This is a genomic window from Phyllobacterium sp. 22229 (genome assembly GCF_052056495.1).
Taxonomy (GTDB): Bacteria; Pseudomonadota; Alphaproteobacteria; order Rhizobiales; family Rhizobiaceae; genus Phyllobacterium; species Phyllobacterium myrsinacearum.
In genome coordinates this window covers 1-56,213 of record NZ_JBQEPA010000011.1, presented here as the reverse complement: position 1 = coordinate 56,213, position 56,213 = coordinate 1, and the positions used below count along the sequence as shown (strand labels likewise).

General features: G+C 60.2%; 53 protein-coding genes (1 of these 53 running past the window's edge). 35 read left to right on the top strand and 18 right to left on the bottom strand.

The features are described 5' to 3' along the window. From ACTJJ7_RS14690 to ACTJJ7_RS14680, 3 genes are all read left to right on the top strand, one after another. Window positions 1–129: the 3' portion of a helix-turn-helix domain-containing protein gene (locus tag ACTJJ7_RS14690; protein WP_440967716.1), read on the top strand. It extends 117 nt beyond the left edge of the window; the window shows 129 of its 246 coding nt (coding positions 118–246); its start codon lies beyond the left edge, outside the window; it ends in the stop codon at window positions 127–129. A gap of 109 nt (window positions 130–238) precedes the next feature. Further along, window positions 239–931, top strand: a complete 693-nt coding sequence (locus tag ACTJJ7_RS14685) for a hypothetical protein (RefSeq protein WP_440967714.1) — start codon at window positions 239–241, stop codon at window positions 929–931. Further along, entirely contained in the window at window positions 928–1,323 is a 396-nt protein-coding gene (locus tag ACTJJ7_RS14680; protein WP_440967712.1) for a hypothetical protein, read from the top strand. The genes ACTJJ7_RS14685 and ACTJJ7_RS14680 overlap by 4 nt, the downstream gene beginning before the upstream one ends. A gap of 9 nt (window positions 1,324–1,332) precedes the next feature. Here ACTJJ7_RS14680 and ACTJJ7_RS14675 read toward each other — a convergent pair whose 3' ends face one another. Continuing rightward, a complete protein-coding gene (locus ACTJJ7_RS14675; RefSeq protein WP_440967710.1) occupies window positions 1,333–2,019 on the bottom strand; it encodes a CerR family C-terminal domain-containing protein in 687 nt (228 codons plus the stop codon). A 90-nt stretch (window positions 2,020–2,109) separates the two neighbouring features. Here ACTJJ7_RS14675 and ACTJJ7_RS14670 point away from each other — a divergent pair, with 90 nt between their 5' ends. From ACTJJ7_RS14670 to ACTJJ7_RS14655, 4 genes are read left to right on the top strand one after another with little or no spacing between them, the layout of a single operon-like run. Then, window positions 2,110–3,138, top strand: coding sequence for an HlyD family efflux transporter periplasmic adaptor subunit (locus ACTJJ7_RS14670; protein WP_440967708.1), 1,029 nt, complete (start codon window positions 2,110–2,112; stop codon window positions 3,136–3,138). Then, window positions 3,135–4,907, top strand: a complete 1,773-nt coding sequence (locus ACTJJ7_RS14665) for an ATP-binding cassette domain-containing protein (protein ID WP_440967706.1) — start codon at window positions 3,135–3,137, stop codon at window positions 4,905–4,907. The genes ACTJJ7_RS14670 and ACTJJ7_RS14665 overlap by 4 nt, the downstream gene beginning before the upstream one ends. After that, window positions 4,904–6,049, top strand: a complete 1,146-nt coding sequence (locus ACTJJ7_RS14660; protein WP_440967704.1) for an ABC transporter permease — start codon at window positions 4,904–4,906, stop codon at window positions 6,047–6,049. Before ACTJJ7_RS14665 ends, ACTJJ7_RS14660 begins: the two co-directional genes overlap by 4 nt. A gap of 7 nt (window positions 6,050–6,056) precedes the next feature. Then, complete coding sequence (locus tag ACTJJ7_RS14655) at window positions 6,057–7,178, top strand: ABC transporter permease (RefSeq protein ID WP_440967702.1); 1,122 nt, start codon at window positions 6,057–6,059, stop codon at window positions 7,176–7,178. A 5-nt stretch (window positions 7,179–7,183) separates the two neighbouring features. Here the strand turns inward: ACTJJ7_RS14655 and ACTJJ7_RS14650 are convergent, their stop codons facing one another. Next, window positions 7,184–7,765, bottom strand: a complete 582-nt coding sequence (locus ACTJJ7_RS14650; protein ID WP_105735974.1) for a TetR/AcrR family transcriptional regulator — start codon at window positions 7,763–7,765, stop codon at window positions 7,184–7,186. Window positions 7,766–7,933: 168 nt separating this feature from the next. Here ACTJJ7_RS14650 and ACTJJ7_RS14645 point away from each other — a divergent pair, with 168 nt between their 5' ends. Next, window positions 7,934–9,154: an efflux RND transporter periplasmic adaptor subunit gene (locus ACTJJ7_RS14645; protein ID WP_130269006.1), complete on the top strand. Its 1,221-nt coding sequence runs from the start codon at window positions 7,934–7,936 to the stop codon at window positions 9,152–9,154. 38 nt (window positions 9,155–9,192) lie between these two features. Continuing rightward, entirely contained in the window at window positions 9,193–12,414 is a 3,222-nt protein-coding gene (locus ACTJJ7_RS14640; RefSeq protein ID WP_105735977.1) for an efflux RND transporter permease subunit, read from the top strand. Between the two features lie 249 nt (window positions 12,415–12,663). Here the strand turns inward: ACTJJ7_RS14640 and ACTJJ7_RS14635 are convergent, their stop codons facing one another. Next, window positions 12,664–12,942 carry a hypothetical protein gene (locus tag ACTJJ7_RS14635; protein ID WP_130502121.1) on the bottom strand — a complete coding sequence of 93 codons (279 nt, stop codon included), beginning with the start codon at window positions 12,940–12,942 and terminating at the stop codon, window positions 12,664–12,666. 108 nt (window positions 12,943–13,050) lie between these two features. On the opposite strand from ACTJJ7_RS14635, the gene ACTJJ7_RS14630 reads away from it, so the two are divergent. The 6 genes from ACTJJ7_RS14630 (at window position 13,051) to ACTJJ7_RS14605 (ending at window position 17,150) form a co-directional block, all read left to right on the top strand. Continuing rightward, entirely contained in the window at window positions 13,051–13,308 is a 258-nt protein-coding gene (locus ACTJJ7_RS14630; RefSeq protein ID WP_105735979.1) for a hypothetical protein, read from the top strand. Between the two features lie 111 nt (window positions 13,309–13,419). Next, a complete protein-coding gene (locus ACTJJ7_RS14625) occupies window positions 13,420–13,734 on the top strand; it encodes a hypothetical protein (RefSeq protein WP_440967699.1) in 315 nt (104 codons plus the stop codon). Between the two features lie 173 nt (window positions 13,735–13,907). Beyond that, on the top strand, window positions 13,908–14,555 hold the full coding sequence (locus tag ACTJJ7_RS14620) for a VOC family protein (protein WP_440967697.1): 648 nt from the start codon (window positions 13,908–13,910) through the stop codon (window positions 14,553–14,555). A 110-nt stretch (window positions 14,556–14,665) separates the two neighbouring features. Beyond that, window positions 14,666–15,523, top strand: coding sequence for a sulfite oxidase heme-binding subunit YedZ (locus ACTJJ7_RS14615; protein WP_440967695.1), 858 nt, complete (start codon window positions 14,666–14,668; stop codon window positions 15,521–15,523). Window positions 15,524–15,572: 49 nt separating this feature from the next. Beyond that, window positions 15,573–16,673, top strand: coding sequence for a pyridoxal phosphate-dependent aminotransferase (locus ACTJJ7_RS14610; RefSeq protein ID WP_440967693.1), 1,101 nt, complete (start codon window positions 15,573–15,575; stop codon window positions 16,671–16,673). A gap of 60 nt (window positions 16,674–16,733) precedes the next feature. After that, window positions 16,734–17,150, top strand: a complete 417-nt coding sequence (locus tag ACTJJ7_RS14605; protein ID WP_440967691.1) for a DUF423 domain-containing protein — start codon at window positions 16,734–16,736, stop codon at window positions 17,148–17,150. A 44-nt stretch (window positions 17,151–17,194) separates the two neighbouring features. On the opposite strand, the gene ACTJJ7_RS14600 is transcribed toward ACTJJ7_RS14605, so the two are convergent. Further along, window positions 17,195–17,650 carry a hypothetical protein gene (locus ACTJJ7_RS14600; protein WP_440967870.1) on the bottom strand — a complete coding sequence of 152 codons (456 nt, stop codon included), beginning with the start codon at window positions 17,648–17,650 and terminating at the stop codon, window positions 17,195–17,197. Window positions 17,651–17,884: 234 nt separating this feature from the next. Here ACTJJ7_RS14600 and ACTJJ7_RS14595 point away from each other — a divergent pair, with 234 nt between their 5' ends. The 7 genes from ACTJJ7_RS14595 to ACTJJ7_RS14565 all read left to right on the top strand — a co-directional run bounded on the left by ACTJJ7_RS14595 (window position 17,885) and on the right by ACTJJ7_RS14565 (window position 24,834). Then, the gene (locus ACTJJ7_RS14595; RefSeq protein ID WP_105735993.1) at window positions 17,885–18,505 is read left to right on the top strand and encodes a TetR/AcrR family transcriptional regulator; all 621 of its coding nucleotides are present in this window, start codon (window positions 17,885–17,887) and stop codon (window positions 18,503–18,505) included. Between the two features lies 1 nt (window position 18,506). Further along, complete coding sequence (locus ACTJJ7_RS14590) at window positions 18,507–19,670, top strand: isovaleryl-CoA dehydrogenase (RefSeq protein WP_105735995.1); 1,164 nt, start codon at window positions 18,507–18,509, stop codon at window positions 19,668–19,670. Window positions 19,671–19,765: 95 nt separating this feature from the next. Next, the gene (locus tag ACTJJ7_RS14585) at window positions 19,766–20,176 is read left to right on the top strand and encodes an AbrB/MazE/SpoVT family DNA-binding domain-containing protein (RefSeq protein ID WP_440967688.1); all 411 of its coding nucleotides are present in this window, start codon (window positions 19,766–19,768) and stop codon (window positions 20,174–20,176) included. Between the two features lie 13 nt (window positions 20,177–20,189). Then, window positions 20,190–20,558 (top strand): type II toxin-antitoxin system VapC family toxin, encoded by a 369-nt coding sequence (locus tag ACTJJ7_RS14580; RefSeq protein ID WP_440967687.1) that lies wholly within the window; start codon window positions 20,190–20,192, stop codon window positions 20,556–20,558. A gap of 8 nt (window positions 20,559–20,566) precedes the next feature. Continuing rightward, window positions 20,567–22,174, top strand: a complete 1,608-nt coding sequence (locus ACTJJ7_RS14575) for a carboxyl transferase domain-containing protein (protein WP_440967685.1) — start codon at window positions 20,567–20,569, stop codon at window positions 22,172–22,174. Between the two features lie 20 nt (window positions 22,175–22,194). Further along, window positions 22,195–24,204 carry an ATP-binding protein gene (locus ACTJJ7_RS14570; protein ID WP_440967868.1) on the top strand — a complete coding sequence of 670 codons (2,010 nt, stop codon included), beginning with the start codon at window positions 22,195–22,197 and terminating at the stop codon, window positions 24,202–24,204. 102 nt (window positions 24,205–24,306) lie between these two features. Then, window positions 24,307–24,834 carry a Dps family protein gene (locus ACTJJ7_RS14565; protein WP_440967683.1) on the top strand — a complete coding sequence of 176 codons (528 nt, stop codon included), beginning with the start codon at window positions 24,307–24,309 and terminating at the stop codon, window positions 24,832–24,834. A 125-nt stretch (window positions 24,835–24,959) separates the two neighbouring features. Here ACTJJ7_RS14565 and ACTJJ7_RS14560 read toward each other — a convergent pair whose 3' ends face one another. Continuing rightward, window positions 24,960–25,169, bottom strand: coding sequence for a hypothetical protein (locus ACTJJ7_RS14560; RefSeq protein WP_105736005.1), 210 nt, complete (start codon window positions 25,167–25,169; stop codon window positions 24,960–24,962). Window positions 25,170–25,694: 525 nt separating this feature from the next. Continuing rightward, complete coding sequence (locus ACTJJ7_RS14555; RefSeq protein ID WP_440967680.1) at window positions 25,695–25,907, bottom strand: hypothetical protein; 213 nt, start codon at window positions 25,905–25,907, stop codon at window positions 25,695–25,697. Window positions 25,908–26,016: 109 nt separating this feature from the next. On the opposite strand from ACTJJ7_RS14555, the gene ACTJJ7_RS14550 reads away from it, so the two are divergent. Next, complete coding sequence (locus ACTJJ7_RS14550) at window positions 26,017–26,877, top strand: LysR family transcriptional regulator (protein WP_105736009.1); 861 nt, start codon at window positions 26,017–26,019, stop codon at window positions 26,875–26,877. Window positions 26,878–26,940: 63 nt separating this feature from the next. Here the strand turns inward: ACTJJ7_RS14550 and ACTJJ7_RS14545 are convergent, their stop codons facing one another. After that, window positions 26,941–27,207 carry a sel1 repeat family protein gene (locus ACTJJ7_RS14545; protein ID WP_105736011.1) on the bottom strand — a complete coding sequence of 89 codons (267 nt, stop codon included), beginning with the start codon at window positions 27,205–27,207 and terminating at the stop codon, window positions 26,941–26,943. 471 nt (window positions 27,208–27,678) lie between these two features. Between ACTJJ7_RS14545 and ACTJJ7_RS14540 the strand changes: the two genes are divergently transcribed. Then, window positions 27,679–28,026, top strand: coding sequence for a DUF2147 domain-containing protein (locus ACTJJ7_RS14540; RefSeq protein ID WP_440967678.1), 348 nt, complete (start codon window positions 27,679–27,681; stop codon window positions 28,024–28,026). Window positions 28,027–28,086: 60 nt separating this feature from the next. Here the strand turns inward: ACTJJ7_RS14540 and bla are convergent, their stop codons facing one another. Further along, the gene (gene bla / locus ACTJJ7_RS14535; protein WP_440967676.1) at window positions 28,087–28,971 is read right to left on the bottom strand and encodes a class A beta-lactamase; all 885 of its coding nucleotides are present in this window, start codon (window positions 28,969–28,971) and stop codon (window positions 28,087–28,089) included. 214 nt (window positions 28,972–29,185) lie between these two features. Between bla and ACTJJ7_RS14530 the strand changes: the two genes are divergently transcribed. The 3 genes from ACTJJ7_RS14530 to ACTJJ7_RS14520 are packed head-to-tail and all read left to right on the top strand — an operon-like array spanning window position 29,186 to window position 30,935. Then, window positions 29,186–29,662: an SRPBCC domain-containing protein gene (locus tag ACTJJ7_RS14530; protein WP_440967674.1), complete on the top strand. Its 477-nt coding sequence runs from the start codon at window positions 29,186–29,188 to the stop codon at window positions 29,660–29,662. Between the two features lie 60 nt (window positions 29,663–29,722). Next, complete coding sequence (locus ACTJJ7_RS14525) at window positions 29,723–30,511, top strand: DUF899 domain-containing protein (RefSeq protein ID WP_440967672.1); 789 nt, start codon at window positions 29,723–29,725, stop codon at window positions 30,509–30,511. A gap of 19 nt (window positions 30,512–30,530) precedes the next feature. After that, entirely contained in the window at window positions 30,531–30,935 is a 405-nt protein-coding gene (locus tag ACTJJ7_RS14520) for a GFA family protein (RefSeq protein ID WP_440967671.1), read from the top strand. Between the two features lie 71 nt (window positions 30,936–31,006). On the opposite strand, the gene ACTJJ7_RS14515 is transcribed toward ACTJJ7_RS14520, so the two are convergent. Further along, window positions 31,007–31,708 carry a glutathione S-transferase N-terminal domain-containing protein gene (locus ACTJJ7_RS14515; protein ID WP_130268992.1) on the bottom strand — a complete coding sequence of 234 codons (702 nt, stop codon included), beginning with the start codon at window positions 31,706–31,708 and terminating at the stop codon, window positions 31,007–31,009. Between the two features lie 169 nt (window positions 31,709–31,877). Here ACTJJ7_RS14515 and ACTJJ7_RS14510 point away from each other — a divergent pair, with 169 nt between their 5' ends. Both ACTJJ7_RS14510 and ACTJJ7_RS14505 read left to right on the top strand, forming a co-directional pair. Continuing rightward, window positions 31,878–33,386: an AMP nucleosidase gene (locus tag ACTJJ7_RS14510; protein ID WP_130268991.1), complete on the top strand. Its 1,509-nt coding sequence runs from the start codon at window positions 31,878–31,880 to the stop codon at window positions 33,384–33,386. A gap of 1,278 nt (window positions 33,387–34,664) precedes the next feature. After that, window positions 34,665–35,708 (top strand): endonuclease/exonuclease/phosphatase family protein, encoded by a 1,044-nt coding sequence (locus ACTJJ7_RS14505; protein WP_440967668.1) that lies wholly within the window; start codon window positions 34,665–34,667, stop codon window positions 35,706–35,708. A 26-nt stretch (window positions 35,709–35,734) separates the two neighbouring features. Here the strand turns inward: ACTJJ7_RS14505 and ACTJJ7_RS14500 are convergent, their stop codons facing one another. Continuing rightward, window positions 35,735–37,402: an electron transfer flavoprotein-ubiquinone oxidoreductase gene (locus ACTJJ7_RS14500; RefSeq protein ID WP_440967666.1), complete on the bottom strand. Its 1,668-nt coding sequence runs from the start codon at window positions 37,400–37,402 to the stop codon at window positions 35,735–35,737. Between the two features lie 367 nt (window positions 37,403–37,769). Here ACTJJ7_RS14500 and ACTJJ7_RS14495 point away from each other — a divergent pair, with 367 nt between their 5' ends. The 3 genes from ACTJJ7_RS14495 (at window position 37,770) to ACTJJ7_RS14485 (ending at window position 40,624) form a co-directional block, all read left to right on the top strand. Continuing rightward, the gene (locus ACTJJ7_RS14495) at window positions 37,770–38,369 is read left to right on the top strand and encodes a hypothetical protein (protein WP_440967664.1); all 600 of its coding nucleotides are present in this window, start codon (window positions 37,770–37,772) and stop codon (window positions 38,367–38,369) included. Between the two features lie 71 nt (window positions 38,370–38,440). Further along, window positions 38,441–39,274, top strand: coding sequence for a uracil-DNA glycosylase (locus ACTJJ7_RS14490; RefSeq protein WP_105736034.1), 834 nt, complete (start codon window positions 38,441–38,443; stop codon window positions 39,272–39,274). Window positions 39,275–39,376: 102 nt separating this feature from the next. Beyond that, on the top strand, window positions 39,377–40,624 hold the full coding sequence (locus ACTJJ7_RS14485; protein WP_440967662.1) for an MFS transporter: 1,248 nt from the start codon (window positions 39,377–39,379) through the stop codon (window positions 40,622–40,624). 1 nt (window position 40,625) lies between these two features. Here the strand turns inward: ACTJJ7_RS14485 and ACTJJ7_RS14480 are convergent, their stop codons facing one another. Next, window positions 40,626–41,540 carry a DMT family transporter gene (locus ACTJJ7_RS14480; protein ID WP_130269468.1) on the bottom strand — a complete coding sequence of 305 codons (915 nt, stop codon included), beginning with the start codon at window positions 41,538–41,540 and terminating at the stop codon, window positions 40,626–40,628. A gap of 292 nt (window positions 41,541–41,832) precedes the next feature. On the opposite strand from ACTJJ7_RS14480, the gene pepN reads away from it, so the two are divergent. Both pepN and ACTJJ7_RS14470 read left to right on the top strand, forming a co-directional pair. Continuing rightward, entirely contained in the window at window positions 41,833–44,478 is a 2,646-nt protein-coding gene (pepN, locus tag ACTJJ7_RS14475) for an aminopeptidase N (RefSeq protein ID WP_440967660.1), read from the top strand. A gap of 302 nt (window positions 44,479–44,780) precedes the next feature. Then, window positions 44,781–47,126, top strand: a complete 2,346-nt coding sequence (locus tag ACTJJ7_RS14470; RefSeq protein ID WP_105736040.1) for a PAS domain-containing sensor histidine kinase — start codon at window positions 44,781–44,783, stop codon at window positions 47,124–47,126. Between the two features lie 14 nt (window positions 47,127–47,140). Here ACTJJ7_RS14470 and ACTJJ7_RS14465 read toward each other — a convergent pair whose 3' ends face one another. The 6 genes from ACTJJ7_RS14465 to ACTJJ7_RS14440 all read right to left on the bottom strand — a co-directional run bounded on the left by ACTJJ7_RS14465 (window position 47,141) and on the right by ACTJJ7_RS14440 (window position 54,659). Next, entirely contained in the window at window positions 47,141–47,509 is a 369-nt protein-coding gene (locus ACTJJ7_RS14465; RefSeq protein ID WP_130268985.1) for a helix-turn-helix domain-containing protein, read from the bottom strand. Window positions 47,510–47,513: 4 nt separating this feature from the next. Next, the gene (locus tag ACTJJ7_RS14460; RefSeq protein ID WP_440967658.1) at window positions 47,514–47,813 is read right to left on the bottom strand and encodes a type II toxin-antitoxin system RelE/ParE family toxin; all 300 of its coding nucleotides are present in this window, start codon (window positions 47,811–47,813) and stop codon (window positions 47,514–47,516) included. Between the two features lie 97 nt (window positions 47,814–47,910). Further along, window positions 47,911–50,883 (bottom strand): bifunctional [glutamine synthetase] adenylyltransferase/[glutamine synthetase]-adenylyl-L-tyrosine phosphorylase, encoded by a 2,973-nt coding sequence (locus ACTJJ7_RS14455; protein WP_440967656.1) that lies wholly within the window; start codon window positions 50,881–50,883, stop codon window positions 47,911–47,913. Further along, window positions 50,880–52,283, bottom strand: a complete 1,404-nt coding sequence (locus ACTJJ7_RS14450) for a sensor histidine kinase (RefSeq protein ID WP_440967654.1) — start codon at window positions 52,281–52,283, stop codon at window positions 50,880–50,882. The genes ACTJJ7_RS14455 and ACTJJ7_RS14450 overlap by 4 nt, the downstream gene beginning before the upstream one ends. Further along, window positions 52,280–52,966, bottom strand: a complete 687-nt coding sequence (locus ACTJJ7_RS14445; RefSeq protein ID WP_130268982.1) for a response regulator transcription factor — start codon at window positions 52,964–52,966, stop codon at window positions 52,280–52,282. Before ACTJJ7_RS14445 ends, ACTJJ7_RS14450 begins: the two co-directional genes overlap by 4 nt. A 157-nt stretch (window positions 52,967–53,123) precedes the next feature. Then, window positions 53,124–54,659, bottom strand: a complete 1,536-nt coding sequence (locus tag ACTJJ7_RS14440) for a Do family serine endopeptidase (protein ID WP_105736048.1) — start codon at window positions 54,657–54,659, stop codon at window positions 53,124–53,126. 185 nt (window positions 54,660–54,844) lie between these two features. Between ACTJJ7_RS14440 and ACTJJ7_RS14435 the strand changes: the two genes are divergently transcribed. Next, window positions 54,845–55,711 carry an MBL fold metallo-hydrolase gene (locus tag ACTJJ7_RS14435; RefSeq protein ID WP_245421175.1) on the top strand — a complete coding sequence of 289 codons (867 nt, stop codon included), beginning with the start codon at window positions 54,845–54,847 and terminating at the stop codon, window positions 55,709–55,711. 10 nt (window positions 55,712–55,721) lie between these two features. On the opposite strand, the gene ACTJJ7_RS14430 is transcribed toward ACTJJ7_RS14435, so the two are convergent. Continuing rightward, entirely contained in the window at window positions 55,722–56,201 is a 480-nt protein-coding gene (locus ACTJJ7_RS14430) for a cytochrome c-type biogenesis protein (RefSeq protein ID WP_105736052.1), read from the bottom strand. Between the last annotated feature and the right edge of the window lie 12 nt (window positions 56,202–56,213).

Below are 56,213 nucleotides of genomic sequence, written 5' to 3'. Positions count from 1 at the left end.
GGAAGCGACAGAGTGAAAGTCCGCACCGATACTCTGGATGCCGTGACCGATGCACTCAAGGCCGAGGGTGTTGTGTTCCAGCAGGATGGCGAGACGACCAGCGGCGGTGCTGGCGTTCGGTTGCGTTGAAACTGAAGCAACCGCGCAGACTGTAGATTGACGTGGTTGTTGCAGGGGCGATAATGCGGTGTAAAAACATGGCGAACAATCATGTTTTGGAAGGAATGGAAACGCGGTGATGGATGGTTACGCAACTCCACTTGTTGGTATAGGCTTTTATACCGCGAGCGACGCTGCGCGGCTGTTGAACATTCCTGTACGAAACATTCGGCGATGGCTCGGCGGGTATCACTACGCTTATAATGGCGAAACCTTTCACATGGAGCCATTGTGGAAACCTCAATTGCCGCAATTTGAAGATCAGATCGAACTTGGATTTCGGGATCTCATCGAGTTGAAATTCGTAAAGGCATTTACCGATGCCGGGCTTGGTTTGAAGACGATTCGTCATTGTTTGGACTATGCGAAAGAATGCGCCCATGCCGAACATCCATTCTCAACACGGCGATTTCAAACGGACGGTAAAACAATCTTTTTAGACAGTGCAAATCTGGCTGGAGACGGTAGTTTACTCGACCTCAAGAAAAAGCAATACACGATCAAAGCCGTGATCGAGCGTACTTTTAAGGACCTTGATATTGACAACGATGCCGTGCGCAGATGGCGTCCATTCAAAGGTAAACAGTCAATCATTGTAGATCCTGAACTTGTTTTCGGACAACCTACGACGGCTGTGTACAACATTCCCACCATTGCGTTAGCCCAAGCCGTTCAAGCGGAAGGCTCCGAGAAAGCGGTGGCAGAACTATACGAAATACCTCTAACAGTTGTGCGAGATGCAGTAGCCTTTGAGGAATCGCTCGCAGCGTGAGGGTCCTATTTGACCACAATATGTCTCCCCGGCTTCCAAGGAGCCTTCAGGCACTGTTTGGTGAACAGTATGAGATCGTCGCATTACGCGATAAATTTCCACCGAATATCAAAGACGTGGAATTGATAAAAGCTTTGAGTGCGCAGGGCGGATGGGTCCTGATATCGGGTGATCGTAGAATTGCCCGCAACAAAGCTGAAAAATCGGTCTTTCAATCATCTCGCATCATCGGAATGTTCTTGTCTCCGGGGCTTTATAAAGCTCCAGTTATCAAACAAGCCGAACGGTTGATTGTGCTTTGGCCAGCGATTGAAACGACTGCATCGACTATGAAAGGCGGCTCAATGTTTGAACTGCCAATGAAATCGCACAAACTTTCACCATTGAAATGACGCCTCAGCTCAATGCGCCTCCCTTTTGATCTCTGCCGCTGCCGCCTCCAGCCCGGCCAGGGCAAAGCGCTGGAAATGGGCGATGATGGCGGTCTGCGGGCCGGGTTCCGGCGACTGAAGCTCCGGCAGCACCTGTGACAGCAATTGCCGGTTGCCGACGAGCAGGATGGCAAAGGGCGCCACGATGTTGAGCAGGCACCGCCCCACCGCCGGATGCTCCACCGGAACGCCGAGAATATCGGCGACAAGCCCGGCCACCACCTGTTTCTTCGGCAGAACTTCCTGCTGCAGCAGCACGGGAAAGGCCTGGGATGGCGCAAGAATCTCGCGGCTCAGCACCCGCAGCACCCATGAGGACGACGCCGGCGCGGTGATTGTCCCGGCAATCAGCCCGATGAGGATTTTCAGCTTGTCGATGGAAGCCCCCGGCCCTTGTGCCAGCGCCACCAGCCGGTCGTAGGTCAGGAGCCGCCGGTGCGCCTCGACCAGCACCTCGGCATACAGTCCTTCAATGCCGCCATAATAATAATTCACCGCGGCGGAATTGCTCCCGGCCCGCCCGGCAATCTCCTTGCCCGTAGCGCGGTCAAAGCCTTTTTCGGCAAAAATTTCGCCCGCCGCTTCCAGAATCTGGGCCTTGGTCGAAGCGCCGTCTTCGCGCCGTCCGGGAAGTTTTCGAGGTGTCTTGCGTATCATGCCCGCACAGTAACCCAGATTTGAAAGGATTAAAAGTTCAAATTGAAATTCAAATTTGACATAATGCACGGGCGGCCTGTATGATGGCGCATGAGCAAAATTCTTCGCATTCTCATTCCGCTGATCCTCATTGCCGGCCTTGGCGGCGCGGCCTGGTGGTATTATCGCCCCTCGTCCGGCAATGACGCACTGACGCTGTACGGCAATGTCGACCTGCGGCAGGCATCGCTTGCCTTCAACGGATCGGAGCGGATTGCCGAGGTGCTGGCCGAAGAAGGCGATGTGGTGGGCAAGGGCCAGGTGCTGGCGCGGCTCGATACCAGCCGCCTTGCCCCGCAGGTGCAGCAGGCGGAGGCAACGGTTGCCGCCCAGCAGGCCGCGCTGCTCCAGCTGAAAAATGGCAGCCGGCCCGAGGAAATCGCCCAGGCACGCGCCAATCTGGCGTCGGCGCAGGCCGATGCGCTGAACGCCAAGGCGCAGTTCGAGCGCCAGAGCGTACTGACGGCGAATGCCACCGCCAGCAAGCAGGACCTTGATACGGCGCGCGCGGCGGCAGCGGTTGCCAACGCCAAGGTGGACGTGGCGCAAAGTGCGCTGGCGCTGGCCATCGCCGGGCCGCGCGTCGAGGAAATCAGCCAGAGCGAGGCGCAGTTGCGCGGCAGCGAGGCGCAACTGGCGCTCATGCGACAGCAGCTTGCCGATGCGCAGCTGTTTGCGCCATTTGACGGCGTCGTGCGCTCGCGGCTGATGGAACCGGGCGAGATCGCAGCGCCCGGCAAGCCGGTGTTTTCACTGGCAACGCGTGGCACGAAATGGGTGCGCGCCTATGTCTCCGAAACCAATCTCGGCCATCTGCGCCCCGGCATGTCGGCCAGGATCACCACGGACAGTTTTCCCGATCAGCCGCTGGACGGCTGGGTTGGCTTCATCTCGCCGGTGGCGGAGTTCACCCCGAAAACGGTGGAGACGACGGACCTGCGCACCAGCCTCGTCTATGAGGTGCGTGTCTTTGTCGAGGACCGCAAGGATGTGCTGCGGCTCGGCATGCCCGCCACTGTGCAACTGCTGCCGGAGGCCGCGCCGCACACGGCGGCACCCGAAGCGGACACAAAACCATGACCGCCGCCGCGCCAGCCTCCCCCGTCACGGCGCGGTCCATCCACAAGACGTTCCACCGCGATACCGGCGAAACGGTCAAGGCGCTCGACGATGTCTCGTTTGAAGCGAGGCACGGGACGGTGACCGCCCTTGTCGGGCCCGACGGCGCGGGCAAGACGACGGTCCTGCGCCTGATGGCCGGGCTGATGGCGGCGGAAAGCGGCGAACTCGCGGTGCTCGGCATCGATGTCGCCGCCGATCCGCAGGCGGTGCAGAACCGTATCGGCTACATGCCGCAGAAATTCGGGCTCTATGAGGATCTGAGCGTCCAGCAAAATCTCGATCTTTATGCGGAGCTGCATGGCATCACCCCGGACCAGCGCCGCGAGATTTATCCGCGGCTGATGGACATGACCAATCTTGGCCGCTTCACCGACCGGCTGGCGGGAAAGCTCTCCGGCGGCATGAAGCAGAAGCTCGGCCTTGCCTGTACGCTGGTGCGCTCGCCCGAGCTGCTGCTGCTCGACGAGCCGACCGTCGGCGTCGATCCGCTGTCGCGGCGGGAATTGTGGGAGATCGTGCTCAAACTGGTGCGCGAAGACGGCCTGACGGTCATCGTCAGCACCTCCTATCTCGACGAAGCCGAGTTCTGCGACCATGCGGTCGTCATGCATCTGGGCAAGGTGCTGGCGCAGGGCAAGCCCGACGAGATCACCGCCCGCGCGAAAGGCAATGTGTTCATCGCCGCGCCGCAGGACGGCATGAATGCCCGCTCGCTGCAGGCGCGGCTTTTCCGCCATGACGGCGTGGTGGATGCCGTGCCGGAGGCAGGCAAGGTGCGCATCGTCCGGCAGCCGGGTTTCAAGGGTAAACTCAGCATCGACGGCCGGCCGGTGGCACTGACCGCAACGCCGCCGCGCTTCGAGGACGGCTTCATGGTGCTGTTCAGCGCCGTGGCGGGCGAAGGCCATTCCAGCAGCCTGGAGCTGCGGCGCTCGGCAGACCCGGCACGCAGGGACGAAATCTCCGTCGAAGTGCATGATCTCGTGCGCATGTTCGGCGATTTTGCCGCCGTGAACCACGTCAGTTTCCAGGTGAAGCGCGGCGAGATCTATGGGCTGCTCGGCCCGAACGGCGCGGGCAAGAGCACGACATTCCGCATGCTGTGCGGACTGATTCCTGCAACCAGTGGAACATTGCGGGTTGCAGGCGCGGATTTGCGTACGGCGCGGGCGCAAGCGCGGCAGAATCTGGGCTATGTCGCGCAGAAATTCTCGCTCTATGGCGACCTCTCGGTGGACGAGAACCTGGATTTCTTCGCCAGCGCCTATGGCCTGCGCGGTGCGAAAAAGCGCGAGCGCATCGACTGGTCCAAGCAGCAGTTTGAACTCGGTGAACTGGCGACACTGCCGAGCGGCCAGTTGCCCGGCGGGTTCAAGCAGCGGCTGGCCATGGCCGCTGCGCTGTTGCACGAACCGGATATCCTGTTCCTCGACGAGGCGACGAGCGGTGCCGATCCCCTCGCCCGGCGCGAATTCTGGGGGCGCATCACCGCGCTGTCGGAACAGGGCGTGACGGTCATCGTCACCACCCATTTCATGGAGGAAGCGGAATATTGCGACCGGATCATGATCATGGACGCCGGGCGCAACCTTGCCGAGGGAACGCCCGCCGACATTCGCGCCCACGCCAAGCCGCAGGCCGGACGCGAGCCGAACATGGAGGATGCGTTCATCGCCATTGTCGAGGAATCGCGCAGCGCCGCTGAAGCAAGGGGCAAGGCCGCATGAGCACGCCCGCCCCGGTCCAGCATCATGGCAGCCTGCGGCGCATTCTGGCGCTGGTGCGCAAGGAATCCTGGCAGGTGATCCGCGATCCCAGCAGCATTGCGGTCGGCATCGTCATGCCGATGATGCTGCTGATCCTGTTCGGCTACGGCCTGTCGTTCGATCTGAAGAACCTGCCGGTCGCCCTTGTCATGGAAGAGAATTCGGCAGAGGCGCGCGGCGCGGTGTCGGGGTTCGAGCTTTCGGACTATTTCCAGACCCATCCGGTCAAGACCATGGCGGAAGCCGAGCGGCTGCTCAAGGACAAGACCGTCAGCGGCATCGTGCGCATTCCGCCGCAATTTGCCCGAAACGTTGCGCTGGGCAATGGCGACATCCAGATTGTCGTCAACGGCACCGACGCCAATACGGCACGCATCTCGCTGGCCTATGCGCAAGGGGCGGTTGCCACGTGGCTGGCGCGGCAGGCGGCGGAAGGCAGGATCACAGGCAATGGCGCTTCCGTGGATATACAGACACGTCTCTGGTTCAACGAAGCCAATGAAAGCAGCTATTTCCTCGTACCGGGGCTGATCGTGCTGGTCATGACGCTGATCGGCGCGCTCCTGACCGCGCTCGTCATGGCACGGGAGTGGGAGCGCGGCACTTTCGAAGCCCTGTTCGTTACACCGGTGCGGCCGGTCGAAATCCTGCTCGGCAAGATCATTCCCTATTTCATTCTCGGCATGCTCGGGCTGGCATTGTCCGTTGCCGGCAGCCAGATCCTGTTCCATGTGCCGCTGCGCGGCTCACTGTGGATACTCGTCATCGTCTCGATGCTCTATCTGATCGTGGCGCTCGGCATCGGCCTGTTGATCTCGTCGGTGACCAAGAGCCAATTCGTCGCCAGTCAGGTCACCCTCGTCGTCACCTTCCTGCCTGCAATGATGCTGTCCGGCTTCATGTTCGACATCCGCAGCATGCCACTCGTCATCCAGTGCATCACTTATATTTTCCCTGGCCGCTATTTCGTCAGCGTGCTGCAGACCCTGTTTCTCGCCGGCGATATCTGGGGAGTGATCCTGCCCAACGCCGCGGTGCTCGCGGTGATGGCAACGGTGCTGATGGCCGCGTCCGTGCGGGCAACACGCAAGAAACTCGGGTAAGGCAGCCATGATCCAGTCGCTCTTCCGCATCATCGCCCTTATCCGCAAGGAACTGCTGGCCATGTTGAAAGACCCCAAGAGCCGCATCGTTTTGGTGGTTCCGCCCATCATGCAATGCCTCGTCTTCGGCTATGCCGCAAGCTACGACCTCAACGATGTGCCCTACGCCCTTCTCGATCATGATCACAGCGCCGCCTCCATCGCGCTGGCCGCACGGTTCGATGGTTCCGCCACCTTCACCCGTGTGGCGACGCTGCAGCGGACAGGCGATATCGCCGGTTACATCAACAACAGGCGCGTTCTATTGGTGCTCGTCATCGATCAGGATTTTGAAAAGAACCTGATGGCCGGAAAACCCGCCCAGTTGCAGGTTATCGCCGACGGGCGCAATTCCAACACGGCGGGCACGGCGCAGGGCTATGTCAGCGCCATCGTGACCGATTTCACCCATCGCTGGCGCGCGGAGAACGGCCAGGCCGCCAATACCGGAATCACCGTGACGACACGCGCCTGGTACAATCCGAGCCTGGAAACGCGCTGGAACATGATCCCGTCGCTGATCGGCACCATCACCATGATGATGACGATGATGCTGACGGCCATGTCCGTGGCGCGCGAGCGGGAGGCGGGCACGCTCGACCAGTTGCTGGTGACGCCCTTCCGCCCCTCCGAAATCATGGTGGGCAAGGCCCTGCCGTCGATGATGGTGGGAACCACCCAGGCGACGCTCATCCTACTCGTCGCGCAGCTGTGGTTCCAGATCCCCTTCGCCGGTTCCTACCTCATCCTCTATATGGGATTGATCCTGTTTCTGGCGGCGGCAGTCGGCATCGGGCTTTTCCTGTCATCGCTGGCCGCCAACATGCAGCAGGCGATGATCTTCTCCTTCGTGCTCCTGATGCCGTTCATGCTGCTGTCGGGCCTGACAGCCCCCATCGGCAACATGCCGGATATCCTGCAGTATTTCACGCTGATCAATCCGCTGCGCTATGCCATCAGCATCACGCATCAGGTCTATCTGGAAGGCGCGAGCATTCGCCAGCTCCTGCCGGAAATGCTGGCGCTCATCGGCATTTCGGTGGTGACACTGCCGGTTTCGTCGTGGCTGTTCCGCCACCGTCTGGTTTAGGTGCTTTAGCCAGGCCAGCAGCGCATGGCGATATCAATCAGCCTGTAAAGCTCTTCCCGCGCGGTTCCGCTCGATGCCTGTACCGCGGTACCTTGGGATATGGTCATGATGAACCGGGCGATGTCTTCCGCATCGCACTCGGTTTTGAGGTCACCCTCGCGCTTCGCCCGGGCAAAACGCCGCGCCAGCGCCTTCTGGCCCATATTGCGCTTTTCGATGATGGTCTTCTGGATGGCGGCGGCGGCATCGCTGCAGCCCATGGCCGCATTGATTCCCAGGCACCCCGAGGGGTTGCAATCGCAGGTCTGCGCATCGGCAAAGCCGTGCAGAATATCCATGGCGACGGTGCGCGCATCCGGCTGTTCCAGCGCTTTCCAGAAAAACGCCATGTAATTCTGCTCATAGCGCTCGAGCGCCATGCGGAACAGTTCTTCCTTGTTGCCGAAGGCGCCGTAGAGGCTTGGCTTGGTGATACCCATGCCGTCGGTCAGGTCTGTGATGGATGTGCCCTCGTAGCCCTTGCGCCAAAAAAGTTCGAGCGCAGTCTGCAGTGCCTCATCGGCATCAAATTCCCTCGGCCGTCCCATGGACAAGACTCCCTAGAAGAAATATACCGCTCGGTATAAAATCCAATTGACAGCCGCTGTACCGCAGCCTTATATCTCGTTTTATACCGATCGGTATCGATCGTCAACGATCGAATTTGGTTTAGCCACTCCCAATGGCGATACAACTTTCAAAGCAGGATGACCACGATGTCAATCAGCACTTATAAAAGATCACTCTATGCCGGCGGCTTTATTGTGGCGCTCGCAGCCGCGGGCTCCACCCAGCTGTTCGACCTTGGCAAGAGCCATGCCGAAACCAGCAAACAGGCTGCTCCCGTTGCAACCCCGGTTTCCGTTGCCATTGTCCAGCCGAAGCTCATCACCCGGTGGAGCGAATTCTCCGGACGTCTCGAAGCCATTGACCATGTCGAGCTGCGCTCGCGCGTCGCCGGGGCGATCCAGTCCGTCGCTTTCAAGGAAGGCGCTCTGGTCAAGCAGGGCGACCTTCTCGTCAAGATCGATCCGGCGCCCTATGAAGCAGAGGTCGCCCGGGCAAAGGCCGCCGTCAGCGCCGCCGAATCAAAACTGTCCTTCGCCAAGAACGAACTGGAACGCGGCAAGCGCCTGATTGATTCGCGCACCGTGTCCCAGAGCGATTATGACCAGCGCAGCAATGTGCAGAGCGGCGCTCAGGCCGATCTCGAAGCCGCTCAGGCCGGTCTCAAGACCGCCATGCTCAACCTCGGTTACACCGAAATCCGCGCACCCATCAGCGGGCGCGTCGGCCGCATCGAAATCACCGCAGGCAATCTGATCGCCTCCGGCCCCAGCTCGCCGCTTTTGACCACCATCGTCTCGATCAGCCCGATCTATGCCAGCTTCGAAGCCAATGAGAACACCGTGGCCCAGGCGCTTGCCGACCTGCCGCAGGGTCTCAACAGCCGCGATTTCTCCGACCGCATCCCCGTCGTCATGGACGTTTACGGCCAGAGCGACGTGAAGGGCAAGCTGCAGCTGATCAACAACAGCGTCGATGTCGCCAGCGGCACGGTCAAGGTGCGGGCGGTGTTTGACAATGCGGACGGCAAGTTCATGCCGGGCCAGTTTGCCAAGCTACGCATGGGCACGGCCAATGAGAAGCAGGAGCTGCTTGTCGATGAAAAGGCCGTCGGCACCGACCAGAGCAAGAAGTTCGTCATGGTGGTCAACGACAAGAACATCGTCGAATACCGCGAGATTTCGCTCGGGGCACCGGCAGAAGGCCTGCGTATCGTCACCAGCGGCCTGCAGCCGGAGGAAAAGATCGTCGTCAACGGCCTGCAGCGGATTCGTCCCGGTTCGCTCGTCGCTCCTGAAATGGTCGCCATGGGCGCTGCAGCGCACAATTTGCAGGCCTTGGCCACCGATCCGGCCAAGACACAACAGTAATCGCATCAAAGCCCCGCAACGGGCAGGCGGATAGTGATATGAATATCTCCAATTTCTTCATCGACCGCCCGGTCTTCGCGGGCGTTCTGTCTTTCGTGATTTTCCTTGGCGGCCTGATCGCGCTGACGGCCATGCCGGTTTCGGAATATCCGGATGTCGTGCCGCCATCCATCGTGGTGCGGGCGCAATATCCGGGTGCCAACCCGAAGGTCATTGCCGAAACCGTGGCGACGCCCATCGAGGAACAAATCAACGGCGTCGAAGGCATGCTCTATATGGGCAGCCAGGCGACGACGGACGGCCAGATGACCCTGACCGTGACCTTCGCCATCGGCACCGACCCCGACAAGGCACAGCAGCTGGTGCAGAACCGCGTGTCGCAGGCCGAACCCCGCCTGCCCCAGGAGGTGCGCAGCCTCGGCATCACCACGGTGAAGAGTTCACCGGACCTGATGCTGGTGGTCAATCTCATCTCGCCCAACAACCGCTATGACATCACCTATCTGCGCAATTACGCGCTGATTAACATCAAGGACCGGCTCGCCCGCATCAATGGTGTCGGCGACGTGCAGCTGTTCGGTTCGGGCGACTATTCCATGCGCGTGTGGCTCGATCCGCAGAAAACAGCGGAACTCGGCCTTTCGGCAACGGATGTCCTCAACGAAATCCGGGCGCAGAACGTCCAGGCCGCCGCCGGCGTCATCGGCGCCTCGCCCAGCCCCAACGGCGTCGACCTGCAATTGTCGGTCAATGCGCAGGGCCGCCTGCAGACCGAGGAAGAATTCGGCCAGATCATCGTGAAGACCGCTGCCAATGGCGCCATCACGCATCTGCGCGATATCGCCCGCATCGAGCTTGGCGCTGCCCAGTATTCCCTGCGCTCGCTGCTCGACAACAAGCAGGCCGTCGCCATCCCCGTTTTCCAGGCGCCGGGCTCCAATGCCATCCAGATCGCCGACCAGGTGCGTGCGGTCATGGACGAGATGAAGCTGACCATGCCGGAAGGCGTCAGCTACGAGATCGTCTATGATACGACGCAGTTCGTCCGTGCTTCCATCGAGGCCGTCGTGCATACGCTGCTGGAAGCCGTGGTGCTCGTCGTTCTCGTGGTCATCCTGTTCCTGCAGACATGGCGCGCCTCGATCATTCCGCTGATTGCGGTTCCAATCTCGATCATCGGCACATTCGCCGTCATGCATCTCTTCGGCTTCTCGGTGAATGCGCTGAGCCTGTTCGGCCTCGTGCTTGCCATCGGTATCGTCGTGGATGACGCCATCGTGGTGGTGGAGAACGTCGAGCGCAACATCGAAAACGGCCTGGCGCCACGCGCGGCGACCGTTCAGGCAATGCGCGAAGTGTCGGGTCCGATCATCGCCATCGCGCTGGTGCTGGTGGCGGTTTTCGTGCCGCTGGCCTTCATCAGCGGCCTGACCGGGCAATTCTACCGCCAGTTCGCGCTGACCATTGCCATCTCGACCGTCATCTCCGCCTTCAACTCGCTGACCCTGTCCCCGGCCCTCGCCGCCCTGCTTCTGAAGGGCCATGACGAGCCGAAGGATGCGCTGACGCGGTTCATGGACAAGACGCTGGGCTGGCTGTTCCGCGGCTTCAATGCGGTGTTCACGCGCGGCGCCAACGGCTACAGCCGCGGCGTGACCGCGGTCATCTCGCGCAAAACGGTGATGATGGGCATCTATATCCTGCTGATCGGCGCGACGGCCTTCATGTTCAAGAGTGTTCCCGGCGGGTTCGTGCCGCCGCAGGACAAGCAGTATCTCGTCGGCTTCACCCAGCTGCCGGATGGTGCAACGCTTGACCGCACGGAAGCTGTCGTTCGCCGCATCGGTGACATCGCCCTGAAGATTCCGGGCGTGCAGAGCACCATTGCCTTCCCCGGCCTGTCGATCAACGGCTTCACCAACAGCTCCAATGCCGGTATCGTCTTTGTCTCGCTCAAGCCATTCGAGGAGCGCAAGACGCCGGACCTGAGCGCCGGTGCGATTGCCAAGGCGCTGAACATGCAGTTGTTCGGCATCAAGGAATCGTTCAGTGCCGTGTTCCCGCCGCCACCCGTGCAGGGCCTGGGCGCCATTGGCGGCTTCAAGTTCCAGATCGAGGACCGCAATGGCCTCGGCTATCAGGCGCTGGACGATGCCACCAAGGCATTCCTTGCCAAGGCGGCCACCGCTCCGGAACTCACCGGCCTGTTCTCCAGCTATCAGATCAATGTTCCTCAGCTTTACGCCGATGTGGACCGTGCCAAGGCACGCCAGCTCAACGTTTCGCTGCCGGAAATCTTCAACACGCTGCAGATCTATCTCGGTTCCGTCTATGTCAACGACTTCAACAAGTTCGGCCGCACCTATTCGGTCCGCATGCAGGCCGATTCCGGCTTCCGGGCGAAGGCGGAAGACATTGGCGACCTGAAGGTCCGCTCGGGGTCGGGTGAAATGATCCCGCTATCGGCCCTGCTCAAGGTGGAGTCGAGCGCTGGACCCGACCGCGCCATGCGTTACAACGGCTTCCTTGCCGCCGATGTGAACGGCAACGCAGCGCCTGGTTTCTCTTCCGGACAGGCGCGTGCTGCCGTCGAACGCATCGCCGCCGAGACCTTCCCGGCCGGCATCGGCTATGAATGGACGGAGCTGACCTATCAGGAGATCATTGCCGGCAATTCCGCCTATCTGATCTTCCCGCTGTCGATCCTGCTGGTGTTCCTGGTGCTGTCGGCCCAATACGAAAGCCTGTCCCTGCCGCTGTCGATCATCATGATCGTTCCGCTCGGTTTGCTTGCCGCCCTCTTCGGCGTCTGGCTGACGGCCGGTGACAACAACGTCTTCACACAGATCGGGCTGATCGTGCTTGTGGGTCTCTCCGCCAAAAATGCCATCCTGATCGTGGAATTCGCGCGGGAACTGGAGTTCGCGGGATCGACGCCGTTCAAGGCGGTGATCGAAGCCAGCCGCCTGCGGCTGCGCCCGATCCTGATGACCTCGCTTGCCTTCATCATGGGCGTGGTTCCGCTGGTCACGTCGACAGGTGCAGGTTCGGAAATGCGCAGCGCCATGGGCGTGGCGGTATTCTCGGGCATGATCGGCGTGACGCTGTTCGGCCTGTTCATGACACCGGTCTTCTACGTGCTCGTTCGCGCGATGACCGGCAACCGGCCGCTCAAGCATGCGAGTCAGGGAAGCCACTTCGATGGCGAATCGGGCCACAATTCGGCCACGGTTCATCCCGCCCCGGTTCCGGCCGAGTAGAAAAAACACGCGCGGTGCGCAGGTTTTCCCGCCTGTGCACCGCGCGAATCAAGTCACTGAAACCACATTGTTTTCTTCGGCATTGACCGGCAAAAACCCCACTGAATGGGCCGTTCACAAAGACGTTTGGCACCGGAAAGCGCTTTTTGGGGTGACAAAAAGTTTCAAACTGTTACAGTTGCGTGACCAAGCCGACTATCGGCACTGACGAGCATGACCGGGTTTCGCGTTCCGCGGAGGTCGTTTAAATCAGGAGCAGACTTTGACAAGCGTTGCACCAGCCAATGACAACAGAAAGATCAGCGACGGGTTCTTCCCTCTGGTCGTGTTCCTTGTGGTCACCGAAATCGCAGCCACGGTGCTGCTGACTTTGCCAAATTGGTATTGAAACCCAAACCGGCGGAAACCAACATGTCCATCCTGCCCCTGCTGGCAGGAATGATCATTATCGTGATGCTCGCCGGGGTCCTCGTCATCTGATTGAGCCTTCTTTTTCAGGGTATTTCGTTTATCCGGCAATTCCTCCATGCAATCAATCAATTGGGATAACACGGGCGGGTGCTCTGTGATAATCTCGGTGCATTGAATTGATTTGGTCGCCGTCTTTCACCTCATAACGGCGACATGGAGAGCCCGATGAAACGTGCAACCTGTTCCGTGTTGCTTCTCATTCTGTTCGTTGCCGGATGCCAGACCATTACCCCGGAAGAGCGCCGCGCCATCGATGGCCGGACCTGTTCGTCCTATGGTTTCAAGCGAGGAACGGACGCCTTTTCCCGCTGCCTGCTCGACCTGGAGCTGGACCGCCGCGCCACAAACCGGGCCCAATTCGACGACATGCGGTTCAATTCGCCACCCCTGATTATCTATGGGGGCCGCCATTACCGCTGGTAAGATATAAACAGGGACAGCGATGTCCCTTGACGGGTTTTGAAACTTCACGAAAAGGTCGTGAACTCTTTTGGCACCCGTCAAAACACAGACGAATCAAAAAGGACAATATTGATGCGAAGCCTGTTTTTTGCCGTAGCGGTGGCTGCGGGTCTTTTTGCTGCTGAAAGCCAGGCACAAGGTACGCCCAATGCCACTGCCCCCGGTGCCAACACCCCGAGTGCCACTGCGCCAGGCGCCAATGCCCAGGCCACACGCTCCCGCGCCGAACAGGATGCCATGTCCACGCGCATCCGCAAGAACCGCCCCGCCAAGCGGACCTATGCGCGCGAGGAGAGCCGGCGGCAGCTGACGGCGGAATATAATCGCCGCGCCCGGGTTTTCGGCCGGGCCAGCGCCGACCGCTGGCTGGCGACCCAGCGCCCCTGACCACCATTGCTTCCTGCGCATCTGCCGGCCTCCCGCCGGCGGATTTTTTGTGTTGCCGGCCCGTCTTGACAAAGGCCGCCCGTTCGCACGACTATTGCCGGGCTGCGTAGGGCGCATCGGCACGAGGCCGAAAGGGCAATGCCCGCCTGCGTCAATTGACAACAGATGCGCCAATGCCGAACCTCGAAAACCTCAGAAAGCAAGCCAAGCAGTATCTGCGCTGGCATCGTGAACGGTATCATCCCGTTGCCGCCGAAATCCGGGCCGCCCTGCCGCGGTTCCGGCATCTCGATGACAATGATGTGCTGGATGGGCCATTCAGGCTCAGCGATGCGCAGGAACTTGTGGCACGCCAGCGGGGTTTCGAAGGGTGGCAGGCGCTCCTATCAGGAGCCCAGACCATGAGCACACCCAGCCAACAACCCGCGCCGCGCGCCGTCCTCAGTTCCATCGCTGCCCAGCTTTTCGTCGCCGATATCCAGCGGTCATGCGACTTCTATACCGGCAAGCTCGGCTTCGCCGTTGATTTCCTCTATGGCGAACCACCCTTCTACGGACAGCTCGGCCGCGACCGGGCCAAGCTTGCCTTGCGGCTGGTCTGCGAGCCCGTCTTTAACGGCGATATCCGCAGCCGGGAACATCTGCTTTCCGCCGCCATCGCCGTCGACAGCGCCGCCGAGATCAAGCAGCTCTTTCTCGATTTCCAGGCGGCGGGCGTGTCCTTTCACCAGACGCTGAAGAAGGAACCGTGGGGCGCGCGAAACTTCATCGTGTCCGACCCGGACGGCAACCTCATTCTGTTTGCCGGCCCGGCAGACTGAGCGGCGGGATGGCCTGCTCCACATATCCCGGCATTTTCACGGCTTGTTGTCTTGTCAGCGCCGGATTCCTGTGGATGTAAGGAGCCATCTGATCAGGGAAAAGCAGCGGCGTGAGCAAGTTTCCATGGAATGACCGGGCAGGAAAACTGTCGGCCATCAAAATCGCAGCCCTCCTTGCTGCCTTTATCCCCCTGGTGTTCATCACCACGGGCTATAAGGTCAATATTCTCGGACCGCGGCCCATCACGGAAGCCATCCACCAGACCGGTGACTGGGCGATCCGCTTTTTCCTGATCTCGCTCGCCATAACGCCGCTGCGCCATATCACCCGCTGGAACAGGCTTATCCTGATCCGGCGCATCCTTGGCCTCACCGCCCTCGCCTATGCGGCCCTGCATTTTTCGCTCTATATCGCCGACCAGAACGGCAATCTGCTGCGGGTGGCCAGCGAGATCTGGCTGCGCATCTACCTGTTGATCGGCTTCACCGCATTGCTAGGCCTGGTTGCGCTTGGCGTGACCTCCACCGATGGCATGATCCGCCGCATGGGCAGGAACTGGAACCGGCTGCACGCGCTCGCCTATCCGCTGGCGACGCTCGGCGTCCTGCACTTTTTCATGCAGTCGAAGGCCGATGTCACGCAGGCAACGCTGATGGCGGGTTTTCTCATTGTGCTTCTGCTCTACCGCTTTGCCCATGCGCGGGGGGTTGTCCTGTCTTCGCCGTGGACGCTGCTCGCCATTGCCGTGCTGGCGGCGCTTGCAACCGCGCTGGCCGAATATGCGTGGTTCGCGCTCGCCACCCGAATTCCGCCGATGCGGGTGCTGCTGGCCAACCTTTCCTTCGCCTATTCGATCCGCCCGATGTGGTGGGTGCTGGCGGCGGCGCTGCTTCCGGCCCTATGGGTTGGCATAAAGCCGGTGGCAAACCGGCAGGCGCGCAAACTCAATCCTGTCACACCGAAATAACAGACAGGTTTTGCTTTTCACCGCCGGAAAAAATGCTATCGCTGTGGCCATGGAACCGCAGCTTACACCCCTGATTGAATCGCTCCCCTCCACCGTGCCCTTCGTCGGACCGGAAACACTGGAACGCCAGCGCAACCGGCTGTTCCGCGCCCGGCTTGGCGCCAATGAAAGCGGGTTTGGACCGGCACCATCGGTCATCGCAGCCATGCGCGACGCGGCGCCGGAGGTGTGGAAATATTGCGACCCGGAGAATTTCGACCTGAAAGCGGCACTCGCCGCCCATCTCGCCGTCACCCCGCGCAATATCGTGGTCGGCGAAGGCGTCGACACCCTGCTGGGGCTGACCGTTCGCCAGTATGTGCGCGAGGGAACGCCGGTTGTTACCTCGCTCGGCGCCTATCCCACCTTCAACTTTCACGTGGCCGGGTTCGGCGGGCGGCTTGTGACGGTTCCCTACCGGAATGACCGGGAAGACCTCGATGCCCTGCTGGATGCCGTCATTCGCGAAAAGGCGCCGCTGGTCTATTTCTCCAATCCCGACAACCCCATGGGAACATGGCACGAGGCATCGGAAATCAGCGCCTTCATCGCCGCCCTGCCCGAAACCACCCTGCTGATTCTTGACGAAGCCTATGGCGAGACCGCCCCGGCTTCCGCCCTGCCCGCCATCGACGTCTCGCGGCCCAATGTGCTGCGCATGCGCACCTTCTCCAAAGCCTATGGCCTCGCCGGCATGCGCTGCGGCTACGCCATTGGCGGGGAGCGCCAGATCACCGCCTTCGACAAGATCCGCAACCATTTCGGCATGAACCGCATGGTGCAGATCGCAGCGCTGGCCGCCCTTGCCGATCAACCCTATCTCAATGCGGTGGTAGCGCGGATCATTGCCGGGCGCGACCGCATTGCCGCCATCGCCGCCAGGAACGGCCTCGCTGCCATTCCGTCCGCCACCAATTTCGTCACCATCGATTGCGGACGCGATGGCACCTATGCCGCCAGCGTGCTGAGCGGCCTCATCGAGCGCGACATTTTCGTCCGCAAGCCCATGGCTCCCGTGCTTGACCGCTGCATTCGTGTCAGTGTCGGATTGGACGAGGAACTGGGCCTGTTCGAGGAAAAGCTCACCGAGACACTGGCTGCACTGAAGTAAATCTGGATCGCAGACTGCGAGAGCAGATCAGAACTGCACCGACATGGACTGGAACCGAATATGGCTTTGAATGGCGATACCCGCCCTGGTGATACCAACAGCGGCACCCCACACCGGCACGCGATCAACCGGACATTCGCGGCCCTTGGCGGCCTCATCGGCGCCGCCGGCATCGCCGCCTATGCCGCCGCCGCACACAGCGCCAGCGCCCATATGAGCACGATTGCCCCCATCCTGTTCATCCATGCCCCGGCTTTCCTCGCCCTTGCAATCCTGGCGAAAATCAGCCGCGCGGCCTATGGCGGCGGCCTCGCGCTTTTGCTCGGCCTCATCCTGTTCATCGGTGATCTCGCTTCCCGCGACATCACCGGCGACCGCCTGTTCCCCTACGCCGCGCCTGCAGGCGGCACACTGCTCATCCTTGGCTGGCTGCTCATCGCCGCCACGGGTCTCCGGGCCCTCGATTTCAAGCGGTAATAATCGCCTGTCTGTCCGCGCTCAACCTGGCCGAGCCGGGCAGATCACGTCGTCCCCTTCAGCCTGGCATTGCAAAGCTTGTAGTAACCACCGCCTTTCTCGATCCAGCGCATGCCGCCGAGTGTGTTGTTGTCCTTGTTGATGTGATACTGCTCCAGGCACGTATGCATACGCGCCCTGGCCGGTTTCTCCGCCGCGAACTTGCTTGAGACAGCGCTTGGAAACACCGGCGACTTCGTCACCCCGGCCGTCTCGCTGCCCTTTGGCGCGGCCTGCGTACCGGCCCCCTGCGCCTCATCCGCCGCCGCCGCAAATGGCGCTTTCGCGCATTCCTCCTTGCGGAATTCGTTCCAGCTTTTCGCGCTGCCCGCCGCTTGTGCGGCTTTGTACTTTGCGCTGCATTCCTTCATTGAAACAGCCTGCGCCGGCACACCCCCTGCCAGCAGAACAATTGCAGCGGCCAGCGCAGGCAACAGATGTTTGAATTCTCGACCAACCATGGATTTCAACTCTCAGTCTTTTGAAAAACGCTATTCAATCAAAGGCATAGTGAAGACTGGCAAAGGCATAGTGAAGACTGGCAATAAACTGAATCTACCCGATTTTGCGCCGCGCCACCACCAGGCGCCTCTCATCACTTCGTCTGATATCCTTCACCTCGCAGTTGTGAAAACCGGTACCGGCAGTTGAATTTCCCGCTTGAATGAATTGAACGATCGTTTTATTAATGCCGCATGGCGCGAACAATCGGCTCAGACGGCGAAAAGACTCAGGCAGCGATTCATACCGCGGCACGGCGGCTGATTGCCAAGGTGGGTTATGAGGCCATGTCGATGCGCCAGCTGGCGGAGAAAGTCGGCGTGCAGCCTGCCGCCCTCTACCGCTATCACCCCACCAAGCAGGACCTGCTCTTTGCCGTGATGCGCGACCACATGGACCGGCTGCTGGCGGCCTGGCAAGCCGAAAGCCGGGACGTGACAGTGCCGCTCGAACGTCTTGCCGCCTTCATCCGCTTTCACATCCGCTACCATGTGGAGCGCCGCGACGATGTGCACATTGCCAATATGGAACTGCGCAGCCTGCAGGGGATGAAGCTGGCCATACTGGTGGCGCTGCGGGCGGTCTATGAGAACGAGTTGCGGCTGATCCTCGAGGCGGGCAGCACATCCGGTCAATTCGATATCGACGATATTCCGCTGACGACCCGGGCCATCATCGCCATGACCACCGGGGTGAATGTCTGGTTTCGCCCGGACGACAGGCTTACTGTCACGCAGATTGCGGAAAAATACGTCACTATGGGATTGCGCCTTGTGGGCGCCAAGAACTTCACGACAAAGGACATGGGAGATTAGCATGTATCAGTCAGGTCTGCGATTTGGACTTTCGGACGATCTTGAAGCGCTGCGCGAGACAGTGCACCGGTTCGCGCAGGAACGCATTGCGCCGCTTGCCGCCGAAACCGACCGGTCCAACCAGTTCCCCATGCATCTCTGGCAGGAAATGGGCGCGCTCGGCCTGCTCGGCATGACGGCAAACCCGGATTTCGGCGGCTCGGGCCTCGGCTATCTCGCCCATGCCATTGCCGTGGAGGAGATTTCCCGCGCATCGGCGTCCGTCGGCCTGTCCTACGGCGCGCATTCCAACCTCTGCGTGAACCAGATCAACCGCTGGGGCACGGACGCGCAGAAGGCGAAATACCTGCCAAAGCTGTGTTCGGGCGAGCATGTGGGTTCACTCGCCATGTCCGAACCCGGTGCCGGTTCCGATGTCGTGTCGATGAAGCTGCGGGCCGACAAGAAGAATGACCGCTATGTGCTGAACGGTAACAAGATGTGGATCACCAACGGTCCCGATGCCGACACGCTTGTTGTCTACGCCAAGACCGATCCCGCCGCCGGATCGCGCGGCATGACGGCGTTTCTGGTCGAGAAAGGCGTCAAGGGTTTTAGCACGGCGCAAAAGCTCGACAAGCTCGGCATGCGCGGCTCCAACACCTGCGAACTGGTGTTCGAGGATTGCGAGATCCCGTTCGAGAACGTGCTCGGCGAAGAGGGCAAGGGCGTGCGCATCCTCATGTCCGGCCTCGATTATGAACGGGTCGTGCTCGCCGGCGGTCCGCTCGGCATCATGGCCGCCTGCCTCGATGTGGTGGTGCCCTATGTGCATGAGCGCAAGCAGTTCGGCCAGCCGATCGGCGAATTCCAGCTGATGCAGGGCAAGCTTGCCGACATGTACACGACGATGAATGCCTCGCGCGCCTATGTCTATGCGGTTGCTGCGGCCTGCGACCGCGGCGAGACCACACGCAAGGATGCGGCCGGCTGCATTCTCTATGCGGCTGAGAAGGCCACCTGGTGTGCGCTCGAAGCCATCCAGGCGCTCGGCGGCAATGGCTACATCAATGATTACCCGACCGGACGGCTGCTGCGCGACGCCAAGCTCTACGAAATCGGTGCAGGCACCAGTGAAATCCGCCGCATGCTGATCGGGCGCGAAATGTTCGGGGAGAGCGCGTGAATGGCATGAATTCTATTTTATGTCATTCTTTGGTAGAATTGCCATGTTTTATGAATGATGGCAGATTTCTGCCATTGTGGCGTGAGGAGTTCGACATGGTTTCTGATAAAGGCGCCAAAGGCTTCGAAGAGGAGCCTCACAAATTTGACCATTCCCCTACACAACCGCCGGTAATTGAATCGAAAACCATCAGTGCAACGGTCGGCGAAGGCGGGCGGCTCGTGATCCCGGCAGAGCTGCGCAAACTCATGGAGCTTTCACCGGGCGAAGGTGTCGCGCTGCGTGTCGTGGACGGCGTCCTGCATGTTATATCGGCGACGATGGCGCTCAAACGGGTACAAGCCATAGCAAGCAAACTCAGGAAGCCCGGCGTAAGCTTCGTCGACGAATTCATTGCAGACAGGCTCGCCGAACAGCGTGCTTCGGACGAACGATTTGATCGCCTGCATCGGGAAGCGATGGAGCGTGCAAACGAACCGTCTCCGGATAAGGAGCCGCGTCGCTAGTATGAAAGTGGTCGTGGACGCATCAATTGTTCTGGCGATTTTCCTCAAGGAGCCGCGCGTTGAACACGCCGTTGGCCGGATAAAGGGCGCCTTGTGTTCAACCGTGAATCTGACCGAAATCTTGACACGTTGTGCCGATGGAAACGTTCCTGCGCGCGCCGCCTTCGATTTTCTTGGCTCACACGGAATTACCTTCGCTGATCATGACGAAGATCTCGCGCTGACCGCCGCATTGCTCCGTCCGGCAACCCGTCACAAGGGTCTTTCACTCGGCGACCGTGCCTGCCTTGCTCTTGCCATACGGGAAGGCGCCACTGCCATCACCACCGACCGCGCCTGGGCTGACCTTGATGTCGGCTGCCACATCGAAGTGATCCGATAGGAGAATACATGACCATACTTCAGTCCCAGATCACCACCACATCCGAAACCTTTGCCGCCAATGCGGAGCGCATGCGCGCCCTTGTCGACGACATCAAGGCCAAGGCTGCGCTGGTGAGCAAGGGCGGCACCGACGAAGCACGCAAGCGCCATACCGCGCGCAACAAACTGCTGCCGCGCGACCGGCTGGCTCAGCTGCTTGATCCCGGCTCGCCCTTTCTGGAAATCGGCCAGTTTGCTGCCTGGGACATGTATGGCGACACAATCTCGTCGGCCGGACTGATCGCCGGGATCGGCCGCGTTTCCGGTAAGGAGGTGATGATCGTCGTCAACGATGCCACGGTCAAGGGCGGCACCTATTATCCGCTCACCGTGAAGAAGCATCTGCGCGCGCAGGAAATCGCCATGCAGAACAACCTCCCCTGCATCTATCTCGTCGATTCCGGCGGCGCGAACCTGCCGAACCAGGACGAGGTTTTCCCGGACCGCGAACATTTTGGCCGCATTTTCTACAACCAGGCGAACATGTCGGCGGCGGGGATTCCGCAGATTGCCGTGGTCATGGGATCGTGCACGGCGGGCGGTGCCTATGTGCCGGCCATGTCGGAAGAAACCATCATGGTCAAAGGCCAGGCGACCATCTTTCTTGCCGGCCCGCCGCTGGTGAAGGCTGCGACCGGCGAGGATGTGACAGCGGAGGACCTTGGCGGCGCCGAGGTGCATACGCGCGAGTCCGGCGTTGCCGATCACTATGCCATGGACGATGCCCATGCGCTTGCCATCGCCCGGCGCATCGTCGGAAACCTGAATCGAAAGAAAGAGATAGGGCTCGACCTTCGCAAAGTGAGTCCGCCTCTTTACGATCCGCGTGAACTCTACGGCATCGTGCCGACCGACCTGCGCCAGCCCTATGATGTGCGCGAAGTCATCGCCCGCGTGGTCGACGGTTCCGAATTCGACGAGTTCAAGCAGAATTACGGCACCAGCCTGATCACCGGCTTTGCCCATCTCTACGGCATGCCGGTCGGCATCATCGCCAACAATGGCGTGCTGTTTTCCGAAAGCGCGCTGAAAGGCACGCACTTCATCGAGCTGTGCACCCAGCGCGGCATTCCGCTGGTCTTCCTGCAGAACATCACCGGTTTCATGGTCGGCCGTTCCTACGAGGCGGGCGGTATTGCCAAGGACGGCGCCAAGCTGGTGACGGCGGTTGCCACGGCGCGCGTGCCCAAGGTGACGATGATCATCGGCGGCTCGTTTGGGGCAGGCAATTACGGCATGTGCGGCCGCGCCTTCTCGCCGCGCTTCCTGTGGATGTGGCCCAATGCCCGCATTTCCGTCATGGGCGGCGAACAGGCGGCAACGGTGCTGGCGCTGGTCAAGCGCGAGGGGATCGAGCGCAAGGGCGGTGACTGGCCAGCCAGCGACGAGGCAGCCTTCCGCGCGCCGATCCTGGAAAAATACGAGCGCGAGGGCCATCCGCTCTACTCCTCGGCCCGCCTGTGGGACGACGGCATCATCGACCCGGCCAAAACCCGTGAGGTTCTCGCCCTTTCACTTTCCGCAGCCCTGAATGCACCCGTGGAGGATACCACATTCGGTATCTTCAGGATGTAAGGAGAAAAACCATGACAACAATGTTCTCCAGAATCCTCATTGCCAATCGCGGTGAAATTGCCTGCCGGGTCATCCGCACGGCGCAGAAGATGGGCATCGGCACCGTCGCCGTCTATTCCGACGCCGACGCCGATGCACTGCATGTGGCGATGGCCGACGAGGCCGTGCATATTGGCGGCTCCTCCGTATCGGAAAGCTATCTGCGCGCCGACCGCATCATTCAGGCGGCCATCGATACGGGCGCCGAAGCCATTCATCCGGGCTATGGGTTCCTGTCGGAAAACCCCGGCTTTGTCGATGCCGTGGTCAAGGCCGGACTGGTGTTCATCGGCCCCTCGGCGGATTCCATCCGTGCCATGGGCCTTAAGGATGCCGCCAAGCGGCTGATGGAAAAGGCCGGCGTGCCTGTCGTTCCCGGCTATCACGGCGAAGCGCAGGAACTCGTCGTGCTCGCGTCCAAGGCGCGCGAGATCGGCTATCCCGTGCTGATCAAGGCACGCGCGGGCGGCGGCGGCAAGGGCATGCGCAAGGTCGACAGCCCCGATGATTTCGCCGAAGCACTGGGCAGCGCACGGCGCGAAGCCAAGAGCGCCTTCGGCGACGACCGGGTGCTCGTGGAAAAATACGTCGCCAAGCCGCGCCATATCGAAGTGCAGGTGTTCGGCGACAATCACGGCAATGCGGTGCATCTCTACGAGCGCGACTGCTCGCTGCAGCGCCGCCACCAGAAGGTGATCGAGGAAGCCCCTGCTCCCGACATCACGCCGGAGATGCGCGCGGCGATGACCGATGCTGCCGTGAAGGCGGCCAAGGCCATCCACTATTCCGGCGCGGGCACGATCGAGTTCATCGTCGATGCCAGTCAGGGGCTGCGGCCGGACGGTTTCTGGTTCATGGAAATGAACACGCGCCTGCAGGTCGAGCATCCCGTGACCGAAATGATCACCGGGCTTGATCTGGTGGAATGGCAATTGCGCGTGGCGGCAGGCGAACCCCTGCCGCTGACGCAGGCGCAGATTCCGCTGAATGGCCATGCCGTCGAAGCGCGGCTTTATGCGGAAGACCCGGCCAAGGGCTTTCTGCCGGCCATCGGCACGCTGCATCACCTCACCTTCCCCGCCGCTGTCCGGGAAGGTACGGTGCGCATCGAAACCGGCGTTCGTCCGGGCGATACCATTTCCCCCTATTACGATCCGATGATTGCCAAGATCGTCGTCCACGCGAACGATCGTGCGAGCGCCCTGCGTGCCATGGAAGATGCCCTCCTGCACACGGAGATTGCGGGAACGGTCACCAATGCGGCGTTTCTGGCCGCACTGGCACGCCATCCGGGCTTTGCCGCCGGGGATGTCGATACGGGGCTGATCGACCGCGACCTTCACAGCCTTGTCGTTCCCGTGGCCATGCCCGCGGGTGCCCGGGAATTGGCCGTGCTTTACGCCAGCGGCCTCCTGACAAAGGTCGTCTCCGACGATCCCTGGACAGCCCTGCGCGGCTACAGCCATCTCGCGCCATCGCAATATCCGGTGACGCTGGGCGAGCCCGGCCATATCACCCGCTATGGCATTGCGGTTCTGGGCGATGACCGTTTCGAGGTCACCGCGCCCGATGACACCCTTGACCTGCGGGTCCGGCGCGATGGGAATGGCTGGCATATCACCGGCAAGGGCATCAACCTGCGCGCGAAAACCGCTGCAATCCCGCAAGGCATCGCAATCATCGCCAGGGGCGTCGTGGCAACCTTCGCGGTGCCGGATCCCCTGCAGCAGGCCGAAGAGGCGGGCGGCGCGGGCGACCGGCTGACCGCACCCATGCCGGGTCTGGTGAAATCCGTCCGGGTCTCCGCCGGCGATCTCGTCAAGAAGGGGCAGGTTCTCCTGGTGCTGGAGGCCATGAAAATGGAACACTCCATCACCGCCCCGCATGACGGCAGGATCGCCGAGATCGTCAGCGAGGGATCGCAGGTCAAGGAGAAGACAGCCCTTGTCCGCTTTGAAGAGACGGAAGCTGCCGTGTTGACCAAGATTTGAAGCAGAAATGACAAACAGTCGTGCTAGTCGTATATCTGTAACCAGCACCAGCCGCCTACTTCAGTCGCAGGAATTTCCCGTTCACAGCAGAGGAGATCGACCATGGCTACCAAATCACTGCAGACGATCAAACGCGCGCCCACCGCAACCCCCAGTGACCTCGGAGCAGAGGCAACCCGTGACATCGCAGCCGCCGTCAACGCGCTGCTTGCCGATACATTCGCCCTCTATCTGAAGACGAAGAATTTCCATTGGCACATGAGCGGCCCGCATTTCCGCGACTACCATCTGCTGCTGGACGAACAGGCTGCGCAGATTTTTGACATGACCGATGTCCTGGCCGAGCGCGTGCGCAAGATCGGCGGGACAACCCTGCGTTCCATCGGGCAGATTTCCGCCCAGCAGCGCCTGCTCGACAATGACGCCAATTTCGTCACGCCGGAGGACATGCTGGCCGAGCTGCGCGACGATACCAAGAGTTTCATCAGCTATCTGCGCCAGGTGCACGAGCTTTGCAGCGACTATCATGACAGCGCCACAACCAGCATCATCGAGAATTACATCGATGAATCCGAGCGCCGCCACTGGTTCCTGTTCGAAGCAACCCGCACGGGTCCCGCCAGCGTCTGATCGCAGAAAAGAGAAGATTGACCTGAACAAACGGCATGGACCCCGCCCTCGCGGGCAAACGGCAGCATGCCGTTTCAAGCCTTTGCTGCTTCAATGGAACCAGTTCCGTTGAAGCAGCAAAGGCTCTAATCGTTTGCCTTGGTCATTTTCGCGCGCTTGTCGCGGTTCTGCGTATCGGCGATAAGGGCTTCCACGGCGGAAATATTCAACGCCAGCGTGGCTATCCTTCTCAGGGTGTTATTGTCAGGAAAACTATTGGTCTTTGCAGTCAAAATTATCAACTCTTTTTGAGCATGGCTCAACTTTGATAATAATGCCCCAAGCTCGTCCTGCATAACTTCCCCGTCTTCTTCAAGAATCAGAAAATTCCATAAACCGTTTACTTAACTGATATCCCAGTGTTCGCAACCCCTAAGAGTTGCGAAAGACTCACTAAAAAACCACATTAATTCGAATTAACTATCATAACTTTCATGACAAGTTTAATCATAGCATCTCACAGAAATTCACACCACAAAGATAAAATAAACTAGATAATAATATTTAATACATAATCAATTCTGTAAATAATAATAACTAATATATTTTAATCTACATATTCTTTAATATTTACAATAAAAATTCAATAATTACCTTAAGGTCATAAAGCACATCTCTTGCCCCTCATTTTGCACCCCTCCTCGATTAAAGCACAGCAATTCAAAACGTGCTGGGTTGCAACCCTATCCTGCGAACAACGATCTACCACATCGCGACGCAGTCTAACGGCTAGGTTGCAATCAATCCGATAATCTCGTCCTGATTGCGTCAATAATGTGGAAATCGCAAAGAAGAGTGTGAGCGCCGGTCCGGCTGCGCCGTCAGCGATGACGTCTGTTCCCGCGCAGCAGGTATGCCCGCAGCCGTTTCAGGCGATAATAGCGGGCGATCCCGGCCACGTCCTGCCGCGTGACGCCAGCATCGCGCAGCAAATGTTCATCCGGCTTGCGTGACAGGGCCGCGAGTTGGCGCGCTTCCCGATCAGCGCTTTGCACAACCTTCCAAAGATTTGAAATCAGGCGGAAAACCGGCATGGCACTGGTCTCGAATGGTGAACGACCACCATGCTTGACCCAAGCATTGACATACATCAAACGAATAGAAATTATGCCTGTCATTCGAAATTTTAATCACAGGTGCCGCATGAATCCTCCGCTTGACAGTGACCTGCTGCGCACATTCCTGGCCGTGGCAACGGCCGGAAATGTCACCCGCGCGGCGGAAAAGATCGGACGCACGCAATCGGCCGTAAGCATTCAGATCAAGCGGCTTGAAGAGGTTCTGGGCGAAAGCGTTTTTGCCCGCGGCTCACGCGGCGTTGCGCTGACCGCCCAGGGCGAAGCGCTGCTCGTCAACGCGCAGCGCATCGTCGCGCTGCTGGATGAAACCATGGCGGCGATCCGGGCCAAGCCGCTCGGCGGCCCCGTGCGGATCGGCATTCCCGAAGAATATGGCTATACGGTGCTGCCGCGCGCGCTTGCCGCCTTTGCCAGCCAGCATCCGCAGGTGGAGGTAACGGTCAAATGCGGATATTCGGCGCAGCAACTGGCCGCGCTGGATGCCGATCAGCTTGACCTTGCCGTCATCTTCAACTGGGAGCCGCCGACAACCGGCGAGGTTTTGTTTGTCGACCCCACCGTCTGGGTCACGTCGGAGGTGCATTGCGTGCATGAAATCGCGCCCGTACCCATCGCGATTTATGAGCGGTCGGACTGGTGCCGGAAATTCGCCATCGGATCGCTGGAGCGCAACAGGATCGATTATCGCGTGGCCTATAGCTGCGATACGGGCGGTGGGCTGAAAATAGCCGCGGTTTCTGGCCTTGCCATCGCCCCGCTGGCGCGCAGCAATATTCCGCCGGGCTGCCGTGAACTGACCGATGCGGAGGGTTTCCCGGTCATTGATTCATCAAATGTGGTGCTGCGCCGCAATCCGCGGATGACGAGCCCGGCGATTGACGGCATGGCCAAGGTGATCCGCGATGCGTTCCAACCCATGGGGTGAGCAATTCCCTAGGGAACCACTCTTTCGTGTCGAACCACGCAACGCGCGCCAATCATCGGCCATTCAGTGCGTGGTCATCCATTCGCGGGCTTCGCGCATGGCGGTCGCCAGATCGGCCTTGGTCATGGTTTTCACCAGTTCGGCCCGCAGCTCCGCAGCCCGTTCGCTGCCTTTGATTGCAGCGATGTTGAACCATTTGTGTGCGGCGACATGATCAACGGCGCAGTCACGGCCCGTGGCATACATGATGCCCATTTCGAAAAGGATGTCCGTTTCCGCGGTGCCGCCGACATGTCCGGCATCGATATTCTGAAGATCAAAGCGTGCCATTTTACCGAGTCCCTGTTTAAACCGATAAGCCCTGTTAGACTTCTGAGAACCGCCTGATTTGTTTGTTTTGGCGTGCTCTTTCGATGTTTTCGAGAATGCCACACAGCCCTCAAATTGCTGTTAAGGGGCATGATTAACTGGAGCCAAACAAAACAAAAACAACTGGTAAACTTCGGAATTCATTAAATATATCGCCCCAGCAATTGCAGGCATTTGGATCAAATTCGCTTAAAATGCCGTTATCCGATTTCAAGCCTTTGCTAACCAAGGCGCAGCTTCTTTTTGCCGGGCTTGCCTCCGTTCAGGCTGGAATCTCCCCGCCGTTCCACGCCGCCCGGATGCAAAAAACCCCGGCTGCGGGCGCACACAAGGCTTCCTTTCACGGTTTTTTTGAATTACGTTTACGTAAGGGACATGCAAATGGACGAGGAGAGATCCCATTTGCCGCACAACCCTTATCGGGAGGAACATATGAATCGCACGTTTTTATTGGCATGCGCCAGCGTCGTATTGATGGCCGGTCCGGTACTGGCCGAAGAACCGATCGTCGGCACGTGGAAGCGGCCGACCGGCACGCTTATCCAATACTCGTCCTGCGGAGCGGACAAGTATTGCGGCACGGTGCTGACCGGTGAATACAAAGGCAAATCCATCGGCGAGATGTCCGGCAAGGGCGGGACCTATAAGGGGCAGGTCAACAAGCTCGACGAGGGCAAGACCTATAATGGCAAGGCCAGCGTCAGCGGCAACACCCTGTCACTGTCCGGCTGCGTTCTGGGCGGGCTCATCTGCAAGAGCGAAAGCCTGACACGCCAGTAATTTTCAAACCACTGCCCCCTGCGGGAGCGCACGGCTCCCGCGGGGGTTTGTTTGTCCGTGTCAGATATGGTCCGCAACGAGGCGCGCCACCTTCTGATGAATGAGGTTGCGGCTGTCCGGCGTCCCCTTGGGATCATAGAGATAGACGGTCAGCACAATGGGCTTGCGATCAGGTGGCCAGATCACCGCAACGTCATTGGCCATGCCGCTGTCGCTGGTTCCAGTCTTGTCGCCGACCTTCCAGTCTTTTGGCAGCCCTGCCCGCAGACGCTTGTCACCAACCTTGTTGCCGACCAGCCAATCGGTGAGCTGCTTGCGCGACGGTTCCGACAGGGCGGTCCCGAGAACGGTCTTTTCCAGATTTTCACGCATGGCGGCGGGCGTCGTTGTATCTCTCGGATCGCCGGGTTTGGCTTCATTGAGTTCAGGCTCGCGCCGGTCCAGCCGGCTGATCGTATCACCCAGGGCGCGCGCATAATCCGTCATCCCATGCGATCCGCCCAGCGCATCGAGCATCAGGTTTCCAGCAGCATTGTCGCTCCAGGTGATGGCCGCCTCGCAAATGGCCGAAAGCGTCATGCCGTCGGCCACATGCTTTTCGGTAACGGGTGAATAGGTCACAAGATCGGACTTCCCATATCGGATGACCCGGTCGAGTTTCTCCTTCTTCTGATCCACCCGTGAAAGAATGGCAGCGGCGGCAAAGAACTTGAACGTGCTGCACATGGCAAACAACTCTTTCTCGCGGTAGCCGATGCGTTTACCGCTGCCCGTATCGTGCACCGAAACCCCAAGGCGTGCACCGCTTGCCTTCTCCAGGTCTTTGAACGCGGTTTCGAAATCCCATTCCTGCGCCGCGCCGGCCGACCTGATCGACAGCGATAGAGCCGGAACAACCAGCATCGACCCAACAAGTGCAGCGCGGCGTGTAATATGACCTGACATGTTTCATCTCCATCTCCGACATCGTGAATCGCAAGGCGGTCCTTGCCGGAGCGGAAACTGATGCCAGATGTGGCGCTTTCCAAGGAAAATGTGTGACGCAAAAAAGTGAGCCCCGGCAATGTTGACCTTGGCAAAATCAAAGTGTAATAAACCATCAGGTTATTTAACCTATCAGTTATGAGCAAACGGTTCGCCACAGGGAGCAAGAGCAATCATGACCGCAGCGCTGGCCCGCAGAGACAATGATCACGAACTGACAATCGTCCGGATCCTCGATGCACCTGTAGCGCTTGTCTTCAAGGCATGGTCGCAGCCGGAACATGTCATGCGCTGGTGGGGACCGAAGAATTTCACCTGCCCGAGCTGCCAGATGGATTTCAAAGAGGGCGGCGCCTATCGCTCGTCCATCCGCTCTCCCGATGGCGAGGAGGCCTGGATGGTCGGCCACTACACGCAAATCGTCGAGCCGGAGCGGATCGTCTTCACCTTTGCCTGGGAGGACACCGACGGACTGCAGGGGCCGCAGACGCTGGTGACGGTCACCCTGAGCGCACAGGGACAACGCACAAAGCTCGTCTTCCACCAGGCACCGTTCGATTCCGCCGAAGATCGGGATTCGCATGAGAATGGCTGGACCGAATGCATGGAACGGCTGGAGGCCTATGTCGAGCCGCTGGGCCGTCTTCACTGAGGAGCGTATGCCCCCGCTTATGGACTGATTATCGCTTGAACCAATATCAAGGAGGAAACGATGAACACCCATGCACACCCTGACGACCGCAAGGTTGTTTCCCGCGCCGAGTGGGACAAGGCCAGAAAGGCCTTTCTGCTGAAGGAAAAGGCGTTCACCAGACAGCGCGATGCCCTGAACCGCGAGCGCCGTGCGCTTCCGATGGTGCAGATCGAAAAGGATTATGTGTTCGAGGGGCCGAAGGGCAAGCTCGGCCTGTACGATTTGTTCGAGGGGCGCCGCCAGCTGATCGTCTATCATTTCATGCTGGGACCGGGCGAAGGCGAAGGCTGCCCCGGCTGCTCCTTCCTTGCCGACAGTATCGGCAATCTGGCGCACCTGCACGCCCGTGACACCACGCTGGTGGTTGTATCGCGCGCGCCCCTCGCCGAAATCGAAGCCTACAGAAAACGCATGGGCTGGACATTCCCGTGGGTGTCGTCTCACGGCAGTGATTTCAACTATGATTTTCACGTGACATTGGATGAGGCCGTCATGCCGCCCGTCTACAACTACACAACGGCCGAGGAATATGAACGCAAGGGCATGCCCTGGTTCATGCGGGGCGAGCAGCCCGGAACAAGCGTCTTCCTGCGCGACGGCGATACCGTCTACCACACCTATTCAAGTTATGGCCGCGGCGGCGACCTGCAGCTGGGCACCTACAACTATCTCGACCTGACGCCGCTGGGCCGGCAGGAGGGCTGGGATGGCACGCCCGATCTCGACGGCCTCGGCAAGAACTGGGTCAAGCGCCATGACGAATATGCCGGCACGGCCAAATCCGCCGATGACGCGTGCTGCCACTGATTTACCCAGGAGCTATCCGATGAAAAAAACCTATCATGGCAGCTGTCATTGCCAGGCCGTGCGTTTCGAATGCAGCATCGATCTCGATGCCGGTACGAGCAAATGCAATTGCTCGTTCTGCGGCAAGCTGCGGTTCTGGAAAGCCTTTATCGGTGGCGATGCGCTGCAGATTCTCGCAGGTGCCGACAATCTCACGCAATATCAGTTCGGCAGCAAAACCATCACGCATTCCTTCTGCAGGACCTGCGGCGTCAAGCCGTTCGGACAGGGCAATCTGGAGGTGATGGGCGGACCCTTCTATGCCGTCAACCTGTCCGTTCTCGATGACCTTTCGCTGGAGGAGCTGCTGGCGGCCCCATTGGAATATCAGGACGGCCTGCATGACAACTGGGGAGAGGCGCCGGCAGAAATCCGGCACCTGTAACATCATGAGAAATCCCCGGGATTGCAGCGGCAAATCCGGGGATTTGATGATTTTCTGCAGCTGCTTCCCGGTCAGCGCGCCCGTTGGCCGAACAGGATTTTCTGCGCTTCCTTGTCGTCGGCAAGATTACGGCGCGCTTCCTTGCCCAGATCCCTGCCCCTTTGAACAGCCGGTCGTGCAGCTACGGTCTCGAACCAGCGCTTGAGATTGGGAAAATCATTGAGATCCTGCCCCTGATTGGCGTAGGAGACAACCCAGCCGAATGACGCCATATCGGCGATGGAATAGTCACCGGCAAGATAGTCCCGGCCTTCCAGACGCCGGTTCATCACACCATAAAGACGGTTGACCTCGTTGGTGTAGCGGTTGATGCCGTATTCGATCTTTTCAGGCGCATATTGCCGGAAATGATGTGCCTGCCCCGCCATCGGCCCGAGGCCGCCGACCTGCCAGAACAGCCACTCTTCCACGGCGACACGCTTGCGCTCGTCCTGCGGATAGAACTTGCCGAACTTGCGGCCGAGATATTGCAGGATGGCACCGGATTCAAACACGGAGATCGGCTCGCCCCCGGGCCCTTCCGGGTCGATGATCGCGGGCATGCGATTGTTGGGCGCGATCTTGAGGAATGACGGCTCGAATTGCTCGCCCTTGCCGATATTGACCAGCTTGAGATCGTAGGGAACCCCAAGCTCCTCCAGCATGATGGAAATTTTCCAGCCGTTGGGTGTCGGCCAATAATAGAGTTCAATCGGCTTGGTCTGCGTCGTCATATCGATCTCCCGGGAGCAAAGTCTATCCGGTCAAACATAGGTGCCCGATGCCCGATCGCAATAGCCGGAACCCGATTTTCGCGGACTTTGACGGGAGCTCTGAAACGAATTGAAATTTCAGGCTTTTTGCCATCTCCCAACTGACATCCGTTTTCACTATATTAAGGGCATGAACAATCGAATCGGAACAAAGAAACCCGTCGCCATCAGCATGCCGCCCCATGTTGAACCCGAGGAATTTACCGACGCGAAAGCCGCCGTACAGGCGCTGATCGCCCTTTACGAGCGGAACACGCAGTTTTTGCGCGATGGCTTCGACAGGGTCGCCAAGGGCGAAGTGGAGAACAACACCCATTTTCGCGCCTTCTATCCGGAAGTGCGCCTGTCCACATCAAGCTATGCGCAGATCGACTCCCGCCTTGCCTTCGGCCACGTCTCTGCGCCCGGCCAGTACTCTGCCAACATCACCCGGCCTGACCTTTTTGAAAACTATCTGGAAGAACAGATCAGGCTGCTAATCCGCAATCATGGCGGCCCGGTGACCGTACAGGAATCGACCACGCCGATCCCCATTCACTTTGCCTTCCTCGAAGGCACCTATGTGGAATCCTCGGTTGCCGATGCGTTCCAGCGCCCGCTGCGCGATCTCTTCGATGTCCCCGATCTCAACGCGACGGACGATCGGATCGTCAATGGCGAATATGAGACCGACGATCTTGACGGGATCATGCCGCTGTCGCCGTTCACGGCGCAGCGCGTGGACTATTCCCTGCATCGCCTGTCGCACTACACCGCGACCCGCCCGGTGCATTTCCAGAACTATGTCCTCTTCACCAACTATCAGTTCTACATCGATGAGTTCTGTGCCCTGGCGCGGCGGCTGATGGCCGAGGGCGGCGGCGGCTACGAGCGGTTCATCGAACCGGGCAACCTGATCACCGAAGCCGGTGACGATGCACCGACGTCGGGCGTACCGATTGGACGGCTGCCGCAAATGCCTGCCTATCATCTGGCGAAGAAAGACAATGCCGGCATCACCATGGTCAATATCGGCGTCGGCCCGTCCAACGCCAAGACCATCACGGACCACATCGCCGTTCTACGGCCGCATGCATGGCTGATGCTCGGCCATTGCGCCGGGCTGCGCAACACGCAGGCGCTCGGCGACTATGTGCTGGCCCATGCCTATGTGCGTGAGGATCACGTGCTTGACGACGACCTGCCGGTCTGGGTACCGATCCCGGCGCTGGCTGAAGTGCAGGTGGCGCTCGAACAGGCGGTCGCTGAAGTCACCGGACTTGAGGGCTACGACCTGAAGCGCATCATGCGCACGGGTACGGTTGCCACCATCGACAACCGCAACTGGGAACTGCGCGACCAGCGCGGACCGGTGAAGCGGCTGTCGCAATCGCGCGCCATTGCACTCGACATGGAATCGGCAACCATTGCCGCCAACGGCTTCCGCTTCCGCGTGCCCTATGGAACGCTGCTGTGCGTCTCCGACAAACCGCTGCATGGCGAATTGAAGCTGCCGGGCATGGCAACGGAGTTCTACAAGCGTCAGGTGGCCCAGCATTTGCAGATCGGTATTCGCGCCCTGGAGAAGCTGGCGGAAATGCCGCCCGAAAAACTGCACTCGCGCAAGTTGCGCAGCTTCTTCGAGATGGCCTTTCAGTAGTAGAGACGAGCTTTTCTCGGCGGATGGCCTGATGATTTGGCAATTGTTGCTTGGAAGTACGGACAGAATGTCGTATTCTTCTGGAGTGGAGGTGGACTTTCGCCCACCTCCTTTTTCTAGGATATGAAATGAACCCGGAGGATCAGTGACCAGCTGCTCCGGGTTTTTTTCATTTCCAGCGTGATGCTCAGCGGCAGATACCACATCGCGTCACCTCCAGTTTTGAGAGCAAGGCCATTGCCATGGTCGGGTGGCCCATCCTCCCGATGCACCGGCTGGCTCGGTGCATGCTGCTTCACTCTCAAATGCCTGCGTGACGGGCACCTTTGCAAATTCCACGAAAACAGCAACGAATGCAGGGTTGAGCGCTGAGAAGCTCTGCATTTCACGGTTGTTGTAGCAGGCTGTTTTGAGGTGATAGGCGGATCATCGACGGAAAATCGGCTTGGAATTTGGGCCAGGATACCGTATTCTTCTGGAGTGGAGATGGGCTTTCGCCCACCTCCTTTTTCTAGATAGTGAATTGAACCCGGATGACCAGCGTCCAGCTAGTCCGGGTTCTTTTCACTTCCAGTGTGATGCTCAGCGGCAGATACCACATCGCGTCACCTCCAGTTTTGAGAGCAAGGCCATTGCTATGGTCGGGTGGCCCATCCTCCCGATGCACCGGCTGGCTCGGTGCATGCTGCTTCACTCTCAAATACCTGCGTGACAGGCACCTTTGCAAATTCCACGAGAACAGCAACGAATGCAGGGTTGAGCGCTGAGAAGCTCTGCATTTCATGGTTGTTTCAGCAGGCTGTTTTGAGGTGATAGGCGGATCATCGACGGAAAATCGGCTTGGAATTTGGGCCAGAATACCGTATTCTTCTGGAGTGGAGATGGGCTTTCACCCACCTCCGTTTTCTAGATAATGAATCGAACCCGGAGGGTCAGTGTCCAACTGCTCCGGGTTCTTTTCATTTCCAGAGTGATAACAAGCGGTCTATACCACATTGCTTCACCTCCAGTTTTGAGAGCAAGGCCATTGCCATGGTCGAGAGGCCCATCTTCTCGATGCACCGGCTGGCTCGGTGCATGCTGCTTCACTCTCAAACTCAGGATCACTCAATCCGCAACTTCGCAAATCCCGCACAAACAGCAACGAATGCAGGGTTGAAGTTTGAAGGCGGTGTGCATGTGAGAGTTGCGGTGATGGTCCGTCACGGAAGGAGCGGAGAATGCGATCCGGCATTCGGCATCTTGATTGCGTCGCAATTGACCGTTTAATGCGTGACCATGACCACAACGACAAAATCATCCTGGATAAAGCTCGCGGCCGTGCTTGTACCGGTCCTGCTGTCGGTGCCGCTGGTGCTTGGATTTTTCGGTGCCGTGCATCCGGTTTTCGATGCCTTTGCGCACTTCCGCATGCACCTCGCCGCGCTCATGATCCTCACGGCACTGCCAGCCCTTTTCATGGGGTTGTGGCGGGAAGGTCTGATGACCATCATTCTGGCGGTCATGGCCCTGTCGACCGTGCTGGCCCCTGCTCCCGCACCCGCGTCAGCGGGAACGCCGCCAGCCGCGGCGCCATCCAGCCAGCCGCAATACACGCTGCTGCAGTTGAATCTTCGTTTCGACAATGCCGACCAGACGCAGGCTATCCGTCTGATTGCGCAGCAGAGCCCCGACGTCATCACCCTGCAGGAGGTTTCGGACAGCTGGCGGGCGAAGCTTGCGGCGATCGAAGCGCGGTATCCCTACAATCTCTACTGCCCCAGCAGCAAACGCATCGGCGGCGTGGCGATCCTCTCCCGCCGCCCCTTTGCGCTGGGCACGACGCCGCAATGCATCGGCAACGCCCTTGCCGGCCTCGCACGGATTGATTTCGGCGGACGCACGGCACTGGTTGCCGCCCTGCACCTGGACTGGCCTTGGCCATTTGCGCAACCCGACAATGTCGAGGAAATGCGGCCCTATTTCGAACGGCTGCAGGGACCAATGATTGTTGCCGGTGATTTCAATGCGGCACCGTGGAGCCAAACCGTTCGCCAGATCGCCGTGGCCAGCAAAACCATGCCGGCGGATGGCTTGCGCCCGAGCTGGCTGATCAACGGCACGCTGGCGAAGGCGGCCAGATGGGTCGGCCTGCCGCTTGATCATATTCTCGTATCAAGCCGCATATCGGGCACGAGCGTCGAAACGCTCGGGCCGGCCGGCTCGGATCACCTGCCGCTGCTTCTGCGGTTCGCAATCGATGCGGCAGCTGATGACGGCCCGGATTTGCAGACTGTGATGCTTGGCCGCGATGCCACGGAGCCTCTGCTGCAGGGCCAGTAAAAAGCCCGGATCAACCGGGCTCTTCATCACATGCTGGTATAGACCGGCCCCTCACCGCCCTGCGGCGGCACCCAGTTGATATTCTGGTTCGGGTCCTTGATATCGCAGGTCTTGCAGTGAACGCAGTTCTGCGCGTTGATCACGAATTTCGGGCCGGTGCTTTCCTCGACCCATTCATAAACACCCGCCGGGCAATAGCGCGTCGATGGCCCGGCAAAGACATCGTGTTCCGATGACTTCTGCAGCGCCGGATCCTTGACGATGAGGTGGACCGGTTCGTTTTCCTCGTGGTTGGTGTTGGACAGGAACACCGAGGACAGCCGGTCGAAGGTCAAGACGCCATCGGGCTTGGGATAGGCGATCGGCTTGTGCCTGGCTGCCGGTTCCAGCGATGCCGCGTCGGACTTGCCGTGCTTCCACGTGCCAAAGGGTGACCAGCCGCCGAAAATCGTGTTCAGCCACATATCGATGCCGCCAAGCACCACGCCGCCGACAGTGCCGAGTTTCGACCACATCGGCTTGACGTTGCGTACGCGCTTCAGGTCCTTGCCGATTTCGCTGGTGCGCCAGGCGTTTTCGTAGGAGATCAGCTCGTCATTGGCCCGTCCCGCCGCCAGTGCCTCGGCCGCATGTTCGGCCGCCAGCATGCCCGAGAGCATGGCATTGTGCGATCCCTTGATGCGCGGCACATTGACGAAACCAGCCGAGCAACCGATCAGCACGCCGCCGGGGAAGGACAGTTTCGGCACCGACTGCCAGCCGCCTTCTGTGATCGCCCGTGCGCCATAGCCAAGGCGCTTGCCGCCCTCGAACGTGCCGCGGATGGCCGGATGCGTCTTGAAGCGCTGGAATTCCTCGAACGGCGACAGATAGGGATTCTTGTAGTTGAGGTGCATGACGAAGCCGACAGCCACCGTATTGTCCTCAAGGTGATAGAGGAACGAACCGCCGCCCGTCTTCAGGTCAAGCGGCCAGCCGAAGGAATGTTGCACGAGGCCCAGCTTGTGCTTGGCCGGATCGATCTGCCAGAGCTCCTTCAGGCCGATGCCGAACTTGGCCGGTTCCTTGCCTTCGTCGAGCTTGAACTTGCTGATGAGCTGCTTGGCGAGCGAGCCGCGCGCGCCTTCGGCAATCAGCGTGTATTTGCCGAGCAGCGACATGCCGCGCGTATAGGCCGGGCCGTGCGAACCGTCCTTTTCGATGCCCATGTCACCGGTGGCCACGCCGATGACCGCGCCGCTATCGTCATAGAGAACTTCGGAACCGGCAAATCCGGGATAAATCTCGACGCCCAGCTCTTCGGCCTTGGTGCCGAGCCAGCGGCAGACATTGCCGAGCGAAACAATGAAATTGCCGTGATTGTTCATCAGCGGCGGCATGGCAAAATTCGGCAGCCGGACGGAGCCCGCCGGTCCCAGAACCAGAAAATGATCCGCTGTCACGGGTGTCTTGAAGGGGTGCCCCTCCTCGTCCCGCCAGCCCGGCAGCAGCTTGTCAACGCCGATGGGATCAACGACCGCGCCGGAGAGAATGTGGGCTCCGACCTCGCCACCCTTTTCCAGCACGACGACCGACAGTTCAGGATTGATCTGCTTGAGCCTGATCGCCGCAGACAGGCCCGATGGGCCGCCGCCGACAATCACGACATCAAACTCCATGCTCTCCCGCTCTGGAAGTTCGTGTGTCTCGCTCATGAAGTCCTCCTGAATGCTATGCCCCGCAAACACTTCGCCTGTGTTTTTCCCATTTGTAACGCAACAATAGCCGTATGACAGAGGCTAGCATCCATTCAAGATGCGGCCAATTGCCCTCATCCTACGACCATTTCCACAATTTATAAGTTACCTTGACGTAAACGTCAATATTTCGGCCGCCTATACGACGGAATTTCCAAGGCTCGGGAACAGGATAACGGCTGTGACAGCAAGGGCGGGCAAGAGGCATTTGCCTGCAGATGGACCCAGTTGCGCCTTTACACATTTCGTTCATACTCGCGTCAATTGAAATGTCTCGCATAAAAAACTGCTGGTGGATCGGGGATAACCAACAAGCGGAGACGGGATGAGATCACTTTGGATGATCTGGACAATGGGCAGCGTTCTGGCTGTCACCATGATTTTCACCCATTCTGCGGCGCAAGAGCAGAAAAAATGGACCGTTGGGCCCTATAGTTTTTCCGATGAAATGGGCGGGTTCAGCATCCGTTCGGTCACCGGCACCGGCACGACCGAAGATCCGATCGTCATCACCGAAGAGCTGAATGATATCGTTCCGGTCACGCTCGTCATTCGCAACGCCAGCGTGGGCCAGCCAGGATTCGCGCCCAAGGGTTTTGGCCTGCTGTTCCATCTGCAGATCCGGGCCGTCAACGGCAGCGGCCGTCCGTGGCAGGAGTTTTTCTTCGAATTGCAGTCATTGCTTGGGGAGCCGAGTGACTATAGTGACGGGCTTTCCTTCTGCCAGCCCTGCGACCTGACCGGGATGATTCACTCCAATCTGTTTGCCGCCTACGACGATGATTTCGAGCCCTATGACCGCATGCTGTTTCATGATGGCAAGGTAGACCCGAAGGCAAATGTGACGATGGATTTCCCCATTGGCGATTTTACCCCCAAGCGCATATTTTATCTGGTGCAGGAGCCGCGCATTCCCTCCACCTGACCTTGCAATCACGCGCGCAATTTGCGACTTGAAGGGAAGGCCCGCTCCAATCCGGGTTCAAGGATCAGCCATTGCCCGACCTGCGTGAACTCTTGCACTTTTATGCCGAAGCCGGTGCCGACACACCGCTCGAAGACGTGCCGGTCGATCGCTTTGCCGCGGTGGAGCCCGCCCGCCAGCCTGTTCAGCCGCCGCCTGCTGCAACGCGCCAAGCCGCACCGCAGGCCGAGCGGCCACGGCCGGAGCCGCAACCGGTGGCAGCGCCGGCTTTGAACAAGACCTCCGTTCCCGACGACACCAAGATTGCGCTGGCGCGCCAGCTCGCCTCGAGCGCCACGACGCTTGAACAGTTGCGCGAGCAACTCGCATCCTTCGACGGCTGCAATCTGAAATTCACCGCCAAGAACCTGGTGTTTGCCGACGGCAATCCGCACGCCCCCATCATGTTCGTCGGCGAGGCGCCCGGACGCGAGGAGGATCTGGAAGGCGTGCCATTCATTGGCCGTTCCGGACAATTGCTCGACCGCATGCTCGCCGCCATCGGCCTTGACCGCACCGGCGTCTACATCGCCAATACCATTCCCTGGCGCCCGCCGGGCAACCGTACGCCGACGCCGCTGGAAACCGAGATTTGCCGCCCCTTCTTCGAACGGCAGATCGAACTTGCCGCCCCCAGACTGCTGGTTGCCCTCGGCGGGCCTGCCGCCAAGGCGTTGACCCATGCGCCGGAAGGCATTTTGCGGCTGCGCGGCAACTGGAAGACCCATCGGACCGCAGCGGGCATCGACATCCCCGTCATGCCGACGCTGCATCCGGCCTATCTCCTGCGCAATTCGGCCCAGAAACGCTTTGCCTGGCGTGATTTCATTGCCGCCAAAATGCAGTTGCGCGCCCTCACGCAATAATCCATATGCCATGCCGCAAAACTGGAATGACAGTGTCGTAATTTCCGGCTCTGAAGCCCGGTGAAACCTGTACTTTCCGGTGCAGAAACGCAGGGTACCCACATGTTTCGCCAGCTCTTGCCGATCACGGCACTGTTGACCAGCACCTTTCTGATGCTGACCGCCGGAGGTTTGGCAGGCATTCTGCTGCCGTTGCGCGCCGGGATGGAAGGCTGGTCGCCGACCACGGTCGGCTGGCTTGGCACGGGCTATGCCCTCGCCTTCACCGGCGGCTGCATTGTCGTTCCGCGGCTGGTGCGCCGCGTCGGCCATGTCCGCGTTTTTGCCGTTCTTTTGACCCTGCTCAGCATGTCGATGCTTCTGCATGGGCTCATCATCGATCCCTGGGCCTGGACCCTGTTCCGGGCGCTTGCCGGTTTCTCGCTGGCCGGCAGCTACATGGTGATTGAAAGCTGGCTGAACGAGCGCGTGACCAACGCCACGCGCGGCATGGTGTTTTCAATCTACATGATCGTGTCGATGATCGGCCTGCTGGTCGGGCAATACATCCTGCCGTTCGGCAATCCGGCGACACAGGCGCTGTTCATGATCGGGGCGCTGATCTATGCGGCGGCCCTCGTGCCAACCGGGCTATCCAATGCCCAGTCGCCGCGGCCGCTGACCGAGGTTTCGCTCGACCTGCCCGGCCTCTACCGCAAATCGCCCGCGGCGATGATCGGCTCGCTGATTGCCGGCATCATAGCGGGCGCGTGGAATTTCCTGTCAGCGATCTATGGCCGCGAAATCGGCCTGTCGACCTTCGATATCGCCACGATGGTTGCCAGCGCCATGATCGGCGGCGCCATCTTCCAGTATCCCATCGGGCGCATCTCCGACTTTGTCGACCGGCGCTATGTGATGGTGGTGGCCGGTATGGTCGGTGTGCTTTTGTCCGTGACCATGATCATCGTGCAGCCTGTTACCCCCTGGGTCATCTATTCCCTGATGTTCGCCTTCGGCACGGTGCTGTTTCCGATCTATTCGCTCAACGTCGCCCATGCCAATGATTTTGCCGAGCCGAGCGAATTCGTCAAAGTCTCGAGCGGGCTGTTGATCGTCTATGGCATCGGCAGCATGATCGGCCCGCAGATTGCCGGACGGCTGATGGATGTCACTGGCCCCGCCGGGTTCTTCATGACCATGGCGGGCTGCTATGCGGCCTATGGTTCCTACGCCTTCTGGCGCAGCCTGCGCCGGGCCCGGCAGGTGCCATCCGAGCGGCCGGATTTCGTCTACCGCGCGCCGGACAGGCCGCAGACGCCGGAAACCCTTCAGCTCAACCCGGCCATCAGCACGGCCAAGGACGACTAGGTCAGCCCTGCGGCGTCGAGGCCTTGCGCGCCCTCGCCCGGGCAAGCCCGAGCTGGCGCTCGCGATAGATGATGAAGATGCCGGCGCTGATGACGATGACCGCACCCGTCATCATTTCGCTGGACGGAATATCGCCGAACAGCATGTAGCCGATGACCAGGCCGAGCAGCATCGACGTATATTCAAACGGCGCGATGGTCGACATGTCGGCATGCCGGTAGCTCTCGGTCAAAAGGATTTGCGCCACGCCGCCGGCAATCCCGGCCATGACCAGGAATGTCGCCTGCACCGGCGTGGGCCAGACCCAGCCGAAAGGCAGACTGACCAGAGCGATCACGCTTGAGGCAATCGAGAAATAAACGACGATGGTCGGGGTGCGTTCGGTCTGGACCAGACGCCGCACCAGCAGCATGGCAATGGCCGCGAGCCCCGCCCCGCAGAGGGTAGCCAGCGCACCAACGGCCTCTTCGCCGCCGAATTCGCTTTCGCCGGTGAAGAAGGTCATGCGCGGCCAGAGAATGATCAGCACGCCGATGAGCCCGACAAACACCGCGCTCCAGCGGTAGAGCCGCACCGTCTCGCGCAGGAAGACCGCGCTGCACAATACGGTCAGCAGAGGCGTGGCATAGCTGAGGGCAATCGCTTCCGGCAGCGGCAGCTTGGTAAGGCCGTAGAAACTGGCGCTCATGGCGCTGACGCCGACAAAACCGCGCCAGAAATGGCTGAAGGGTTCATTGGTCTTGAACGCGACGTTCAGCTGGCCCTGCCACGCGATGAAGACGATGACCGGAAAGATGGCGAAGAAGGAGCGGAAGAACACCAGCTGTCCCGCGGGGATGCCGTCCGACGCCTTGAGCAGGCTGGACATGCAGACGAAGACGCAGACCGAAGCGACCTTGAGGCCAATTCCGAGCATGACATTGGTGCTGCGCACCTTATCCGTGAGGGGTGGTCCACCGTCTTTCTGGTGAACGATAGTTGTCACGACTGGTATTCCTTGAGGGAGCGAACGGAGAGAAACAGAATTGATATATCTGTATAGGTTACTTTGAAGAATCCTTCCAGATACCAATGCGATCACGTTGCATGTTTCAAGCACATACGGAAGTGAACAAAAGCAACAGCATACGCGGAAAAAACCGGCCGCTTTGTTGTGTGGCGGGACAAACACGGCTACGGTCCGGCACCACAAAAAGGACAGTTTCCCAATGCGTACCGATACCGGCCAGATCTTTCATCTTGAAGATTACAAGCCAACCGATTTTCTTATTCCTGAAACCCATCTCGAATTCTCGCTCCATGCGGAGCGCACCATCGTCAGGTCGACACTGCATATCGAACGCCGGCCGGGTGTTGCCGCCGATGCACCGCTTGTCCTTGACGGTGACGAACTCACACTCCTCGACATCAGCATCGATGGCGTTGCATTGGGCGACAATGCTTACGTCGCAACGCCGGATCGCCTTGAAATCAGTGCCCTGCCCGAGAGCGGCACGTTCAAACTGCAGATCACCACGCAGGTCAATCCGACAACCAACCGCCAGTTGACCGGCCTCTACCGCTCCAGCGGCGTCTACTGCACCCAGTGCGAGGCGGAGGGTTTCCGCCGCATCACCTATTACTATGACCGTCCCGACCTTCTGTCGGTCTATACGGTGCGCGTCGAAGCCGATGCCGGGGAAGCGCCGCTGCTTCTGGCCAACGGCAATCCGGGCGAAAAGGGCGCCCTTCCCGATGGAAGGCACTTTGCCGTCTGGCACGATCCCCATCCCAAGCCTGCCTACCTCTTTGCACTTGTGGCGGGCGACCTCGGCGTCATCACCGACCGTTTCACCACCGCCTCTGGCCGTCCTGTCGATCTTGGCATCTATGTGGAGCACGGCAAGGAACCGCGCGCGCTCTATGCCATGGATGCGCTCAAGCGCTCGATGAAGTGGGACGAGGAGGTGTTCGGCCGCGAATATGATCTCGAGGTGTTCAACATCGTCGCCGTGTCCGACTTCAACATGGGCGCGATGGAAAACAAGGGGCTCAACGTCTTCAACGACAAATATGTGCTCGCCGACCACGAAACCGCGACCGACATCGACTATGCCGGCATCGAAGCGGTGATCGCCCATGAATATTTTCACAACTGGACGGGCAACCGCATCACCTGCCGTGACTGGTTCCAGCTGTGCCTGAAGGAAGGCCTGACGGTTTACCGCGACCACGAATTTTCCGCCGACATGCGCTCGCGCGCCGTCAAGCGCATCGCCGAGGTCAAGGGCCTCAAGGCCCACCAGTTCCCGGAAGATGCCGGGCCCCTCGCCCATCCCGTGCGCCCGCGCCAGTTCCGCGAGATCAACAATTTCTACACGGCAACCGTCTATGAAAAGGGCTCGGAAGTCGTGCGCATGATCCGCACCATCCTTGGCGCCGAACTCTTCCGCAAGGGGATGGACCTCTATTTCGAGCGTCATGACGGCGACGCGGCGACAATCGAGGACTTCATCAAGGTGTTCGAGGATGCCTCCGGCGAGGATCTGAGCCAGTTTGCCCTGTGGTATGATCAGGCGGGCACACCCAACCTTGCCGTCACCTATGATTACGACCAGGCGACGCAGACCTTTGAAATCGAGATCGAACAATCGCTGAAAGCCACCCCCGGACAGTCGTCGAAGAAGCCCATGCACATCCCCGTGCAGTTTGCCCTGCTGGGCGCCAAGGGGCGCGAGCTGAAGCCGAAATCGGTCAAGGGCGGCACGGTCAAGGGCGATGTCATCCACCTGTTCAAGCGCAAGGAGCGGTTGAGCTTTTCCGGCATCACCGAACGGCCAGTGCCGTCGCTCTTGCGCGGCTTCTCCGCTCCGGTCACCATGACCAGCGAACTCACCCGCTCCGATCTGACCTTCCTTGCCCGGCACGACGGCGATGCCGTCAACCGCTGGCAGGCGCTGACCCAGCTGCTCACGGCCAAACTGACCAGCAATGCCAAGCGCGTGCGCGGCGGCAAATCCGCCACCATCGAAAGCTCGTCGATCAAGCTTCTCGGCGAAATCGCCTTCAACGGCACTCTCGACGAGGCCTTCCGGGCGCTGTGCCTCGGCCTGCCATCGGAAAGCGATATCGCCCGGGAACTTGGCAGCAATATCGATCCCGATGCGATCCTCGGCAGCCGCGAGGCATTCATTCGCGCCGTTGCCGAAATCCATGCTGCCAAATTCGATCAGCTGTATGACGATCTTGACCACAGCGGCCCGTTCCGGCCCGATGCGGCCAGCGCCGGCCGGCGTTCGCTGCGTAACGTGCTGCTCGACTATCTCAGCACTGCCGACGGCAGCCCGAAACGCGCGGCGGCCCAGTTCAACCATGCGGACAATATGACCGACCGCGTTGCGGCACTGGCGGTGCTCGTGCAGCGGTTCGGCGACAGCAGCCAGACAAAGAGTGCGCTCAAGGCGTTCGAGGACCGCTTCGGCAATGATGCCCTCGTCATGGACAAATGGTTCATCGTCCAGGCGACCCAGCCGGGCGAAGGCGCCCTGGCCCGCGTCCGCCATCTGATGACCCACAAACTGTTCTCGCTCGACAATCCCAACCGCACGCGCGGCCTCATCGGCGCCTTCTCCAGCGGCAACCAGACCGGGTTCAACCGTGCCGATGGCGAGGGCTACAGGTTCTTCGCCGAGACGATCCTGACCGTCGACAAGAAGAACCCCCAGCTCGCGGCGCGGCTCCTGACCGCCATGCGGTCCTGGCGGTCGTTCGAGGCGGTGCGGCGCGAGCATGCGCGTGAGGCCCTGGCCTCCATTGCCGTGGTCAAGGACCTCTCCGCCGACGTCAGCGACATCGTTCAAAGGACGCTTGCCTGAGCCGGCTTCGCGCCGGTTTTACCTCAAGATTCGGCTGCCTCTTCCCCGTTTTGATGCCCCGGCCGGTTATCCACCGGCCGGGGCATCGTTTTACCCCTCGCCGGCCTTTTCCGGACTTGGAGTCTTTTCAAAGGCTTAGTCGAACCGGCTGCAAAACTGATTCATGCCTGCCACAATGATTGCTAAATATTTAACAAAAGGACTGGACACACCGAATCAGTTTTGATTCACTACAGGTGCTTCGGATGTGCGGCGTGGCGAAGCAAATCACTGATTATAAAGGCAATTGAGGGGGCCATTCGATGGCAAATGCGGACGCGTATCGCGCGCCGACGGGGAAGGATTATGCCGGAAAGCGGGAGACTGCGCGGGGGCGCACCCGTCTTTCCGGTCATATCAAACTTCTCGCTGACCCTGCCTACGGCAAGCTGCTGGCGGCCGAGCCTTACCTGCGCCGTGCCATTCCGCCGCTGATCATTGTTTTCCTCATCATCCTTGCAACAGCCCGTGCGATGTCGCTCCTGTCCTGGCGCGACGATACGGAGCGGACAGCCCGCGCCACGCTGGCGCTGGCCGCGAGCCACATGGCGAGCATCATCGACAACCGCATGAAGGCCGGCCAGAAACTCGACAGCGGCGAGCTGCAGAACATCATCGCCGAAATGCGCTCCAACGACCTCATCCCGCATGGCATGTGGATCGCCATTGCCTCGGGTGAATCGAAGATCGTCGCCTCGTCGGATGGCGGCGACCGCTGGCGCGACAAGAACCTCGAAAGCTTCGTCACCGACGGCCAGCCGCTGTTCCTCTTCGGCGAGCGCGCCGGGGTGATGGAAGTGCGCATGAACGGCACGAAGGGTCTTGCCGCCTTTAGCCGGACCGGCAGCGGCGGCTATTCCGTCTTCGTCATGCATCCGGTCGATGCAATCTTTGCCGAATGGCGGCGGATGATATCCGTCAATGTCACGCTCTTCGCCGGAACCGCCGCGATCATGCTGGTGGTCCTCTATGCCTATTTCAGCCAGTCGGCCCGGGCGCAGGATGCCGATGCGCTCTACCAGCACACCCAGGCGCGGGTGGATACGGCGCTTGCGCGCGGGCGCTGCGGGCTGTGGGATTGGGACATGGCGCGCGGCCGGGTCTACTGGTCGCGGTCCATGTATGAAATGCTTGGCTATGAAGCCTATGACGCGATCCTGTCGCTCGGCGATATCTCGTCCATCATCCACGAGGACGACGACAAGCTTTACAGCCTGGCCGCCCAGGTGGCGGCGGGTGAGATCAGCCAGATCGACCGGGTGTTCCGCATGCGCCACGCCGAGGGCCACTGGGTCTGGATGCGGGTGCGCGCGCAGGTTGCCGATGCCACTGTCGGCGATACGCATCTCGTCGGCGTTGCCGTCGATGTCAGCGAACAGCACCGCTTTGCCCAGCAGACCGCACAGGCCGACCAGCGCATCCGCGAGGCCATCGAGAGCATTTCCGAAACCTTCGTTCTCTGGGATGCGGACAATCGCCTGGTCATGTCCAACAGCAAGTTTAACGAATATTCCGGCCTCGCCAATGAATGCCTGCTTCCCGGCATCGGCCGGGATGAACTGGAGCCGCGCATCCGTGCGGTTGCGTTTGAAAAGCGCATGGCCAACGAGCATGGCCGTGCCGGCGCCCTGACCTTCGAACGGCAGCTGGCGGACGGCCGCTGGCTGCAGGTCAATGAACGGCGCACGCAGGATGGCGGGCTTGTTTCCGTGGGCACGGACATTACCCAATTGAAGGTGCACGAGGAGCGGCTGGTGGACAGCGAGCGGCGCCTGATGGCGACCATTCACGACCTCAGCCTTGCGCGCAAATCCGAAATCGAGCGCACGCTCGAACTCACCGAACTCAACAGCAAATATGCGGTGGAGAAGGAACGCGCCGAGGCCGCCAACCGGGCGAAATCCGAATTCCTCGCCAACATGTCGCACGAGCTGCGCACGCCGCTCAACGCCATCATCGGCTTCTCCGAAATCATGCATTCCGGCACGTTCGGGCCGCTCGGTTCCGACCGCTACGAGGAGTATGTGCATGATATCCACACCAGCGGCAATTACCTGCTCAACGTGATCAATGACATTCTCGACATGTCGAAGATCGAAGCCGGTCACTTCTCGCTCGACCGTGAAGAGATCGACCTTTGCCCGCTGATCAACGAGACGGTGCGCGTCGTCTCGCTGCAGGCGCTCAACAAGGACGTGAAGGTCGAGACGAAGATCGCCGACAGCGTTACGCTCAATGCCGACCGGCGGGCGATCAAGCAGATCCTGATCAACCTTCTGTCAAATGCGGTAAAGTTCACCGATACGGGCGGACGCATCTCGGTGCGGGCGCGCAAAGTGTCGGGCGCGCTGGTGTTCACCATCGAGGATACGGGCTGCGGCATCCCGAAATCGGCGCTGAAGAAGATCGGCCAGCCGTTCGAACAGGTGGAAAACCAGTTCACCAAGACGCATACGGGTTCGGGCCTCGGGCTTGCCATTTCCCGCTCGCTGACCGAGCTGCATGGCGGCGCGCTGAAAATCCGTTCGACCGAGGGCGTCGGCACCATCGTCTCCGTGCGCATCCCCACCCGGACCATCGGCCCGGTGCGGGAGGAATGGCCGGTTTAGAACGCTCTACGGGATCAATGCGTTTCCATCTTGATGCGTGATTTGACGGGCTTGCCCGAGCGCAGCGGAATTTCCGCATGCGTGCCATCGGGAAAATCAGCCACAATCTTGAATGTCCCTCCAAGGCCCAGCACGTACTTCTCGAGCGTCTTCAGCTGCACATTTTCCGTATGGTTTTCGATCCGGGAGATTTCGCCCTGTTGCAGGCCGCTTGCTTCCGCGAGAGCAACCTGTGTCACATCGAGCGCCTTGCGAACTTCGGCAAGGTGCATGGCTTCGATGATGACGTTCGCCCCGGCGTGAATCCTGTCCTGACGCGCCTCCGGCAAGGACTTGATCCGGTCCGTTGCGGACTGAAATTCCGATTTCCTGAATTTTGTCATTGCCTCATTCCTCGGCTTCCAGCCACTCATCAAAGCGCTTGTCCGCTTCCTTGATGAGAAGCTTGTAAAATCTCTTCTGGCTCACACCTTCCTTGTTGCCGCCAATCAGGATCACCGCCTGCCGTTCGGCATCGAAGGCAAAAGCGAAGCGCCACGCGCCTTTGATCGAGAAGCGGATTTCCTTCATGTTCGGGTGTTTCGAACCATAAAGCGTATCGACCAGCGGCCGTCCCAAGTGCGGTCCTACCTTCGCAAGAGCGATGAGCACTTCATCCAGCTTGTCTGCGACATCCGGATCGAGCAATTTTTGCTCTTTGGAAAAATCCGGATGTTCAAGAACTGTCCAACTCATGACTGAATATAGGCCGCAGCTTATATCAGTTCAAGCAGATATCTTCCAGTTAGTTTTTCTTTTGTGCCTCACGCAGCACTGCATTGAATGTCTTGCGGACCGATTTGGCCGTGTCTTCCAGATGGGTTTCCACCCGCCCGAGGTCGGGAAGATCGCAGGCGCGGCAGAGCAAATCGCCAAGGCCGGGCGGAAAATCCTCGCGCCGCGTGTCGCTGTTCAGGCAAAGCCGGATGATCTGCGTCAGTTCCGTATAGAGATTGGCCGCCCCCACCAGCTGATCCGTCACGTCGGGCGCGGCGAAACCCGCCTTGAGTTTCGTCAGCACCTCCGCCGTCGAATGAGCAATGATCGGGCCCTCGACATTGCCGGTAAGCACGGCGAACTGGGCGATGAATTCGAGGTCGATGATGCCGCCGGGGATCAGCTTCATGTCCCAGGCATCGCGCGGCGGCTTCTCGGTTTCCAGCAGCGCCCGCATTTCGGCCACGTCCTTGGCGATCTTGGCCGGATCGCGCGGCAGCGCGAGAATGGCGCTGATATCCGTCTCGATCTCGCCGAACAGCGCGGTATCGCCCGCCACCGGCCGCGCCCGGGTCAGCGCCATGTGTTCCCAGGTCCAGGCTTCGGTACGCTGATACTTACGGAAGGAATCGATGTGCGTTGCCACAGGCCCCTTGTTGCCGGAGGGGCGCAGGCGGAAATCCACCTCATAGAGAACGCCCTCCGCCGTCGGGGCGGACAGCGCTGCAATCAGGCGCTGGGTCAGCCGCATATAATATTGCGACGGTGCCAGCTGCTTTTCGCCATCGGATTCCTCGGCATCCGCATCATGGTCGTAGAGCAGGATGAGATCGATATCGGACCCCGCCGTCAGCTCGCGGCTGCCAAGCTTGCCCATGCCCAGAATGGCGATGCGCCCGCCCGACACCACGCCGTGCTTGCTGGCAAATTCGTCAATCACCGCCTGCAGGGCCCGGTCGATGACCAGATCAGCGAGATCGGAAAAAGCCTTGCCGGCCCGAATACCGTCAATGGCGCCGGTCAGAAGCCGGATGCCGATGAGAAAGCGGTGCTCGGCTGCAAAAATCCGCAGGCGATCGAGAATATCCTCATAGACCTGGGCTGGCCCGAGAAAGTTTTCCAGCCGGTCGGCCAGATAGGCGCGGGTCGGGATATCGGCGAAGATGGCCGGGTCGAGCATGCCATCGAAGACATGCGGTTTGCGTGTGATGATGTCGGCAAGGCGCGGCGCCGCACCCATGATCAGGACAAGCAGGTCAAGCAGCCGCGGGTTGGACTGCAAAAGGCTGAACAGCTGGATGCCCGCGGGCAGGCCCTTGATCATCTCGTCGAAGCGCATCAGCGCTTCATCGGCCCGGCTCGTCGCGCCGAAGGCCTTGAGCAGCACCGGCGTGAGTTCAGTCAGGCGTTCGCGCGATTCCGCCGATTGGGTGGCGCGGTAGCGGCCGAAATGCCAGGTGCGGATGACGCGGCAGATATCGCTCGGGCGCTCGAAGCCGAATTTTGTCAGGGTTTCCAGCGTGTCGGGATCGTCGACATCGCCGGTGAACACCAGATTGCCGGCCTCGCCCGCCAGCTCCTGCGCCTGTTCGAACAGCGCTGCATAGTGTGTCTCGACGGTTTTCAGCGACTGGCGGAAATCGGCGGCAAAGGTCTCGCCGTCACGATAGCCCATCATGTGAGCCACCCGCAGGAAATTCTCGTCATCCTCGGGAAGCATGTGGGTCTGCTCATCGGCGATCATCTGGATGCGGTGCTCCACATCGCGCAGAAACCCGTATTTCTCCACCAGCGTGTCGCGTGCTTCCGCGCTGATCCAGCCAAGGCCGTTCAGCGCCGCCAGCATGTCCACCGTGCGCGAGCCGCGCAGCTGCGGAAAACGGCCACCGGCAATCAGCTGCTGGGTCTGCACGAAAAATTCGATTTCGCGGATGCCACCCCGGCCAAGCTTGACATTGTGCCCGCGCACGGCAATTTCGCCGTGGCCCTTATGGGCATGGATTTGCCGCTTGATCGAATGCACGTCGGCAATGGCCGCATAGTCGAGATATTTGCGCCAGACATAGGGCGCAAGCTCCGCCAGCACCTGCTTGCCCGCCGCGATATCACCGGCGACGGGCCGCGCCTTGATCATGGCCGCGCGTTCCCAGTTCTGGCCGCGCCCCTCGTAATAGTTGAGCGCTGCGCCGACGGGAATTGCCAGCGGGGTTGACCCCGGATCCGGGCGCAGGCGCAGATCCGTGCGGAAGACATAGCCGTCGGCGGTGCGGTCCTGCAGGATGCGTACCAGACGCCGCGTCAGCCGCGAAAACGTTTCGACGCATTCATAGGGATCGGGAATGGCCGGGCTGTGCTCGTCAATGAAGACGATCAGGTCGATATCGGAGGAATAGTTCAGTTCGAACGCGCCGAATTTGCCCATGGCGAGGATGATCCAGCCGCACTGCTTTTCCGGATGGCCGGGGTCAGGGAGTTTCAGCTTGCCGGACTCATGCGCATCGCGCAGCAGGAACCGCACCGCCGCCCGCACGCTTTCCTCCGCCAGCCGCGACAGCCAGCGGGTTGTTTCTGCCGTATCGAATACGCCGGAAAGATCGCCCAGCGCAATCAGCACATGGCCTTCCAGCTTCAGCTGGCGCAGGACAGCCATAATGCCGGTTTCGGTGACATTCTCCGCTTCCGAGCTTGCCGCCACGCTCTGCATGAGCGCCTCAAGACGCTGTGCCAGCGGCATGGCGAACAGCGGTTCCAGGATGGCAGGGCGGCGGATGAAGACCGTGCGCAGATAGGGCGAAAGGTCAAGGACAGCCGCGAGGAAGACCGCCGCCTGTGCATGGCCCTTCACACCGGCGGTGGCAGGGCATTCCTTGTCGGCTGCGCTGCCGGCAAGTTCGGCCAGAAAGGCGGCAGCCGCCTTCTTGTCCAGCGGTGTCAGCGGGCGCAGATCGCGGGCGAAAAACGCTGCATCATCAAGGCCGGATGCCCTGGTCCTGACATTCATTTGGTCTCCTCCCCCACCGGGAAAGCGAGCACAGCGCGCAGCCCCGGAGCATTGTCCTGCAATTCCAGAGTACCACCGTGCAATTTCATCACCGCCTTGGCAAGACTGAGACCCAGTCCTGACCCCGGTTGCGAACGGCTTTCCTCAAGGCGCACAAAACGCTCCGTGGCCCGATCCACCTGATCGGGCGGGATGCCCGGGCCATTGTCCGCGACAATCACCCGGATGGTGTGGTCCTGCTTTTCCACAGCGAGGGATATTTCCACCGGCTTTTCACCGCCGCCGGCATATTTGATGGCATTGTCGACGAGATTGGAGATGGTCTGCCCGACCAATTCGCGGTTGATGCGGACCGGCGTTGCATCCTCCGCACCCAGCGCGAAGCGGATGCCCGCGTCTTCAGCCGTCGGCTCGTACAGCTCGTAGACGTCCTGCACAACAGTCGAGAGCGGCAACAGCTCCATCGTTTCGGAGGAATAACCGGATTCCAGCCGCGAGATCATCAAAATGGCATTGAAGGTGCGGATCAGCTGGTCTGAATCGGCAATCATCCCGTCCAGCGCAGCCCGATAGGCCTTGGTGGTCGTGGCATTGGCAAGGGCCGATTCCGCCCGGTTGTGCATGCGGGTCAGCGGTGTCTTGAGGTCATGCGCAATATTGTCGGAGACGTGGCGCACCCCCTCGTTCAATTCCTGAATGCGCGCCAGCATGCCGTTGAGATTGGCGGCCAGACGGTCGAACTCATCACCCGAACCGCTGACGGGCAAGCGTCCGGCGAGATCGCCGCCCATGATGCGCTGCGACGCGGCGGAAACCTCGTCGATCCGGTGCAATGCGCGCCGCCCGACGAAAAACCAGATCAGGAATGCGCCGATGCCCATGATGCCCAGCGCCGCGCCGAGCGAGCGCCGGACCACGAGCCTGATCTTTTCCGGCTCGCCCAGATCGCGGCCGACCATGACACGGATGCCATTGGGCATGACGATCACCCGCGCGATGGCGGTGTGCACCTGCGGATCGCTGCTGGTTTCGCCGTAGCGTTCATAGGCAATCGGCCTCTCGATCCAGCCATCGGTCTGCAGAACGCCCGCTTCGATACTCTGGACATTGCCGGCGACGATGCGTCCGGCGGGATCGGCGACGAGATAGAGATAGGCGCCGGGCTGGCGGCTGCGCCGGTCAACTGAGCGCACAAGACCGGCAATACCCGCACGCTGATAGGACTGGCCGACGCTTTCGACCTCCTCGTTGACGGCGGCCTCAGTCTGGGATGTGAGAAGATTGACGGAAAGACTGGTCATGTAGAAGACCAGAACGATGGCGCAAACGGTAAAGAGCAGCAGATACAGCGCTGACAGCCGGACGGCTGTCATTTTCATCATGGCAAAAAATCGGCTCATGCATCGATTCCGCCAGCCTTGAGCATATAGCCGGCGCCGCGCACCGTGTGCAGCAGGGGCGTGTCGAAACCCTTCTCGATCTTGCCGCGCAGGCGCGAGACATGCACGTCGATCACATTGGTCTGCGGGTCGAAATGATAATCCCAGACATGCTCGAGCAGCATGGTGCGGGTCACCACCTGACCGGAGTGACGCATCAGATATTCCAGCAGCCGGAATTCACGCGGCTGCAGGACAATGGCCTGCCCGGCGCGCTTGGCCGTGTGGGACAGGCGATCGAGTTCCAGATCGCCGACCCGGTACATGGTTTCCGCCTCTTTCGGGCTGGAACGGCGCTGCAGCACTTCGATGCGCGCCAGCAATTCCGAGAATGCGTAGGGTTTGGTGAGATAATCATCGCCGCCGGCGCGCAGGCCGGTCACCCGGTCATCCACCTGGCCCAGCGCGGAAAGAATGAGTGCCGGCGTATCGATGCCCTGGGCGCGCAGGGCCGCGACAACGGACAGACCGTCACGGCGCGGCAGCATGCGGTCAACGATCAGCGCATCATAGCTGCCCTGCTCGGCCAGGGCATAGCCGGTCTCGCCATCCCCCGCCAGATCGGCGGAGTGACCCGCCTCGGCAAAGGCCTTTTCCAGATAACGGGCCGCTTCACGGTCATCTTCAATAACGAGAATCTTCATGGCAATTATACTAAGCCGGTTTTGAGACGGAGGTAAGCACCATAGCAATGGCACCCTTTACGGCAAGCGGGCAGCAGATCTGTCGACAATCTGCTGCCCTTTGCTTTGGCGCTAACGGGGGACAGGTGCAGCGCCGCTGCAATCCCATCCGGACCGGTTAGCCCTGGTTGATGGGCAGAGCGATGAACCGCGACTGGTCATTGGTCTGCACCTGCAGGAGAACTGCCTTGCGGCCGCTCTTCGTCGCTTCGGCAATCGCCGCATCGATGTCGGAGCCGCTCTTGACCGGCTTGTTGTTGACCGAGACGATGATGTCGCCGGTCGTGATGCCCTTGTCGGCGGCATCGCCGGAGCGGTCCACGTCGGTCACCACGACACCCTTGCCATCGTCGGAAGGAACAACCGTCAGGCCGTAATCATCCAGCACCGAAGCCGGGTCCTGATGCTTGCCGCCGCTGTCCTTGTTCGATGCCTGCTTGTCATCGCCGGGCATCGACTTGATGGACACATTGAGCGACTTGGCCTCGCCCTTGCGCCAGACTGTCAGTTCGGCATCCTTGCCCGGATTGATCGCGGCAATCTTCTTGGCCAGATCTCGCGGATCGGAAACCGTGTCGCCATTGACGGCGGTGATCACGTCGCCCGACTGGATACCGGCCTTGGCGGCAGGACCATCGGACTGCGGTTCGGCAACCAGCGCGCCCTTTTCTTCGGAAAGGCCGAGCGATTCGGCAATTTCCTTGCTGACGGGCTGTATCTGCACACCGATCCAGCCGCGCGATACGGTGCCGGTCTTGATCAGCTGGTCCACGACCATCTTGGCCGTCGTCGACGGGATGGCGAAGGCAATGCCGACGCTGCCGCCGGACGGCGAGTAGATTGCGGTGTTGATGCCGACGACTTCACCGTTCAGGTTGAAAGCCGGCCCGCCGGAATTGCCCTTGTTGACCGCCGCATCGATCTGCAGGAAGTCGTCATAGGGACCGGCCCCGATATCGCGGCCGCGGGCCGAGATGATACCGGCCGTCACCGTGCCGCCGAGACCGAACGGATTGCCGACCGCAACGACCCACTGGCCGACACGCATCTTGTTGTCGTCGCCGAAAGACACGTAGGTGAACTTGCGCTTGTCATCGACCTTGAGAACGGCGAGATCGGTGCGCTTGTCCTTGCCGATCAGCTTGGCATCGAGTTCGGTGCCGTCATTGAGAACAACCGTATAGGTGCTGCCATCTTCGACCACGTGGTCGTTGGTGACGAGATAGCCATCCTCCGAAATGAAGAAACCCGACCCTTGAGCGGTGGGGCGCATGCGGTCTGGACGGTTCTGGTGATCGCGCGGACCCTTGCGCTGCTGCATGCCGCGCTGGCCGTTCGGACCGCCGAATTCATAGAAGAAGCGCTTGAGCGGATGATTGTCGGGAAGCTGGTCGAACCCGGGAATGCCCGACCCGTCATCGGCGGTCTGCTGGACCGAACTCTTCACCCGGACGCTGACAACAGCGGGACTCACCTTTTCAACGACATCTGCAAAGCCGGGCTGCTGCGAGCCGTCAACACGCACGGCTTCAGCCTGCGCAGGCACAACGGCAGCGAGCGGGCCAGTCGCCAGCAGTCCCCCGGCGAGCGCCGAAGCGAGCAGCGCGGCAGCAATGCCCTTGCGGTAAGTGGAGGACGTACGATTGTTAGACATAAAACTTTCTCCTTGGACGCCCGATCGGAAATCCGACCGTTTAATAACCAACAGTGATACAGATAAGAACGTTACGCCGCCATTTCCGCAACATGACAAATTTGTAAGATAATTTTCTGGCGCTGCGATTCGTCAGTCACTGGAGGATAGTCCATATGCCATCAATGCCGCCGCTCGGATCTACAATGCGTACGCACCAGCCCTATCCGGGCGTTTATGCATTTTACGATGGCAGGATAGAGGGCGCGCGCGCCTATTCCGCCGATCCAAACTGGCTGGATGACGGGGCCTATACACTCGGCCTGTGTTCCTACGCCATCGTTTCCGGCGAGGAAGCTCTCGTTTATGACACCAGTATTTCAAACCAGCATGCGGCATTGATCCGCAACGCGCTGCAGGAGGCAGGCGTGCGCCATATCCGCGTGGTGCTCAGCCACTGGCATGTGGACCATGTGGCTGGCAATGCCGTTTTCGCCGATTGCGAGATCATCGCCAATGATCTGACGGCCAAGGCGCTCACCGGCAACAGGGAACGGCTGGAGAACGGCACGCCGCCCATCCGGCCGCTGGTGATGCCCAACAGCATTTTTACGGGCGAGCGCGATCTGAATGTCGGCGATATCGCCGTGCAGCTGCGCCACGTGGATATTCACAGCCATGACGGCACGGTGATGATCCTGCCGCATCTGAAGCTGCTGTTTGCGGGCGACACGCTGGAAGAGCCGATCACCTATGTGGCGGAACCGGAGCGGCTGGAAAACCACCTGCTCGATCTGGAACGGATTTCAACCTGGGATATTGAAAAAATCCTACCCAATCACGGCGCGGAGAATGTGATCGTGGCTGGCGGCTATGGACCGGAACTGATTGCCGCCACGGGGCGCTATGTCAGCAAGCTGATGCGCCTGCGCAACGAGCCGGAGCTGGCTGGCGATGATCTGCAGGCGTTTACGGCCGACGATTTCCGCTCGGGCGTGCTCACCTATTACGCGCCCTATGAGCCGGTCCACCGGCAGAATGTGGAATCGGTCATCGGCGCACATCGCAAATAGTGGTTGCGGATCAATCGTTGGAAGCAGCCAGGAGTTTCTTGAGCTGCTTCTTTTCGCTGTCGGACAGCGGCGCCGTTTCCTGAGGGGAACGGCGGCGGCGGCGAATCGAAACCACGATGGCGATTGCACCGGCAATCAGCGCCGCAACGGGAAATCCCCACAGCAGGATCGTGCTCAGCATCAGGCGCGGCTTCAGGAGGACGAACTCACCGTAGCGGGCGACGATGAAATCGAGCACCTGCTCGTCCGTATCCCCCGCCGTCAGCCGTTCACGTACCAGCACGCGCAAATCCCGGGCGAGATCCGCGTTGGAGTCATCGATCGACTGGTTCTGGCACACCATACAGCGCAGCTCGGTGGAAAGCGTGCGCGCCCGTGTCTCCAGTGCCGGGTTGGCCAGCATCTCGTCGGGCGAGACGGCGCGTGCGCCGGTCGCCGCAAAGGTCAGGGCCGTCAGCAACAGCAAAACCGCGGCGAGCGCGCGTCTCATGCCACGGCTCCC

Excerpts from the sequence above, each read along its gene's own strand:
- ACTJJ7_RS14655 (WP_440967702.1), top strand. The coding sequence starts at position 6,057 with ATGATCCAGTCGCTCTTCCGCATCATCGCCCTTATCCGCAAGGAACTG.
- ACTJJ7_RS14670 (WP_440967708.1), top strand. The coding sequence starts at position 2,110 with ATGAGCAAAATTCTTCGCATTCTCATTCCGCTGATCCTCATTGCCGGC.
- ACTJJ7_RS14600 (WP_440967870.1), bottom strand. The coding sequence starts at position 17,650 with ATGGTTGGTCGAGAATTCAAACATCTGTTGCCTGCGCTGGCCGCTGCA.
- ACTJJ7_RS14660 (WP_440967704.1), top strand. The coding sequence starts at position 4,904 with ATGAGCACGCCCGCCCCGGTCCAGCATCATGGCAGCCTGCGGCGCATT.
- ACTJJ7_RS14625 (WP_440967699.1), top strand. The coding sequence starts at position 13,420 with ATGCGAAGCCTGTTTTTTGCCGTAGCGGTGGCTGCGGGTCTTTTTGCT.
- ACTJJ7_RS14555 (WP_440967680.1), bottom strand. The coding sequence starts at position 25,907 with ATGCCGGTTTTCCGCCTGATTTCAAATCTTTGGAAGGTTGTGCAAAGC.
- ACTJJ7_RS14605 (WP_440967691.1), top strand. The coding sequence starts at position 16,734 with ATGGCTTTGAATGGCGATACCCGCCCTGGTGATACCAACAGCGGCACC.
- ACTJJ7_RS14635 (WP_130502121.1), bottom strand. The coding sequence starts at position 12,942 with ATGGAGGAATTGCCGGATAAACGAAATACCCTGAAAAAGAAGGCTCAA.
- ACTJJ7_RS14445 (WP_130268982.1), bottom strand. The coding sequence starts at position 52,966 with ATGAAGATTCTCGTTATTGAAGATGACCGTGAAGCGGCCCGTTATCTG.
- ACTJJ7_RS14500 (WP_440967666.1), bottom strand. The coding sequence starts at position 37,402 with ATGAGCGAGACACACGAACTTCCAGAGCGGGAGAGCATGGAGTTTGAT.
- ACTJJ7_RS14540 (WP_440967678.1), top strand. The coding sequence starts at position 27,679 with ATGAATCGCACGTTTTTATTGGCATGCGCCAGCGTCGTATTGATGGCC.
- ACTJJ7_RS14485 (WP_440967662.1), top strand. The coding sequence starts at position 39,377 with ATGTTTCGCCAGCTCTTGCCGATCACGGCACTGTTGACCAGCACCTTT.
- ACTJJ7_RS14435 (WP_245421175.1), top strand. The coding sequence starts at position 54,845 with ATGCGTACGCACCAGCCCTATCCGGGCGTTTATGCATTTTACGATGGC.
- bla (WP_440967676.1), bottom strand. The coding sequence starts at position 28,971 with ATGTCAGGTCATATTACACGCCGCGCTGCACTTGTTGGGTCGATGCTG.
- ACTJJ7_RS14630 (WP_105735979.1), top strand. The coding sequence starts at position 13,051 with ATGAAACGTGCAACCTGTTCCGTGTTGCTTCTCATTCTGTTCGTTGCC.
- ACTJJ7_RS14455 (WP_440967656.1), bottom strand. The coding sequence starts at position 50,883 with ATGAATGTCAGGACCAGGGCATCCGGCCTTGATGATGCAGCGTTTTTC.
- ACTJJ7_RS14530 (WP_440967674.1), top strand. The coding sequence starts at position 29,186 with ATGACCGCAGCGCTGGCCCGCAGAGACAATGATCACGAACTGACAATC.
- ACTJJ7_RS14510 (WP_130268991.1), top strand. The coding sequence starts at position 31,878 with ATGAACAATCGAATCGGAACAAAGAAACCCGTCGCCATCAGCATGCCG.
- ACTJJ7_RS14525 (WP_440967672.1), top strand. The coding sequence starts at position 29,723 with ATGAACACCCATGCACACCCTGACGACCGCAAGGTTGTTTCCCGCGCC.
- ACTJJ7_RS14545 (WP_105736011.1), bottom strand. The coding sequence starts at position 27,207 with ATGGCACGCTTTGATCTTCAGAATATCGATGCCGGACATGTCGGCGGC.
- ACTJJ7_RS14470 (WP_105736040.1), top strand. The coding sequence starts at position 44,781 with ATGGCAAATGCGGACGCGTATCGCGCGCCGACGGGGAAGGATTATGCC.
- ACTJJ7_RS14440 (WP_105736048.1), bottom strand. The coding sequence starts at position 54,659 with ATGTCTAACAATCGTACGTCCTCCACTTACCGCAAGGGCATTGCTGCC.
- ACTJJ7_RS14575 (WP_440967685.1), top strand. The coding sequence starts at position 20,567 with ATGACCATACTTCAGTCCCAGATCACCACCACATCCGAAACCTTTGCC.
- ACTJJ7_RS14595 (WP_105735993.1), top strand. The coding sequence starts at position 17,885 with ATGGCGCGAACAATCGGCTCAGACGGCGAAAAGACTCAGGCAGCGATT.
- ACTJJ7_RS14675 (WP_440967710.1), bottom strand. The coding sequence starts at position 2,019 with ATGATACGCAAGACACCTCGAAAACTTCCCGGACGGCGCGAAGACGGC.
- ACTJJ7_RS14465 (WP_130268985.1), bottom strand. The coding sequence starts at position 47,509 with ATGACAAAATTCAGGAAATCGGAATTTCAGTCCGCAACGGACCGGATC.
- ACTJJ7_RS14505 (WP_440967668.1), top strand. The coding sequence starts at position 34,665 with ATGACCACAACGACAAAATCATCCTGGATAAAGCTCGCGGCCGTGCTT.
- pepN (WP_440967660.1), top strand. The coding sequence starts at position 41,833 with ATGCGTACCGATACCGGCCAGATCTTTCATCTTGAAGATTACAAGCCA.
- ACTJJ7_RS14550 (WP_105736009.1), top strand. The coding sequence starts at position 26,017 with ATGAATCCTCCGCTTGACAGTGACCTGCTGCGCACATTCCTGGCCGTG.
- ACTJJ7_RS14685 (WP_440967714.1), top strand. The coding sequence starts at position 239 with ATGGATGGTTACGCAACTCCACTTGTTGGTATAGGCTTTTATACCGCG.
- ACTJJ7_RS14570 (WP_440967868.1), top strand. The coding sequence starts at position 22,195 with ATGTTCTCCAGAATCCTCATTGCCAATCGCGGTGAAATTGCCTGCCGG.
- ACTJJ7_RS14515 (WP_130268992.1), bottom strand. The coding sequence starts at position 31,708 with ATGACGACGCAGACCAAGCCGATTGAACTCTATTATTGGCCGACACCC.
- ACTJJ7_RS14645 (WP_130269006.1), top strand. The coding sequence starts at position 7,934 with ATGTCAATCAGCACTTATAAAAGATCACTCTATGCCGGCGGCTTTATT.
- ACTJJ7_RS14520 (WP_440967671.1), top strand. The coding sequence starts at position 30,531 with ATGAAAAAAACCTATCATGGCAGCTGTCATTGCCAGGCCGTGCGTTTC.
- ACTJJ7_RS14585 (WP_440967688.1), top strand. The coding sequence starts at position 19,766 with ATGGTTTCTGATAAAGGCGCCAAAGGCTTCGAAGAGGAGCCTCACAAA.
- ACTJJ7_RS14650 (WP_105735974.1), bottom strand. The coding sequence starts at position 7,765 with ATGGGACGGCCGAGGGAATTTGATGCCGATGAGGCACTGCAGACTGCG.
- ACTJJ7_RS14430 (WP_105736052.1), bottom strand. The coding sequence starts at position 56,201 with ATGAGACGCGCGCTCGCCGCGGTTTTGCTGTTGCTGACGGCCCTGACC.
- ACTJJ7_RS14640 (WP_105735977.1), top strand. The coding sequence starts at position 9,193 with ATGAATATCTCCAATTTCTTCATCGACCGCCCGGTCTTCGCGGGCGTT.
- ACTJJ7_RS14450 (WP_440967654.1), bottom strand. The coding sequence starts at position 52,283 with ATGAGCCGATTTTTTGCCATGATGAAAATGACAGCCGTCCGGCTGTCA.
- ACTJJ7_RS14560 (WP_105736005.1), bottom strand. The coding sequence starts at position 25,169 with ATGCAGGACGAGCTTGGGGCATTATTATCAAAGTTGAGCCATGCTCAA.
- ACTJJ7_RS14610 (WP_440967693.1), top strand. The coding sequence starts at position 15,573 with ATGGAACCGCAGCTTACACCCCTGATTGAATCGCTCCCCTCCACCGTG.
- ACTJJ7_RS14665 (WP_440967706.1), top strand. The coding sequence starts at position 3,135 with ATGACCGCCGCCGCGCCAGCCTCCCCCGTCACGGCGCGGTCCATCCAC.
- ACTJJ7_RS14480 (WP_130269468.1), bottom strand. The coding sequence starts at position 41,540 with ATGCTCGGAATTGGCCTCAAGGTCGCTTCGGTCTGCGTCTTCGTCTGC.
- ACTJJ7_RS14495 (WP_440967664.1), top strand. The coding sequence starts at position 37,770 with ATGAGATCACTTTGGATGATCTGGACAATGGGCAGCGTTCTGGCTGTC.
- ACTJJ7_RS14620 (WP_440967697.1), top strand. The coding sequence starts at position 13,908 with ATGCCGAACCTCGAAAACCTCAGAAAGCAAGCCAAGCAGTATCTGCGC.
- ACTJJ7_RS14590 (WP_105735995.1), top strand. The coding sequence starts at position 18,507 with ATGTATCAGTCAGGTCTGCGATTTGGACTTTCGGACGATCTTGAAGCG.
- ACTJJ7_RS14565 (WP_440967683.1), top strand. The coding sequence starts at position 24,307 with ATGGCTACCAAATCACTGCAGACGATCAAACGCGCGCCCACCGCAACC.